Source organism: Sanguibacter sp. Z41_6, assembly GCF_059621145.1.
On the sequence record NZ_JCAQIF010000002.1, the window covers coordinates 283902 to 341572 of the forward strand.

Consider the following 57671-nt stretch of genomic DNA (forward strand, 5'->3'; position numbering starts at 1 on the left):
CTGGCGCGGGAACGTGAAGCGCACGCGCTCCGTGCCGGGCTCCCCGCCGGAGCCGCCGTCGGGCCCGTCGTGGTGGAGCACGATCATGTCGTTGCCCTCGGACACCGCGGGGAAGTACCCGTAGACGACCGACGGGTCGAACATGTCCTCCGTCTTGATGCGGTCGAGCCACTCGCGCAGCCGCGGGCGGCCCTCCGTCTCGACGAGCTCCTCGTAGCTCCGGGCGTCGTCGCCGCGCGACGGCTTGAGGCCCCACTGGCCCATGAAGGTGGCGCGCTCGTCGAGGAACGCGGCGTAGTCGGCGAGCTGGATGCCCTTGACGATGCGCGTGCCCCAGAACGGGGGAGTGGGCACCGGGTTGTCGGTAGCGACCGCGGACCGCACCGGCAGGTCCTCCTCCGCCGTCTGGGTCACGGTCACCGTCGCATGGCGACGCTTCTTCAACGGCGGCAGACCGACGGAACCTGGGTCCTCGCCGCGCGCGATCCGTACGAGCGGCTCCATGAGCCGCAGACCCTCGAACGCGTCCCGGGCGTAACGGACCTCCCCGTCGTAGACCTCCGCGAGGTCGTCCTCGACGTACGTGCGGGTGAGGGCCGCGCCCCCGAGCAGCACGGGCCACCGGCCGGCGAGCCCCCGGGAGTTGAGCTCCTCGAGGTTCTCCTTCATGACGACGGTGGACTTCACGAGCAGCCCGCTCATGCCGATGACGTCCGCGTCGTGCTCCTCTGCGGCCTCGATCATCGCGGCGATCGGCTGCTTGATGCCGATGTTGACGACCGTGTAGCCGTTGTTCGTGAGGATGATGTCGACGAGGTTCTTGCCGATGTCGTGGACGTCACCCCGCACGGTCGCCAGGACGATCGTGCCTTTGCCGGCCTCGTCGGACTTCTCCACGTGCGGCTCGAGGTGCGCCACGGCGGTCTTCATCGCCTCGGCCGACTGGAGCACGAAGGGCAGCTGCATCTCGCCCTTGCCGAACAGCTCCCCGACGACCTTCATGCCCGCGAGCAGGTGGTCGTTGACGATGTCGAGGGCCTTCATGCCCTCGGAGAGCGCCTGGTCGAGGTCGGCGTCGAGACCTTTGAGCTCGCCGTCGACGATGCGGCGCTCGAGGCGCTCACCGAGGGGCAGGGCAGCGAGCTCTGCGGCGCGGACGTCCTTGAGCGCGGCGCTGTCGACGCCGGCGAAGAGGTCGAGCAGGTGCGCGAGGGGGTCGTGCGTCATGTTTCCCTCGGTGTCGAACTCGCGGCGGTCCCAGACGAGGTCGAGGGCGGCCTGGCGCTGCTCGTCGGAGATCTTCGACAGCGGGAGGATCTTCGCGGCGTGCACGATCGCGGAGTCGAGCCCGGCCTGCACGGCCTCGTGGAGGAAGACGGAGTTGAGCACGACGCGTGCCGCCGGGTTGAGCCCGAAGGACACGTTGGACACGCCGAGGGTGGTGTGCACCCCGGGGTACTTCGCCTTGAGCTCACGGATCGCGGTGATCGTCTCGATGGCGTCCCGCCGCGTCTCCTCCTGACCCGTCGCGATGGGGAACGTGAGGGTGTCGACGATGATGTCCTCCACCGCCATGCCCCATCGGCCGACGAGGTCGTCGATGAGCCGGGACGCGATCGCGACCTTGCCCTCCGCGGTCCGGGCCTGCCCGTCCTCGTCGATCGTCAGGGCGATGACGGCGGCGCCGTGCTCCTTGACGAGGGGCATGATCCGTCCGTAGCGGGACGTCGGGCCGTCCCCGTCCTCGAAGTTCACGGAGTTGACGACGGCGCGACCACCGATGAGCTCGAGGCCGGCCTGGATGACGGCCGGCTCGGTCGAGTCGATGACGAGCGGGAGCGTCGAGGCGCTCGCGAGGCGCGAGACGAGCGAGCGGATGTCCGCCGCGCCGTCGCGACCGACGTAGTCGACGCAGACGTCGAGCAGGTGGGCGCCGTCGCGCGTCTGGGCGCGGGCGATCTGCACGCACTCCTCCCAGTTCTCCGCGAGCATCGCCTCCCGGAACGCCTTGGACCCGTTGGCGTTCGTGCGCTCGCCGATGGCGAGGAAGGACGCGTCCTGCTCGAAGTCGACGTGGGTGTAAAGGCTCGCCACGCCGTGCTCGGGCTGCGCGGAGCGCTGCACGACGGCGGTCCCGCCGACGCGCTCGACGACCTGCCGCAGGTGCTCCGGCGTCGTGCCGCAGCACCCGCCGACAAGACCGAGGCCGAACTCCTTGACGAACTGCTCGTGCGCCGCGCCGAGCTCGACCGGAGTGAGCGGGTAGTGCGCGCCGTTCTTGCCCAGGACCGGCAGCCCGGCGTTGGGCATGCACGTCACCGGGACCGTGGAGTGCTTGGCGAGGTGGCGCAGGTGCTCGCTCATCTCGGCAGGCCCGGTCGCGCAGTTGAGGCCGATGGAGTCGATCCCCAGCGCAGCGAGGGTCGTCAGCGCCGCCCCGATCTCCGAACCCATGAGCATCGTGCCCGTGGCCTCCACCGTGACCTGCACGAGGATCGGCAGGTCGGTGCCGCTGGCGGCCATCGCCTGCTTCGAGCCGTTGATCGCGGCTTTCGCCTGGAGGAGGTCCTGGCTCGTCTCGATGAGGATCGCGTCCGCGCCACCGCTGATGAGCCCGGCGGCCTGCTCGGCGAACGTCTCCTTGAGGTGCGCGTACGTCGTGTGCCCGAGGCTGGGGAGCTTCGTGCCCGGCCCCATGGAGCCGAGCACCCACCGGGGCTTGTCGGGCGTCGCGTGCTTGTCGGCGCTGCGGCGTGCGATCCGCGCTCCGGCCTCCGCGAGCTCGAAGATCCGGTCGTCGATGCCGTATTCGCCGAGGTTGGACCAGTTCGCGCCGAAGGTGTTCGTCTCGACGCAGTCGACCCCCACCGCGAAGTACTCGTCGTGGACGGCCTCGACGACGTCGGGACGCGTGATGTTGAGGATCTCGTTGCAGCCCTCAAGCCCCTGGAAGTCGTCGAGCGTGAGGTCGTGCGCCTGGAGCATCGTGCCCATCGCCCCGTCGGCGACGACCACCCGGGTGGCGATGGCGGACTTCAGGGCGGCGGCGCGGGGGGTGAGCATGAGGCGATTCTAGGTTCCGGGGTCTGGACCCCGGGCTGGTGCCCGCCTGCCGGGCAGACCACCGGCGAGCCCCGCCCGCACCGGGCGGGGCGCACGGTTCGTCTCAGCCCACAGCGTGCACGGGGGCAGCCAGCGAGACCCCGGAGGCGTCGCGCCGGGGGTCCGCCTCGGGCAGGTCGATCGGCTGCCCGCCGGAGCCCGTCGCGTGCGGCGGCGCCGCGCCCACCCAGGCGAGCACGAGCGTGTCCTCGCCGCGCAGGAACCGCTGCGAGCGCACCCCGCCGGTCGCCCGCCCCTTGGCCGGGTAGACCTCGAACGGCGTCGTCTTCACGCTGCCCGCCTGCGTCCCGGGCAGTGCGTCTGCGCTCCCGGCGATGGTCACGACCGCGAGCGGCTCCTCGCCCACGCGCACGGCACCGAAGTGCACGACGTGCTGCTGGGGAGCGAGCTTGATGCCCGCCATGCCCGCCGCGGTGCGGCCCTGGGGGCGCACGAGGCTCGCGGGGTAGTGCAGGAGCGAGCTGTCCGAGCTGATGAACACGAGCTCGTCGTCGTCGTCGGCCGGAGCCGCTCCGACGACCTCGTCGCCGTCGCGCAGCGCGATGACCTCCCACGTCTCCTTCGCGGGGACGTCTCCACGGGCGACGCGCTTGACGACGCCGGAGCGGGTGCCGAGCGCGAGCGGCGGTGCGTCGTCGGCGAGCGACACGATCGTCACGAGGGACTCGCCCTTCTCGAGCGGGCACACCTCCCCGGCCGGTACGCCGCCCGAGAGGCTCGGCGCACCCTGCGTGGGTGGGAGCGACGGGAGGTCGAGCACGGAGACGCGCACGATGCGGCCCCGCGAGGTGAGGGCGCCGATCTCCGCGCGTGCGGACGTGAGGACCGCCCCCCGCAGGACGTCGTGCGCGTGCCGGTGGTCGTCACGCACCGGTGCCTCGGGGCCGCTCGAGCGCGCCAGCAGGCCCGTGGCCGAGAGCATCGCCCAGCACGGGGAGTCCTCGACCTCGAGCGGGACGGCTGCGCCGCGGCTCGTCGGTGCGCCGGGCGCCCCGGTCACGCCCGCGCCGGCGGAGTCGAGCAGGATCGTGCGCCGCGGAGTGCCGTAGACGCGCGCGACGTCCGCCATCTCCTGGCTCACCACGCCACGCAGGCGCGCCTCGTCCGCGAGCATCGCCATGAGCTCGGCGATCTCCTCGGTGAGCGTCTGCTGCTCCTTCTCGAGGTCGAGGCGCGAGAACTTGGTGAGCCGCCGCAGCTGGAGCTCGAGGATGTACTCCGCCTGGAGCTCGGAGAGGTCGAAGACCTCGCGCAGCCGCGCGCGGGCGGTGGCCGTGTCGTCCGAGGACCGGATGACCTGGATGACCTCGTCGATGTCGATGATCGCGACGAGCAGACCCTCGACGAGGTGCAGCCGCGCCTGGCGCTTGGCGAGCCGGAAGGCGGACCGCCGCCGGACGACGTCGATGCGGTGGTCGACCCACACCCGGAGCATCTCGCGCAGCCCGAGCGTCCGGGGTTGACCGTCGACGAGAGCGACGTTGTTCATGCCGAAGGAGTCCTCCATCGGCGTGTACCGGTACAGCTGCTCGAGGACGGCCTCGGGGTTGAAGCCCGTCTTGACCTCGATGACCAGGCGCAGGCCGTGGGACCGGTCGGTGAGGTCGGTGACGGCGGTGATCCCGGAGAGCTTCTTGTTCTGCACGCCCTCCTTGATCTTCTCGATGACCTTCTCGGGGCCGACGAGGTACGGCAGCTCGGTGACGACGATGCCCTTGCGCCGTGGGGTGACGTTCTCGATCCGGGTCGTCGCCCGGGTGCGGAACGACCCGCGGCCGGTGCGGTAGGCGTCGCGGACGCCCTCGAGGCCGATGATCTTGCCGCCCGTGGGGAGGTCAGGTCCCGGGACGAACCGCATGAGGTCCTCGAGGGTCGCGTCCGGGTCGGCGACGAGGTGCCGGGCGGCGGCGATGACCTCGATGAGGTTGTGCGGGGCGAGGTTGGTGGCCATCCCCACGGCGATGCCGGACGCGCCGTTGACGAGGAGGTTGGGGATCGCCGAGGGCAGGACCTCGGGCTGGGTGAGCTTGTTGTCGTAGTTCGGGACGAACTCCACGACGTCCTCGTCGAGGCCCGTGGTCATCACCATGGCTGCGGGCGCCAGCCGGGCCTCGGTGTAGCGCGGAGCTGCCGGTCCGTCGTCGAGCGACCCGAAGTTGCCGTGCCCGTCGACGAGCGGCAACCGCAGCGAGAACGGCTGCGCGAGCCGCACGAGCGCGTCGTAGATCGCGGTGTCGCCGTGCGGGTGGAGCTTGCCCATGACCTCGCCGACGACGCGCGCGGACTTCACGTGGGCACGGTCAGGGCGCAGCCCCATGTCGTACATCTGGAAGAGGATGCGGCGCTGGACCGGCTTGAGCCCGTCACGGGCGTCGGGGAGTGCGCGGGCATAGATGACGGAGTAGGCGTACTCGAGGAACGACCCCTCCATCTCCTTCGTGACGTCGATGTCGACGATCGTCTCCGCGACGGGATCGAGCGGTCGATCCTCGCCGGTCGCTCTACGCGCCATCGGGTGCGGCTCCTCCAGCTGTGCGGGTCCTGCGGTCGCCACATTTTCGCACGGGGGACGTGGCGCCCCCGCCCACGGGCGGACCTGCCCTAGCCTGAGGGGGTGACTACCGCTGACGGCGCAGGAGAGCACCGCCCCGCTGACGACGGCCGGAGCGTCGGCACGCGCGAGCACCCGTTCCCGTACCCGGTGGAGTGGGAGGCGGACGTCGTGCTCCGGGACGGGAGCACCGTCCACCTCAGGCCCATCCGCGCTGAGGACCGTGACGCGCTCCAACGGTTCCACTCCGGGCAGTCGGAACGCTCGACGTACATGCGGTTCTTCGCGGCGATGGAGCACCTGTCACCGCGGGACCTCACCCGCTTCACCGTCCTCGACCACAGGGACCGGGTGGCGCTCGTCGCCGTCAGCTCCCTGCCCGACGGCGGCGAGGAGATCATCGGCGTCGCGCGGTTCGACCGGGTCGCTGCGGACGAGGCCGAGGTCGCGTTCAACGTCAGCGACAGCCACCAGGGCCGCGGACTGGGCTCGGTCCTCCTCGAGCACGTCGCGGCGGCCGCCCGCGAGGTCGGGGTGCAACGCTTCACCGCGGAGGTGCTGCCCCAGAACGGCAAGATGCTCGGGGTGTTCCGCGAGGCGGGCTACGACACGACGCAGCACGTCGACGACGGGATCGTCACGGTGAGCATCCGGCTCGACCCCACCGAGCGGTCCCGGCAGGTGATGGCCGAGCGTGAGCACCGTGCCGAGGCGCGGAGCATGAACGGGCTCTTCACGCCGCGGTCGGTCGTCGTGGTCGCCGCTGCCCACGGCGCGCCGGACGAGCACGAGACCCGGCTCGCCCGCGCGGTGGTGCGCGGTGGTGCGACCGGCGGGGCGCACCTGCGTCTCATCGTCGTGGGGCTGTCCGCCGTGACGGTCCGGGACGCGCTCGATGCGCACGGCTCCATCGACGAGTTCGAGCGGTACGACACGCTCGAGGAGGTGCCCGGGCCGGTCGATCTCGCCGTCCTCACGGTCCGGGCCAGCGACTCCCTCGCGACGGTGGGTGCGCTGTCGGGACTCGGGGTCCGCGCCGTCGTCGTCGTCGGGTCGGGGTACGCCGAGACGGGGGAGGCGGGGCTTGGTCTGCAGCGCGAGCTCGTCCGCTCGGCCCACGCCGCCGGCATGAGGGTCGTCGGGCCGGCGTCCTACGGGTTGTTCGCGCGCCGCGAGGCGGCGAGCTTCAACGCGTCCCTGACGACGGACCTTCCGCCGCCCGGCACGGTCGGGCTCTTCTGCCAGTCCGCGCCGATGGCCGTCACGGTGCTGGCGACCGCTCGCCGGCGCGGGCTCGGCATCTCGTCCTTCCTGTCGGCGGGCAACCGCGCCGACGTCTCGGGGAACGACCTCATGCAGTTCTGGCAGGACGACGACGCCACGACCGTCGTCGGGCTCTACCTCGAGTCCATCGGCAACCCGCGCAAGTTCTCCCGCATCGCCCGGCGGCTGAGCAGCGTCAAGCCGGTGGTCGTCGTGACCGCGGGCACCTCGGGGCACGTGGTGCCCGCCGGGCATGCCGTGCGCACGACGAGTGCACCGCGTCGCACGCTCGAAGAGATGTTCCGGCAGTCGGGCGTCATCCGCGCCGAGAACACGCACCAGATGATGGACATCGTGCAGCTGCTCGCCCACCAGCCGCTGCCCGGCGGCCGGCGCGTCGGCATCATCGCGACCTCCGCACCGCTCGTGGCGATCGTCGCGGAGGCGGTGGGTTCCGCGGGGCTCGTGGTGGCGGTGACGGCCGGGATACCGGCCGACCCGGAGCAGGCGGCAGGCACGTACGACGACGTCTTCGCCGACGGCGCGTGCGACGTCGTCGTGGCTGTCCACGTCCCCGTCCTCGGGGACGACGTCGCGGGGTTCGCAGCCGCTGTGGCGGCCGCGGCTGCGCGGACCGGACGGCCGACCGTCGCGAGCATCCTCGGGTTCCACGGCATCACCCCCGAGCTCACGACGACCGGTCCCGACGGACGCGTCACGCACGTCCCGGCGTACTCCACCCCGGAGGACGCGGTCCTCGCCCTCGGCGCCGTGACGCGTTACGCGATGTGGCGGTCGGCCGACCACGGCACCGCCCTCGAGTACGACGTCGACGTCGGGGGTGCACGCACGATCGTCGAGTCCCGGCCCGACGGGGAGCTCGCGCCGAGCGAGGCGCGCGCGTTGCTGCGCTGCTACGGCATCGCAGCGTGGGAGGCCGTCCCCGTGCGTGACGTGCAGGAGGCGGAGGCCGCCGCGGAGCTGCTCGGGTGGCCCGTCGCGCTCAAGAGCACGGCGGAGTCCCTGCGCCACCGGGCGGACCTGGGTGGGGTCCGGCTCGACATCAAGGACGTGACCGAGCTCCGCGCCGACTTCGAGCAGATGCACCGCACGCTCGCCGAGCACCTGCCGGCGGAGCACCGGCTGACGGCCGGGGCGGCCCCGTTCGAGGTGCAGCACATGGCCCGCCCGGGTGTGGCGTGCGTCATCCGGTCGACGGAGGACCTCCTCTACGGCCCGGTCGTGTCGTTCGGCCTGTCCGGCGACGCCGTCGACCTCCTCGGCGACGTGAGCTATGGCGTGCCACCGCTCACCACCGGGGACGTCGCCCGGATGGTGCGGTCGGTGCGGGCGGCGCCCCGGCTCTTCGGGTACAAGGGGCTGCCCGAGGCGGACGCGGCCGCGATCGAGGACGTCATCGGCCGCGTCTCGCAGCTGGCCGACGACCACCCCGAGATCCGGTCGCTCGAGCTCTACCCCGTGGTCGCCAACGACGAGGGGGTGGCCGTGCTCGGCGCACGGATCACGCTGGGGGCCGCCAACCGCAAGGATGGTCTCAGGCGCGTCCTACCTGACTGACGCCCGGGAGACCGGATTAGGATGAAGACGTGCCCCGACCCATCGCTGACCACCGTGCCGACCTCCGCCGCCAGCTCGACCGGGCCGGGTACTACCCGGAGCTGGTCGCAGATGTCCTCGACATCGCCCTCGCGGGCGAGGTCGTCGAGGCGCACCTCGTCCACGTGGAGACGACGTTCGCCACCGCCGAGGTCCGCCGCCACGTGACCGTGCTCGTCCTCACCCCGACCCGGCTCGTCCTCGCGCACGTCGACGACCATGCCGAGGGCGAGGAGCACGGGCACCCCCGGGCGAGTGCCGCCGCGACGACCGAGGCAGTGCCGCTGGGACAGGTGCGGTCGGTCGTCCTCACGCACGTCGTCAACGCTCCCGAGAAGCACGTGAGCGGTGAGGCGCCGGCCGAGCTGACGCTCGCCATCGGATGGGGCGCGGTCTCCCGGATCGATCTCGAACCCGTCCAGTGCCCCGACCCGCAGTGCGACGCCGACCATGGGCTGTCGGGATCGGTCGCGACCGACGACGCTCTCGTGCGGATCAGCGCCCAGGCAGAGGGCGCGGACGCGGTGCGAGCCGCGGTGTCCTTCGCCAAGGCGCTGTCGGCAGCGACCGCCGGGCGGGGGTCGACGAGCTGATGACGGCTCCCCTGGTCGCCGGCGGGTTCGTCGCGGAGGCCGAACGCTGCGGGTTCGTCCTGCCGGACTACGACGGTGCGAGCCTCTCCGCGGTCCTTCCGGCCGTCGCCGCAGCGCTCGGCGTGAGCGACCCGTCCGGCGCGGGGGAGCGCTCCCGTGCCCTGCTGCGCCTGGAGCCCGTCAGCAGGGTGTGCGTCGTCCTCGTGGACGGTCTCGGCCTGGAGAACCTCACCGAGGGCAGCAGCCGGGCGCCGTTCCTGCGGTCGCTCCTGCCCGATGCGGTGCGTCTGACGTGCGGGTTCCCGTCGACGACCGCGGCGTCGATGGGTCTGTTCGGGACGGGGACCACCCCGGGCCGGACCGGGATGCTCGGCTACACGATCCGCAACCCGCACACCGGCCTGCTCGCCAACCTCGTCTCCTGGGACGGCGCCGAGCCCCCCGAAGAGCTGCAGCGCGAGGAGACGATGTTCGAGCGGATGACGGCCGCGGGGATCCCCGTGACCTCCGTCGGTCCCGCGCGCTTCGCTGACTCGGGCCTCACCCGGGCGGCCTTCCGTGGAGGATCGCACCGCAGCGCCGAGTCGCTCGCGGACCGGGTCGACGCCGCCGCGTACGAGCTCATGGCTCCCGGGCTCGTGTACCTCTACTGGGGTGACGTCGACAAGGTGGGCCACCACCACGGCTCCCGCTCCCGGGAGTGGGCGGACGAGCTGGAGCGCGCCGACCGTGAGCTCGCGCGCCTCGCACGGATCGTGCCGAGCGGGACGCTCATCCTCGTCACGGCCGACCACGGCATGGTCGACGTCGACGAGCGACAGAGGTGGGACGTGGCCACGACGCCGGGGCTGTCCGACGGGGTGCGGCTCGTCGCGGGGGAGCCGAGGGCGCTGCACGTCCACGCCCGCAAGCGCAGCGGCGTCGAGACGATCGTCGAGAGATGGCGCGACGTGCTCGGCGACGCCGCACTCGTGGTGACGAAGGAGGACGCGATCGCGGCAGGGCTGTTCGGCACGGTCTCAGCACACGTGGAGCCGTCGATCGGCGACGTCGTCGTGGCGCCCACCGGAGGGGTCACGGTCGTCGACTCGCGCACGCAGACGCCGCAGTCGCTCGACCTGCTGGGAGTCCACGGATCGCTCACGCCACGGGAGATGTACGTCCCCTGCCTGACCCTGCGCGTCTGAGCACGAGCTACTCGGGCTTCGCCCCGAACACGATCTCGTCCCAGCTGGGCACCTTCGACCGCGAGCGACGAGCAGGCCGGACGCGTGTCGCGGGCACCGGCCCCGTCTCCTCCGGGGACGGATCGTGGCCCGGACCCGACTGCGCGGGGACGGCTCCGGTCACGGTCGGCGCCTCCAGGGTCTCGGTCTGCATCTCGGGCGGTCCGGCGTCGTGCGGCTCGGCGGTGTCGACCGGCTCGCCCACGCGAGGGCTTCCCGGCATCGGGTAGACCCGCGCGGAGATCCGCTCGTCCGCGTCCACGGGGTGCGCGCCGGGGATGTCCTCGCTCCGCCGGGGGTGCCCCGGCACGTCGAGGTGGAAGGCGCTGGGCGGGCCGAAGCCCTCGAACGCGACGTCGTCGTCGGCACGCTGATGACGCACGCCGCGGCGCTCCCGGAGGTCCTCGAGGAGCGCGGAGGTGACGTCGAGCTCCGACGGGGTGTCGTGTGCGTCCGGGCGATGGACCGCGAGCGGCGGTCCATCGACGGCGTCGAGGACCGGGCGGATCGCGTCTGCCTCGACGTCGAACACGGAGGCACGCACGGCGGCGAGGTGCCGGCGGGGGATGGGCTCGTCGACGATCTCCGTCTCCGAGAGCCAGCGCGCCTCGTCCTCGAGGGCGTGCAGCGACTGCGCGGCTGCGTCGAAGGTCCACCGGGCGAGGCGCTCCTGCCCCCCGACCTCGAACGCGACCGACACGATCCACCCGTGACCCTCGGGGCGCGCCGCGTCCCACACGAGCTCGGCGGTATCGACGCCACGCGCGGCCAGACGATCGGTGACGAGGTCGCCGAGCGTGGGGGAGCCGGTGTCACGCCCCACCCGCGTGCCGGTGGCCCTGCGCGCGATGAACTCACGCTCGGCGAGGACCGGACCCTCGTAACGACGCACCTGCTCGACGGAGATCCCCGCGTCCGCGGCGATCTCCTCGGCCGTCAGACCGGCACGGACGCGGGCCTGGATCTCCCGTGGGGGGAGGAACCCGGCGGCCTGGGACTGGAGGTGCTCGAGCCGTGGGCGATCGCGGCGTACCGCGGCGCGCAGCACGTCGGTGATCGGCAGCGTGAACCGTTGGTCACCCGGTCCCGCCAGCACGAGGTGTTCCCCGTCGTCGTGCAGCCCGACGAGCCGCAGCCCGCGTGCACCCTGCTCAACCATGCGTCCTCCTGTGGCACCTGCGTACACGTCAGGGTGCCATCCCGACCTGCTCGACCCGCGGACCTCCGCCGGTGCGCCGCGTCACAGATGTCCCACGCCGCGGCCATCCTGCCCGACCGCGCGTGGGTCGGGCAGGATGGATCCATGACTGACGATGCCAACGCTCCGACCGCCCTCCCCGAGCCCGACGCCGTCGCGGCCCTGCGCGATCTCGCCGAGCGGGTCGCCCGCGCGGCTGCTGAGCTCGTGCGCAGCACGCGGCCGAGCCAGGTACAGGTCGCGTCGACGAAGACGTCCTCGGTCGACGTCGTCACGCAGATGGACGCCGACAGCGAGGACCTGCTGCGCAGGCTCATCCTCGCCGAACGACCGGACGACGCGGTCCTCGGGGAGGAGGAGGGGCACGTCGCGGGACGGAGCGGGCTCACCTGGGTCGTCGACCCGATCGACGGGACGGTCAACTACCTCTACGGGATCCCGGCGTTCGCGATCTCGGTCGCTGTCGTGGCCGGTCCGCCCGTGCCGGAGCACTGGACCCCGCTCGCCGGGTGCGTGGTCGACGTCTCGACCGGCACCACGTGGTCCGCATCCCGGGGCGGTGGCGCCACACGGGACGGTGAGCCCCTCACGATCGGGGAGGACAAGCCGCTCGCGCAGAGCCTCGTCGGCACCGGCTTCGGGTACGAGTCCGCGCGCAGGGCGGCGCAGGCGGAGGTGCTCACCACGGTTCTGCCGCTCGTCCGGGACATCCGCCGGATCGGGTCGGCTGCGCTCGACCTCTGCATGGTCGCGGACGGGCGGCTCGACCTGTCGTACGAGCGCGGCCTCAAGCCGTGGGACATGGCCGCGGGAGCGCTCGTCGTCGAGGAGGCCGGCGGGGTGGTGACGGGACTCCGGGGCCGCCGTGCCGGTACTGACATGACCGTCGCGGGCCCGGCCGGGCAGGTCGCAGCGCTCGCGGAGATCCTCGGAGACCTCGGGGCCGACGCAGGCGCCTGAGCGGTCCGGTCGAGCCGTGTGGAGCGCGGCTGTCGTGAGCGCCCGGAGGAGTGAGCAAGGACACGGCCTGGTGGATGTGCGACGCGCAGGTAAATGATGCACAATCCCTTCTCGACCCACGAACAACCTGGGTATTACCTGCATGAGACGCGTACGCGACCCGCTACGCCCGCCGGGGCCCCGAGCCCACGGACCCGAACAACACCTGCAACGGAGTGTGAGCCACACATGGCAACTGACTACGACGCCCCCCGCAAGACCGAGGAGGACCTCAGCGAGGACTCGCTCGAAGAGCTCAAGGCGCGTCGGTCTGACAAGAGCTCGGGAGTCGTGGACGAGGACGAGACGGAAGCCGCAGAAGGATTCGAGCTCCCCGGAGCCGATCTCTCAGGCGAGGAGCTTTCCGTCCGTGTCCTCCCACGACAGGCCGACGAGTTCACGTGCGCGAGCTGCTTCCTCGTGCACCACCGCAGCCAGCTGGCCGAGGAGAAGAACGGCCAGCAGATCTGCTCGGAGTGCGCTGCCTGACAGCGACCCACCCCGTCGCGCTGTCCGTCCACCCGGGGGACAGCGCGACACGCATCACTCGCCGCCCTCGGCCGGAGCGCTACCCGTGCCGTCCGAGGGCCGCGGCCAGCGCGTCCGGCCTGCGGCTCGAGACGAGCCAGAAGGGCGTGGGATCCTGCGGGTCCGTCACCTCGACGCGCACCGCTCCGCCGGCTGACGTACGCAGGCACGCGAACGCCCGGGGATCCCAGGCGGGACCCATCTGCTCGGAGACACCGGCGCGGTCGAGGACGACAGGCGCCGCAAGATGGCTCAGCGGGATCCGGGCACTCCCCGCAGACAGCTCGGAATCCGTGACCTCCACCCGTGGTGACCACACCCACAGGAGGATGCATCCGACGACGGCGATCGCCGCACCTGTTCCGTACCCGACCGCGGCGGACACGGGAACGAGCCCCGCGGCGAGGACCATGGCGGAGAGGACGACCGCGACCCACGAGCCCGGACCGGGGACGAGGCGCTCGGAGAACATGACGGGAGCGGCCGCGGACCGTGTCTCCTCGGGCCGGCTCAGTGCGGAGGGGACGTCAGGGTGGTCTGGGGCAGGGCGACTCATTCCTCCATGATGCCAGCCGGCCGGAAGCACGCGGCAGCGCCCGATAGAGTCGTCTCCCGTGACCACGGATGCTCCTGAAGTTCTCATCACCCTCCTCGACCCCGAGGTCCCGCTCCCCGCGTACGCGCACCCGGGCGACGCGGGCGCCGACCTCGTGACCACGGTCGACGTCGAGCTGGCGCCGCTCGCCCGGGCGACCGTGCCCACGGGCGTGGCGATCGCCCTGCCCGACGGCTACGCCGCCTTCATCCACCCGCGGTCGGGACTTGCCGCGCGGCACGGCCTGACGATCGTCAACGCCCCGGGCACAGTCGACGCCGGCTACCGGGGAGAGATCCGCGTGACCCTCTACAACAGCGACCCGGCCCAGGCGGTCCGTCTGGTGCGGGGCGACAGGATCGCCCAGATGGTCGTGCAACGGGTCGCGCGCGCCCGGTTCGTGCAGGCGGACCGGCTGCCCGGCTCGGACCGCGGCGAGGGCGGCTTCGGATCGAGCGGCGGCTGGACCGCTTCGCCAGCAGCGGACAGGTAGTCCGTAGGCCGCTGGTCGCGGCCTACTGTGGACGTGGCGTGTGTTGTCCAGAGCACCGCGCAGGAGCGTCTAGTGTGGACGTGCCCTGCCCGGTGAACACCGAAGGAGACTGATCAGTGGCGCTGTTCCGACGCGGTTCCAAGCAACCGACCGACCCCGAGCAGCACACGGGAGACACGCAGCCCGGCGGGGACGTCGCCGAAGGTGCTCCGACCAGCGAGCGGACGTCCGGTCCCTGGGACGTGTCCGAAGTCTCCGAGCGAGGGCCGCGCGTCGATCTCGGTGCGCTGTGGCTCCCGGGGCTCCCAGGCATGGAGCTGCGCATGGAGGTCGACCAGAAGACGCAGCGTGTCACAGGAGTCGGGGTCGCTCTCGACGGGTCGTCGCTCCAGCTCCAGGCTTTCGCGGCCCCCAAGACCGACGGGATCTGGGACGACATCCGTGCGGAGATCGCCGAGTCGGTGACGAAGCAGGGGGGATCCGTCGACGACGTCCCCGGGCCCTTCGGCCGTGAGCTCTTGGCCCGCCTGCCCGCGCGGACGTCGGACGGCCGAACGGGGCACCGACCCGCCCGCTTCATCGGGCACGACGGGCCCCGGTGGTTCCTCCGAGGAGTCATCAGCGGCCGTGCAGCCGTCGACGTGGAGGCAGCGGCAGCCCTCGAGAGCGTGTTCGCCCAGACCGTGGTCCTGCGTGGCGACGACGCACGCCCGCCCCGCGACCTGCTCGCCCTGACGCTTCCCGGAGGAGCGAAGGTGCCGCCGACTCCTGCCCCCGCGGCTCCGGACCTCGACATCACCCGCCGGGGACCTGAGATCACCGAGATCCACTGATGAGCCTGCGCACCGCCCTGCACCATGCGCTCGCCTCTCAGGAGCAGGTGGCCGCCGACGAGGAGCGCATCGACTCTCGCGCGCAGGTCGGGTGCAGCGCCGCTGCGACGGTGCGCACCCGTGAGCGCGCAGCGCTGTCGGGCGTCCTGCGGTCGGTCATCCTGCGCCCACGCGAGGGTGTGCCGGCGCTCGAGGCCGAGCTCTACGACGGGTCGGCGTCGATCGACCTCGTCTGGCTCGGGCGGCGACAGATCGCCGGGATCGAACCCGGACGCCGTGTGCGCGTCGAAGGACTCGTGTGCCTGAGCAACGGCCGGCGCACCATCTACAACCCGCGGTACGAGCTGCGCGCGCGGCCGGGAGAGTGAGCCGTGAGCCATCGTGACCACGAGGACGACGTGACAGCCCCCCAGAGTGCTCCGGAGCCACCCGCAGGCAAGGGCGTGCGCGCGCTGACGGCTGACGAGTTCTCCATCAGCGAGTCCGTCGGCGGAGTCCGGGGCCTCGTCGAGGCGATGGCGCCAGGGCTCGTGTTCGTCGTGCTGTTCGTCATCACCCGTGAGCTCACGCCCCCTCTCGTGGCTGCCCTCGCGGTCTCCGTCGTTGCTGTCGTGGTGCGGCTCGCACAGCGGACCCCGGTCACGCAGGCGTTCGGCGGGCTGCTCGGCGTCGGGATCGGCGTGCTGTGGGCAGCGCGGTCCGGGGAAGCGAGCGACTACTTCGTCCCCGGCTTCTGGACGAACGGGATCTACCTCGCGGTGCTCCTCGTCACCGTCCTCGTGCGCTGGCCGGCGGTCGGCGTCGTCGTCGAGGGCCTGCGGGCGGGCTTTGGTTCGCCGTCTCCGGTGGCGAGGACTCGGGGATCCGCTCCCGGCGAGAGCGCCGCGGAGGAGCCCGCACGCGCCGCGCCCGTGTGGTCCTCCGCATGGCGCGAGGACGCACAGCTCCTGCGGCGGTACGCACTTGCGACGTGGTTGTGGATCGCCGTGTTCGGCATCCGGCTCGCCGTCCAGCTGCCGCTGTACCACGCCGACGAGGTCGAGCTGCTCGGCACCGCCCGCCTCGTCATGGGCATCCCGCTCTGGGCGCTCGTGCTGTGGGCGACCTGGGTGCTCATCCGCCAACGAGGAGCGAGTGCAGCTCACTCTCCGACGCGTCCCGTCCCGTGACGATGAGGAGCTCGTCGCCGACCTCGAGCGTGTCGTCGGGGCTCGGAGCGATGGGCTGGGTGCCGCGGACGATCGCGGCGAGCACCGTGTCGGCGGGCCAGACGATCTGACCGACGCGCTGGCCCGTGAGCGGTGAGTCCTCGGGGAGCGTGATCTCGAGGATGTCCGCGCCGGACTGGTGGAACGTGAAGATCTTCACGAGGTCGCCGACGGCGACCGCCTCCTCGACCATCGCCGTCATGATCCGCGGGGTGGAGACGGCGACGTCCACGCCCCACGACTCGTCGAACATCCACTCGTTCTTCGGGTTGTTCACCCGAGCGACGGTCCGGGGCACCCCGAACTCGGTCTTGGCCAGGAGCGAGATCACGAGGTTGGCCTTGTCGTCACCGGTCGCGGCCACGATGACGTCGCACTCGTCGACGGAAGCCTCGGTGAGGCTGGAGAGCTCGCAGGCGTCGGCGAGCAGCCACTCCGCCTCAGGGACCTGCGCGACCCGCATGGCGGTCGGCTGGCGGTCGATGATCGTGATCTCGTGGTTGTTCGCGAGGAGCTCGCGAGCGATCGACCTGCCGACGGAACCTGCTCCCGCGATGACGACGCGCATCAGCTCTCCTGCTTGGGTGCGTGCGTGAGGATCCGTTCCATCGACGCGGCCGCATCGGTGTGGACGAGGACGTGGAGGATGTCGTTCTCCTGCAGGACCGTCCCCGGGCCGACGACGACACCGTCGCCATAGCGTGTGACGAACGCGGAACGGGCACCGCTCGCCTCGTCGATCGACCGGATCGAGCGACCCAGCCACCCCGGGTGGACGTCGACCTGGCAGAGCCTGATCTGGCCCGACGGGTCGCGGTACTCGTCGGTCGCGCCCATGGGGAGCATCCGGCGCAGCACCTGGTCCGCGGTCCAGCGGACGGTCGCGACCGTCGAGATGCCCAGGCGTTGGTAGATCTCTGCCCGCCGCGGGTCGTAGATGCGCGCGACGACGTTGTCGATCCCGTAGTTCTCACGCACGACGCGTGCCGCCAGGATGTTCGAGTTGTCGCCGTCGGACACCGCGGCGAACGCGTAGGTGTCCTCGATCCCGGCCTGACGGAGCGTGTCACGGTCGAAACCGAGGCCGGTGACCTTCTTGCCCCCGAAGTCCGGAGTGAGGCGCCGGAACGCGTCCGGGTTCTGGTCGATGACGGCGACGGAGTGGCCGTGGTTCTCCAACGACTGGGCGAGCGTGGCGCCGACGCGGCCACAACCCATGATGACGAAGTGCACAACCCGGAACGCTATACCCCTGTGGGATCCCACGCGACATTCCTCGCCGCGGACACCGCGCTGGTCGGCCCGCAGACTCGTAGGCCTGCGGCGGGGTCCGTTCGGTCCAGATGGGCCTAGCATTGTTCAACGTGTCCGAAATCGTCGATGCCACCAAGCGGTTGTTGCTCGGACGTCCTGTCCGCAGCGATCGGCTGGGGCACACCCTCCTCCCGAAGCGGATCGCACTGCCGGTCTTCGCGTCCGACGCGTTGTCGTCGGTCGCCTACGCCCCCGACGAGATCCTCCTGACGCTTGCCGTCGCGGGCTTCGCGGCGACGGCCGTGTCGCCCTGGGTGGGCCTCGGCGTCGTCGTCGTCCTGCTCACCGTCGTCGCGTCCTACCGGCAGAACGTCCACGCCTACCCGTCCGGGGGTGGGGACTACGAGGTCGCCACGACGAACCTCGGGCCTGCCGCGGGTGTCGGCGTCGCGAGCGCGCTCATGGTCGACTACGTGCTCACCGTCGCAGTGTCCATCTCGTCCGGCGCGCAGTACGCCGCGAGCGCGATCCCGGCCCTGCGGGGCCACGAGGCCGCGTTCGCGACCGCCCTCATCGCGGTTCTGACACTCGTCAACCTGCGAGGTGTCAAGGAGTCGGGGCGGCTCTTCGCGATCCCGGTCTACCTGTTCATGCTGGCCATCGGAGCGACGGCGGTCGTCGGGTTCCTGCGCCAGGTGACCGGCACCCTGCCGCCGTCCGAGAGCGCCAGCTTCGAGCTCGTCGCGCAGCCCGGGTTCGACGAGGGGCTCGTCGGCATCGCCGGCGCGTTCCTCATCGCACGCGCCTTCGCGTCGGGCTGCGCCGCCCTCACCGGCGTGGAGGCGATCAGCAACGGTGTCCCGGCGTTCGAGAAGCCGAAGTCGCGCAACGCGGCGACGACCCTCGCCCTGCTCGGTGGCATCTCGGCGGCGATGATCCTCACGATCCTCGCCCTGGCACGCGCCACGGGAGTGCACTACGCCGAAGACCCCCACACCCAGCTCACCGACGGTGGTGCGCCGCTGCCGGAGGACTACCTCCAGCACCCCGTCCTCGGGCAGATCGCCGAAGCCGTGTTCGGCGGGTTCCCCGTCGCGTTCTACGTCATCTCCGCCATCACCGGGCTCATCCTCGTCCTTGCGGCCAACACAGCGTTCAACGGCTTCCCGGTCCTCGGGTCCATCCTCGCGAAGGACGGGTACCTGCCGCGCCAGATGCACACCCGGGGCGATCGGCTCGCGTTCTCCAACGGGATCATCACGCTCGCCGTCGGAGCGATCGTGCTCATCTGGATGTTCGACGCGCAGGTCACCCGCCTCATCCAGCTGTACATCGTCGGCGTCTTCGTGTCGTTCACGTTCTCCCAGCTCGGCATGGTCAAGCACTGGACGCGCCACCTACGTACGGAGACCGACCCGCGTGCGCGGGCGCGGATGACGCGTTCGCGCGTCGTCAACGCGATCGGCTTCGGCATGACGGGGACGGTCCTCGTCATCGTGCTCCTCACGAAGTTCACGCACGGGGCCTGGATCGCGCTCCTGGCGATGGCTGCCGTCTTCGCGATCATGCGCGGCATCCGTCGGCACTACGACTCCGTGTCGAAGGAGCTCGAGCTCGGAGACGACCCCGCCGCGTCGCGGGCGCTGCCGAGCAGGGTGCATGCGATCGTCCTCGTCTCGAAGCTCCACAAGCCCGCGATGCGTGCGCTCGCCTACGCCCGTGCCTCGCGCCCGAGCACCATCGAGGCGGTGACCGTCGGCGTCGACGCCGAGGACGTCGCACGGACCACCGAAGCGTGGGAGAAGCTCGAGCTACCCGTCCCGCTCCGCATCCTCGACTCGCCGTTCCGTGAGATCACGCGACCGATCCTCGGGTACGTGAAGTCGATCCGCCGGCAGAGCCCGCGGGACCTCGTCGTCGTCTACATCCCGGAGTACGTCGTCGGGCACTGGTGGGAGCAGCTGCTGCACAACCAGAGCGCGCTGCGCCTCAAGGGTCGGCTGCTGTTCATGCCGGGTGTCGTCGTGGCATCCGTGCCGTGGCAGCTGGCGTCGACGGAGGGGCAGTCCGTCGTCGAGGGTGGCGTCTACGAGAGCCAGCAGCTGCGTCCCTGAGAGGCCACCGCACGGGCGGTGAGACGCCCGTCGCAGGCGGCGGTGCGGGGGCGCCGCACGCAGTAGTGGGACCGGACCACGAGCGAGACGGCTCGTGCGAGCAGGGATACTGGGGAGCGTGCCTATCTCTTCTGCTGTGCCCGGTCCCGATGCTCCGACCCCTGAGGACGACAACCGTCCGCCCCTGACGACCCCGGCGGGGGACGTCGCGGTCGACGCCGCCGCAGCGGCAGAGCCCGAGGCGCCGCTCGTCGAGCTCGTCGTCGGCCCCGTGGCCCACGGGGGTCACTGCGTGGCGCGCCACGAGGGCCGTGTGATCTTCGTCCGGCACACCCTGCCGGGGGAGCGCGTCCATGCCCGGATCACCGAGGCGGGCGAGAAGTCCTCCTTCTGGCGCGCCGACGCGGTCGAGGTCCTCGAGGCCTCACCGGACCGGGTGCGGTCGGCCTGGCCGCAGGCGGGGCCCGGCGGTGTCGGTGGGGGTGAGCTCGCACACGTCTCGCTCGACGGGCAGCGACGCTGGAAGGCGGCGGTCGTCGCCGAGCAGCTCTCCCGGCTCGCGAAGATCGATCGCGAGGTCGTGGTCGAGGCCGCTCCCGGGGACGACGAGCGCCGCGGGCTCGGCTGGCGCACCCGCATCGACCTCGTCGCCGACGCCGACGGCCGGGCCGGGATGAGCCGGTTCCGGTCGCACGACATCATGCCGCTCCACACCATGCCGCTCGCCTCCGCGGAGGTGCTCGCGGCCGCGCAGGCCGAGAAGGTGTTCACCCGCCGGTGGCGCCCCGGCACCCGCATCGAGATCGTGGCACCGGCCAACGGCTCGGGTGCGCTCGTCCTCGTGGACGGCGAGGTGTCCCGCGGCGGGCACCTCGACAAGCGCCCGAACGCGCGCCGGGCGGTCACCGAGACCGTCCGCGTCGACGGGACCGAGCTGTCGTACCGCGTGGCTGGCGAGGGGTTCTGGCAGGTGCACCGCGAGGCGCCCTCGCTGCTCGCGCAGGTGGTCCTCGACGCCGCCCGGGGCGGCGGTGACCTCACCGACGCGACCGTGGTCGACCTCTACTCGGGAGCAGGGCTGTTCACGGTGCCGCTCGCGCGGGCAGCGGGCATCGTGGGACGCGTCGTCGCCGTCGAGGGCGACGAGCGCGCCGTCAAGGACGCCCGTCGCAACGTGCACGAGCTCGAGCAGGTCGAGATCCACCACGGCCCCGTCGACCGGGTGCTGCGCACGGCGGGGCACGGGGCAGTGGGCGGGGCCGACGTCGTGGTGCTCGACCCGCCGCGCACGGGAGCCGGTGCCAAGGTGGTCGCCGAGATCGTCGCCCTGTCGCCGTCGCGCATCGTCTATGTCGCGTGCGATCCTGCGGCGCTCGCGCGCGACATCGCCTACTTCATGGAGGCCGGGTACGAGCTCGGCGAGCTCCGCGCCTTCGACCTGTTCCCCATGACCCACCACGTGGAGTGCGTGGCGGTGCTCACGCGGTAGGTGCCCGACACGCTCGAGCCGTCGGTCCGGCCACGCCGTGGTGGGGCGCGGTGTGGTGGTGCTCACGGAGGGGCGGCTCCCACCCGGCGAGAGGATGTCGTAACGGACAGTTCATCTTGTGTGGACGTGCAGGAAACGCCATATGCGGCAGGCTTGTCCTACTGACACACCACTCGGGGGGAGATGGCGATGAACGAGAACAACGAGCAGGTCCAGGGAGCCGAGCGGGGTCGTGAGGTCCTCGTGTCCGTCAGCAACCCGGACCGCATCCGGCTCTGACCTCTGGTTCGACGACAGGCGGAGCGCCGGGAACCTTCGGGTTCCCGGCGCTTCGTGCTGTCCGGGGGAGGAGCGCGGGGGCCAGGCGTCGACGGGGACGTCCGGTTAGGACACCCAAACTATCTTGACGTCAAGATATATGCGGTATGATGGGGCAGAGCTCGCGGGCCGTGCGCACGGCGCACACCTCCCGCGAAGGAGGTCCGGCCGTAGGCTGGACGACAAGCCCCAGACGGGCCCGCCGTCGCACGTGAGACACCGGGCGTCGGGCGAGACCGTCACCGCAACGAAGAAGGAGCGTACGTGAGCAGCGTCGACACGTTCGGGTCGAAGGGAACTCTCGAGGTCGCAGATGCCTCGTACGAGATCTACCGGCTCTCAGCAGTCCCCGGGACCGAGCGACTCCCGTTCAGCCTCAAGGTTCTCGCGGAGAACCTCCTGCGCACCGAGGACGGTGCGAACATCACGGCCGACCACGTGCGTGCCCTCGCCTCGTGGGACCCGACCGCGGAGCCCGACACGGAGATCCAGTTCACGCCCGCCCGCGTGATCATGCAGGACTTCACGGGTGTGCCGTGCATCGTCGACCTCGCGACCATGCGCGAGGCCGTCGCGGAGCTCGGCGGGGACCCCACGCGGATCAACCCGCTCGCCCCCGCCGAGATGGTCATCGACCACTCCGTGCAGATCGACGTCGCCGGCCGCGCGGACGCGTTCCAGCGCAACGTCGACCTCGAGTACGTCCGCAACCGTGAGCGCTACCAGTTCCTGCGCTGGGGCCAGACGGCGTTCGACGACTTCAAGGTCGTCCCCCCGGGCACCGGGATCGTGCACCAGGTGAACATCGAGTACCTCGCCCGCGTCATCATGACGCGCGAGGTCGGCGGCGTGCTGCGCGCCTACCCCGACACCTGCGTCGGCACCGACTCGCACACGACGATGGTCAACGGCCTCGGCGTCCTCGGCTGGGGCGTCGGCGGCATCGAGGCCGAGGCAGCCATGCTCGGCCAGCCCGTCTCGATGCTCATCCCGCGCGTCGTGGGCTTCAAGCTCACGGGCCAGATCCCCGCAGGCGTCACCGCGACCGACGTCGTGCTCACCATCACCCAGCAGCTGCGCCAGCACGGCGTCGTCGGGAAGTTCGTGGAGTTCTACGGAGACGGCGTCGCCGCCGTCCCGCTCGCCAACCGCGCCACCATCGGCAACATGAGCCCCGAGTTCGGCTCCACGGCCGCGATCTTCCCGATCGACGACGTGACGATGGACTACCTGCGCCTCACCGGCCGCAGCGAGGAGCAGCTCGCGCTCGTCGAGGCGTACACCAAGGAGCAGGGCCTCTGGCACGACCCCACGATCGAGCGGTACACCGAGCCCGTCTTCTCCGAGTACCTCGAGCTCGACCTGTCGACCGTCGTGCCGTCCATCGCCGGGCCCAAGCGCCCGCAGGACCGCATCGAGCTGACGAACGCGAAGGAGTCCTTCGCGACCTCCATCCTCGACTACGTCGGGGCCGACGAGGCAGCGGCGTTCACCGGCCTGGACGAGTCGGTCGCCGAGACGTTCCCCGCGTCCGACCCCATCGCCGCCGGCGAGCACGAGGACGAGAGCGACGCCCCGGCGCACGTCCCGAACGGAGACGCCGCGAAGCGGCCGCACAAGCGTGTCCCGGTCACCCTCGCGGACGGGACCGTCACCGAGATCGACCACGGGGCCGTCGTCATCGCGTCGATCACCTCGTGCACCAACACGTCCAACCCGTCGGTGATGCTCGCCGCCGGCCTCCTCGCGAAGAAGGCCGTCGAGAAGGGTCTCGTCGCCAAGCCCTGGGTCAAGACGTCGATGGCCCCCGGGTCCAAGGTCGTCACGAACTACTACGAGAAGGCCGAGCTGTGGCCCTATCTCGAGAAGCTCGGCTTCCACCTCGTCGGCTACGGCTGCGCGACGTGCATCGGCAACTCCGGCCCCCTGCCGGAAGAGGTCTCGGCGGTCGTCAACGAGCACGACCTCTCCGTCGTCTCCGTGCTCTCGGGCAACCGGAACTTCGAGGGGCGCATCAACCCCGACGTGAAGATGAACTACCTCGCGTCCCCGCCCCTGGTCATCGCGTACGCCCTGGCCGGGACGATGGACTTCGACTTCGAGAACGAGCCGCTCGGGCAGGCAGAGGACGGCAGCGACGTCTTCCTCGCTGACATCTGGCCGTCCGCGGACGAGGTGCAGCGCACGATCGACACGTCGATCAACCGCGGCATGTTCACGAAGGACTACGCGGACGTGTTCGCGGGCGACGAGCAGTGGCGTGCGCTGACGACCCCTGAGGGCAAGACCTTCACGTGGGACGCCGAGTCCACCTACGTGCGCAAGCCCCCGTACTTCGAGGGCATGACGATGACGCCGGACGCTGTCACGGACATCACGGGCGCACGCGTGCTCGCGAAGCTCGGTGACTCCGTCACGACGGACCACATCAGCCCCGCTGGTGCGATCAAGCCCGGCACGCCTGCTGCGGACTACCTCGCGGCGAACGGCATCGAGCGCAAGGACTTCAACTCGTACGGCTCGCGCCGCGGGAACCACGAGGTGATGATCCGCGGAACGTTCGCGAACATCCGTCTGCGCAACCAGCTCCTCGACAACGTCGAGGGCGGGTACACGTTCAACTTCGTGACGAACGAGCAGTCGTTCATCTACGACGCGGCGCAGGACTACGCGGCCCAGGGCACCCCGCTCGTCATCCTCGGTGGCAAGGAGTACGGCTCCGGGTCGTCGCGTGACTGGGCAGCCAAGGGCACGGCGCTCCTCGGTGTGAAGGCCGTCATCACCGAGAGCTTCGAGCGCATCCACCGCTCGAACCTCATCGGCATGGGTGTGCTGCCGCTGCAGTTCCCGGCCGGCCAGTCCGCGGACAGCCTCGGCCTCGACGGCACGGAGACCTTCGACATCGCGGGCGTCACCGCGCTCAACGAGGGCACGACGCCCTCCACGGTCAAGGTCACCGCGACGAAGGCGGACGGGGGCATCGTCGAGTTCGACGCCGTCGTGCGCATCGACACCCCCGGCGAGGCGGACTACTACCGCAACGGTGGGATCCTGCAGTACGTGCTCCGGTCGCTCGTCACGAGCTGACCTTCCGCACCGCACGCCGACGGGCGCTCACCTCAATGGTGGGCGCCCGTCGTCGTGCGCGAGGAATGCCATCGAGGTCTGGCGATACGACGCCAGTCGCGCTGTCAGCTCTCGCGCCGCAGGTGGGCCCGGGTCGTCATCGAGATACGTCGATGTGGCGACGCTCGTCCCACGGCTCGGCCCAGCCGAGAGCGTCGAACAGTCCGGAGAGAACGAAGGCGGTGAAGCCCCAGACGACCGTCCCGTCCACCTCGAACGCTGGCCCGAGGAACCGCTGCCCGGTGCGGGACATGACGCCGATCCCACGGTTCGCGGGATCGACGAGGTCGGCGACGGGGACACGGAAGACCGCGGCCGTCTCCCCGTCGTCGACCACCCGCACCGGGCTCGGGCGGGTCCACCAGCCCAGGACGGGGGTGACGAGATGGTTGCTGAACGGCAGGGGGAGCGGCGCGAGCGTCCCGAGAACCTCGACGCCACCGGTGTCGATGCCTGTCTCTTCGCGGGACTCGCGCAGCGCTGCACCGACCGGGCCGTCGTCGTCGACGTCGAGGCGGCCGCCGGGGAAGGCCACCTGGCCCGGGTGGTGGCGGAGGGCAGGCGCGCGCTGCAGGAGCAGCACATCAAGATCGGCGGGCACGTGCGCCGTGCCGTGCACGGCAGGCACGTCGTCGAGCCGGCCGAGGAGCACGAGGACCGCCGCCGGGCGGGGTGCGCCGGTGGCGGGCTCGCTCCCCGGCACGAGGAGCGGGGGCAGCGCGATGCCGTCCCGGACCACCCGCAGGAGGTCCGCCCGCGCATCGGGTGCGCTGCTCGGCCCGCTGCCCACGGCACGTCTCGTCATGCCGTCACCACCCGGCGGGCAGCGGCCGACCCTCGTCGTACCCCGCCGCGGACTGGATCCCGACGATCGCGCGCTCCGCGAACTCCTCGAGGGACGACGCACCCGCGTACGTGCACGCGCTCCGCAGACCGGACGTGATCTGGTCGATGAGGTCCTCGACGCCCGGGCGCTGCGGGTCGAGGTACATGCGGGAGGAGGAGATGCCCTCCTCGTAGAGCGCCTTGCGCGCCCGGTCGAACGGGTCCCCGCCCGCGTTGCGGGCCGCGACCGCCCTGGCCGAGGCCATGCCGAAGCTCTCCTTGTACAGGCGCCCCGTGCCGTCGTCGTGCAGGTCGCCCGGGCTCTCGTGCGTGCCCGCGAACCAGGAGCCGATCATCACCTGCGAGGCGCCGGCCGCCAGCGCGAGCGCGACGTCCCTCGGGTGCCGCACGCCGCCGTCGGCCCACACGTGCGTACCGAGCTCACGCGCCCGCGCCGCGCACTCGAGCACCGCGGAGAGCTGGGGCCGCCCGACGGCGGTCATCATGCGCGTCGTGCACATGGCACCCGGGCCCACCCCGACCTTGACGATGTCCGCGCCCGCGGCGACGAGGTCCTCGACGCCCCGAGCCGTGACGACGTTCCCGGCGACGACGGGAACCGCCGGCGTCACCGACCGCACGGCGCGGAGCGCGGCGAGCATCTTCTCCTGGTGGCCGTGCGCCGTGTCGACGACGAGTGTGTCCACGCCGGCGGCGAGGAGCTCCGCGGTCTTGGCAGCCACGTCTCCGTTGATGCCGACCGCGGCGGCGACGCGGAGTCGACCGGAGCTGTCCACGGCGGGCGTGTAGATGCTCGATCGCAGTGCGCCGATGCGCGTGAGGACGCCCACGAGCGCACCGTCCCGGACCACCGGCGCGATCCGTCGACGGGACTCGTGCAGGCGGGAGAACGCCGCACGCAGTCCCTCCTCGGACTCCAGGAGGTCTGCGTCGAGGAGCGTGAGGTCGGTGGTCATCACCTGGTGCGCCTGGGCGAACCGGTCGACGTCGAGGCAGTCGTGAGCCGTGAGGATCCCGACGGGGCGGCGCCCGTCGACGACGACCGCCGCGCCGTGCGACCGCTTGCCGATGAGCGAGAGCACGGTGTGCACGGTGTCGGTCCGCGTGACCGTCACCGCGGTCTCGACGACCGTGTGGCGCGACTTCACTCCGGCGACGACGTCCGCGACGACGTCTGTGGGGATGTCCTGCGGGATGACGGCCATACCCCCGCGGCGCGCGACCGTCTCGGCCATCCGGCGCCCCGACACGGCGGTCATGTTCGCGACGACGAGGGGGAGCGTCGTCCCCGTCCCGTCCGTCGTCGCCAGGTCCACGTCGAACCGCGACGTGACCTCCGAGTACGAGGGGACGAGGAAGGCGTCGCCGTAGGTGAGGTCGGTCGTGGGGACGTGGCCGTCGAGGAAGCGCATGTCGACGAGTCTACGAACAGGGTGCGTCAGGCTCCCGCGAAGAAGGCACTGATCGCTCGGGCGAGGGTGCCCGGGTCCTCGACGTGGCACATCTCGCGGGCGGAGTGCATGGACAGCAGAGCGATACCGACGTCGACGGTCCGGATGCCCAGGCGCGTCGCCGTCAGCGGGCCGATCGTCGATCCGCAGGGGACCGAGTTGCTCGAGACGAACTCCTGCATCGGCACTCCCGCTTCGTCGCACGCGCGCGCCCACAGCGCCGCACCGTGCGCATCGGTGGCGTACCGCTGGTTCGCGTTGATCTTCAGCAGCGGGCCACCCCCCGCGAGCGGGCGGTTCGCGGGGTCGTGCCGCTCCGGGTAGTTGGGGTGCACCGAGTGCCCGACGTCGCTCGACACGCACCACGACGCGGCGTACGCCTGCAGCCGCTCGCTCTCCGAGCCGCCGCACAACCGGGCCAGCACGTCGGCGAGGAACGGTCCGGACGCGCCCGACCGCGACTCGGACCCGAGCTCCTCGTGGTCGAACGCCGCGAGCACGCTCGTGTGCTCGCCGTCCGCGGGTGCGTCGAGGAGCGCGACGAGGCCGGCGTGCACGGAGACGAGGTCGTCCATGCGGCCTGCTGCGAGCAACGACGCGTCGAGCCCGAAGCGCGCCGGGGCGGCGGTGTCCGCCGTGAGGACGTCGTAGCCGGCGACATCGGCCGCCTCGACGCCGGCGAGTGACGCGAGGTGGGCGACGACGTCAGCGTGCTCACCGACGCCGAAGACCGGTTGCGTGTGGCGTTGCCGGTCGAGGGTCAACCCCTCGTTCGCGCTGCGGTCGAGGTGGATCGCGAGCTGGGGGATGCGCAGGAAGGGTCCCGTGCGCACGAGGTGCTCGGCGCCGTCGCGCGTCACGAGGCGTCCTGCGAGCTCGAGCTCACGGTCGAGCCAGGAGTTGAGGAGCGGACCGCCGTACACCTCGACCCCGGCCTGGAGCCAACCGTGCGCAGTGATCGTCGGGCGGGGCTTGAGCTTGAAGCCGGGGGAGTCGGTGTGCGCACCGAGGATGCGCAGCGGGCTCGTCGCGGCGGCCGTGGCAGGCCGCACCCACGCGATCACGGCTCCGTCGCGCACGACGAAGCCACGGACCGTCCTGGTGGGCCACGGCTCGTTCTCGGCGAGCTGTGTGAAGCCAGCGGCGACGAGCCGCCGCCCGACCTCGTGGGCTGCGTGGTAGGAGGACGGGGACGCCGCGAGGAACGCGGACAGGTCATCGATGTGGGCTGTCGTGGTGTCCATCTGCTCATCCAAGCACCCGTGACCGGTGCGCGTCGGCCCTCTCCACCCGCCGTCCAGCCCCGGGAGATAGAGTGGTCACCCGCACGCGCCGATCCACTCGATGCGCGAGGAACCGGTGGACCACGCATGCTGGGCCTGCCCCGCAAGGAAAGAGCACCATGGGACTGCTGGAGACGATCACGTCACCGAGCGACGTGCAGAGGTTGACCCCGGCGCAAGCGACGGAGCTGGCGGCCGAGATCCGGGACTTCCTCGTGCAGTCGGTGTCCCGCACGGGAGGGCACCTGGGCCCGAACCTCGGGGTCGTCGAGCTCACCATCGGGATGCACCGCGTCTTCTCGTCCCCGAAGGACACCTTCGTCTTCGACACCGGGCACCAGTCGTACGTGCACAAGCTCCTCACGGGCCGCCAGGACTTCGCCGACCTCCGCACCCGCGGCGGGCTCTCGGGCTACCCGAGCCGCGCGGAGTCGGAGCACGACGTCGTGGAGAACTCGCACGCGTCGACGGCGCTCAGCTGGGCCGACGGGATCGCGAAGGCGAACGTCGTGCGCGGTCGCGACGACCGCCACGTCGTGGCCGTCATCGGCGACGGTGCGCTCACCGGCGGCATGGCCTGGGAGGCGATCAACAACATCGCGGCCGGTCACGACCGCCGCCTCATCATGATCGTCAACGACAACGGCCGGTCCTACGCGCCGACCATCGGCGGCATGGCGCACCACCTCGACACCCTGCGCACGACGCGGGGGTACGAGAGCTTCCTCGACTGGGGCAAGCGCACGTTGCGGAGGTCGGGCCCGCCCGGCCGGCTCGCGTACGAGGCGCTGCACGGCCTGAAGAAGGGCATCAAGGACGTCGTCTCCCCGCAGGGGATGTTCGAGGACCTCGGGATCAAGTACGTGGGGCCCGTGGACGGTCATGACATCGCGGACGTCGAGCGTGCTCTTGCGCGTGCCCGGGCGTACGGAGCGCCTGTCCTCGTGCACGTCATCACCGAGAAGGGGCGCGGCTACAGCCCGGCCGAGCAGGACGTGGCGGACCGCTTCCACGCCGTGGGTCAGATCCACCCCGAGACCGGCCTCCCGGTCGCCCCGTCACGCTTCGGGTGGACGAAGGTCTTCGCGGACGAGATCGTGGCGATCGGGCGCAGTCGCCCGGACGTCGTGGCGATCACCGCCGCGATGCTCGCCCCCGTCGGCCTCGCGCCGTTCGGCAAGGAGTTCCCCGGACGCACGTTCGACGTCGGGATCGCCGAGCAGCACGCCGCGACGTCTGCCGCCGGGATGGCGTTCGCCGGCCTGCACCCCGTCGTGGCCCTGTACGCGACGTTCCTCAACCGCGCCTTCGACCAGGTCCTCATGGACGTCGCGCTGCACAAGGCCGGCGTGACGTTCGTCCTCGACCGCGCCGGGATCACCGGCTCCGACGGGGCGAGCCACAACGGCATGTGGGACCTGGCGATGCTGCGCATCGTCCCGGGCCTGCACCTCGCCGCACCGCGCGACGAGGAGACACTGCGGTCCGCGCTGCGGGCCGCCGTCGACATCGACGACGCGCCGAGCGTCGTGCGGTACCCCAAGGGCCCGGTCGTCGAGGCGATCCCCGCGGTCGACGTCGTCGACGGGGTCGACGTCGTCGCCCGCACCCAGGCCGCCGAGACCGCGACGTCGCCTCGCAGGGTGCTCGTCGTCGGGATCGGGGCGATGGTCGGGACAGCGCTCGAGGTCGGCGAGATCCTCGCCGCGCACGACGTCACGGCCACGGTCGTCGCGCCGACATGGGTGCTGCCGCTCCCGCCCGCACTCGTCAAGCTCGCGGGCGAGCACGACCTCGTGGTCACGCTCGAGGACGGGCTCGCCGAGGGGGGCATCGGCGCCCTGCTCGGGGAGCACGCGGCGCGGGCGCGTGTCCTCACGCCTGTGCGGGCTGTGGGGCTCCCGACGGTGTTCCTCGACCATGCCAGCCGGGACCAGATCATCGCGACGCACCGGCTCACGGCGGCAGACGTCGCGCGCGACGTGCTCGACGACCTCGCGCACTGAGCACACCGTCGATCTGCAGGGCGCCGCCGCACTCGCGCGGACGCCGTGACGCCCCTACTGGGCCACGGAGCCCGGACCCGGGCTGGGAAGTCCCGCCAGCCCGTCGATGCTTCGTGAGTTGCGCTCCCGCTGATACGTCGCGATCCCGTCAGCACCCTTCTTCGTGCTCCACGACTCGAGAAGGTCGCGCTCCTCGACGACCTCCATGACCGGCACGCCCCACCCGCAGGCGTCACTGATCCGGCCGACGTCGACGACGACGACGGCGCGGGTCCCGGGGTGCGCGGGGTGCTGCTGCGAGACGAGCTCGAAGTCCGGGTCGCCCGGGTACGCCACGCGACCGGTGCCGTGCAGGCGAACGATGCGTGGCCGCGCCCCGAACGACGCGAACATGATGCAGATCCGGCCGTTCTCCTGGAGGTGGGAGATCGTCTCGATGCCGCTCCCGGTGAGGTCGACCCATCCGACGCGATGCGGTCCGAGAACGGAGAAGGAGTCGAGCCCGCGAGGGCTGACGTTCACGCGCCCGTCCTCGGCGAGGGGAGCGCTCGCGACGAAGAACATGGGCTGCGCACCGATCCATGCGGCGAGTGCGGTGTCGATGGCGTCGAAGACCTTGCTCATCTCGGCACGCTACTGCTGGAGTCCGTCAGCCGAGAAGAGGGATCTCGCAGTACGGATACGGTGACATTCGTGCCGATCCGGGCGGATCGTGTGACGCGCGGCACACCCCTGTAGCCTGGGGGCGGGCCGAAAGTCCCGCGACGAGAGCCGCCTCCGTCCATAGCGTGGAGGTACAGGCTCGACAGCAACGAGGAGATGGCGATGACCACCACAGCAGACGGCACCAGCATCACCCCCGCAGGTGCCAGCACCCCCGATGCTTGGCGCGGGTTCGTCCGCGGACCGTGGACGGAGTCGATCGACGTCCGAGACTTCATCCAGCGCAACTACACCCCGTACGAAGGTGACGCGTCGTTCCTCGAGGGCCCGACCGCGAAGACCCTCTCGGTCTGGGACACCCTGGAGAAGGACTACCTGTCCGTCGAGCGCGCGAAGCGCGTCTTCGACGTCGACACCCATGTCCCCGCAGACATCGACGCGTTCCCGGCCGGCTTCATCTCCGACGACGACGACGTCATCGTCGGCCTCCAGACCGACGTCCCGCTCAAGCGCGCGATGATGCCCAACGGTGGCTGGCGCATGGTCGAGACCGCGATCAAGGAAGCCGGTCTCGAGCCTGACCCGGCTGTCCGCGAGACCTTCACCAAGTACCGCAAGACCCACAACGAGGGGGTCTTCGACATCTACACCCCGCGGATCCGTGCCGCCCGCTCCTCGCACATCATCACGGGCCTCCCGGACTCCTACGGCCGTGGCCGGATCATCGGCGACTACCGCCGCGTCGCGCTCTACGGCGTGGACTTCCTCATCGCCGAGAAGATCGCCGCGAAGGACTCCGTCGCCGACCAGCCGTTCTCCGAGAGCTGGGCACGCTACCGCGAGGAGCACTCAGAGCAGATCCGTGCGCTGAAGAAGCTCAAGAACCTCGGCGAGCAGTACGGGTTCGACCTCGGGCGCCCCGCGGCCACCGCGCAGGAAGCCGTCCAGTGGACGTACTTCGGCTACCTCGCCGCCGTGAAGTCCCAGGACGGCGCCGCCATGAGCTTCGGTCGTCTCTCCGGGTTCTTCGACATCTACATCGAGCGGGACATGGCGGAGGGTACCCTCACCGAGGCTGAGGCCCAGGAGTACATCGACGCGCTCGTGCTCAAGCTCCGTATCGTGCGGTTCCTGCGCACCATCGACTACGACCAGATCTTCTCGGGCGACCCGTACTGGGCCACGTGGTCCGACGCGGGCTTCGGTGAAGACGGCCGGACCCTCGTCACCCGGACGTCGTTCCGTCTCCTGCAGACGCTGCGCAACCTCGGCCCGGCTCCCGAGCCGAACATCACGATCTTCTGGGACGAGAAGCTGCCGCGCGGCTACAAGGAGCTGTGCTCCGCGATCAGCATCGAGACGTCCGCCGTCCAGTACGAGTCCGACGCGCAGATCCGTGCGCACTGGGGCGACGACGCCGCCATCGCGTGCTGTGTCTCGCCCATGAGGGTCGGCAAGCAGATGCAGTTCTTCGGGGCCCGCGTCAACGCCGCCAAGACCCTGCTCTACGCCGTCAACGGCGGTCGTGACGAGATGAGCGGCAAGCAGGTCGTCACCGGCTTCGAGCCCATCACGGGTGACGGTCCGCTCGACTACGACGAGGTGTGGGCCAAGTACGACGCGATGCTCGACTGGGTCGTCGAGACGTACGTCGAGGCGCTGAACATCATCCACTACAGCCACGACAAGTACGCCTACGAGTCCATCGAGATGGCGCTCCACGACAGCGAGATCCTGCGCACCCTCGGATGCGGCATCGCCGGGCTGTCGATCGTCGCGGACAGCCTCTCCGCCATCAAGTACGCGAAGGTCACGCCGGTCCGTGACGACACAGGTCTCGTGATCGACTACATCACGGAGGGCGAGTTCCCCGTCTACGGCAACGACGACGACCGCGCTGACGAGATCGCGCAGCTCGTGGTGCACACCGTCATGGACAAGATCCGGGCGCTGCCGACCTACCGTGACGCGGTGGCGACGCAGTCGGTGCTCACCATCACCTCGAACGTCGTCTACGGCAAGGCCACGGGTTCCTTCCCGTCCGGCCACCGCAAGGGTGAGCCCTTCTCGCCGGGCGCGAACCCGGAGAACGGGATGGACACCCACGGGATGGTCGCCTCGATGCTCTCCGTGGCCAAGCTCGACTACGACGACGCCCTGGACGGGATCTCCCTGACGAACACGATCACGCCCAGCGGCCTGGGCCGGACCAAGGACGAGCAGGTGGGCAACCTCGTCGGGATCCTCGACGCCGGCATGAACGAGGGGCTGTTCCACGCGAACATCAACGTCCTCAACCGGGAGACCCTCGAGGACGCGATCGAGCACCCCGAGAACTACCCCAACCTCACGATCCGGGTGTCCGGGTACGCGGTGAACTTCGTCAAGCTGACGCGCGAGCAGCAGCAGGACGTGCTCACCCGGACGTTCCACCACACCGCATGAGCACGGGGCCCGCCGCGACGGTCGGCGCCGTGGGAGGCTGTGAGCCTCTGGACCCCGCGGTCGCGCGGGACGTCCTGCGCGACCAGGACTTCGACGCTCCCGAGCGTCGGGCGTCCGGTGCTGGCACCGGCGGGCTCCACGTCAGTGCGGTCAACCGTGGTGAGAAGTTCGAGCAGATGCGGGCCGGGCAGCTCGGGTCCATCCACTCCTGGGAGCTGGTCACCGCGGTGGACGGCCCCGGGACCCGGATGACGGTCTTCTTCGCGGGCTGCCCGTTGCGGTGCCTGTACTGCCACAACCCGGACACGATGCGGATGAAGGACGGAGAGCCGGTCACGGCGGACGAGCTGCTCAAGCGGATCCGGCGCTACCGCTCCGTGTTCGCCGCGACGGGCGGCGGGATCACGCTCTCCGGTGGAGAGGTCCTCATGCAGCCGGCCTTCGCGGCGACACTCCTGCGTGGCGCCAAGGAGAGCGGGATCCACACGACGATCGACACGTCCGGGTATCTCGGCGCGGCGTGCACGGACGAGATGCTCGACACCATCGACCTCGTGCTGCTGGACGTGAAGTCGGGTGACCCGGAGACCTACCAGCGGGTCACCGGACGTGAGCTGGCCCCGACCCTCGACTTCGGCCGGCGGCTGTCGGAGCGCGGGATCGAGACGTGGATCCGGTTCGTCCTGGTCCCGGGACTCACCGACGACGCTGCCAACGTCGCAGCTGTTGCCGAGTATGCGGCGACGCTGTCGTCCGTCACCCGCGTCGAGGTGCTCCCGTTCCACCAGATGGGCAAGGACAAGTGGGCCACCCTCGGTCTGCAGTACGAGCTCGAGGACGCCCGGCCCCCGACGACCGAGGAGACCGAGCGGGTGCGGGACCAGTTCCGGGTCCGCGGCCTCACGGTGTACTGACGCTCTGGCGGCTGGAGCTGCTGGACGGACGTGCCTGCGCTGCGCGGTCCTGGCAGAGTGGGCGCATGGCTATCACCGAGATCCAGTTGTTCTCCGTCCCCGTCACCGACCAGGACCGATCCCGGGACTTCTACCGGGACGTGCTCGGGTTCCAGGTCCTGGGTGACCAGCAGATCGCGCCCGGGATGCGCTGGGTGCAGCTCGCGCCCCCGAGCGGGTCCACGTCCATCTCGCTCGTCACCTGGCTGCCCACGATGAAGCCGGGTGACGTCAAGGGCATCGTCCTCGAGTCAGACGACCTCGAGGGCGACATCGCCCGGCTGACCGGGGCGGGAGTCGTCTTCGCCGGCGGGATCGAGGAGCAGCCCTGGGGCCGTTTCGCGACGTTCGAGGATCCGGACGGCAACGGCATCGTGCTGCAGCACACGACGAACCGCGTGCTCATCTGACCGATCCGGCTCACGCCGGGTGGTTCGACGAGACGACGCGGCTCGCCGGTACGACGACGGCGCACGTCCACCGGGACGTGCGCCGTCGTCGTACCGGCATGTGGGCTCAGGCCAGGAGGAGCTCCGTGCGGGTGACGCCGGTGCTGGCGACGACCTCCCCCCGGGTGGTGGCCCCGGGCGCAAGCACCCGGATCTCCCAGGTGCCCGGCGCCGCGTAGAAGCGGAACGCGCCCTCGGGGCTGGCGACGACCTCAGCGGTGAACTCGCCGGTGGCGTCGTGCAGCCGGACGTACGCACCCGCTGCGGGCCCGGTGGCGGAGCGCACGGTGCCCTCGATCACCGTGGCGCCGGCGGCTGCCTGGGAGGGCAGGGACTGGTCAGGGGCTGCGCAGGACATCCGCGCGGCTCAGCGCTCGACGGGGACGCCGACGAGGGAGCCGTACTCGACCCATGACCCGTCGTAGTTCTTCACGTCCTCCTGGCCGAGGAGCTGGCTGAGCACGAACCAGCTGTGGCTCGACCGCTCGCCGATGCGGCAGTACGCGATCGTCGGCTTGCTCGTGTCGAGGCCCGCTGCGCCGTAGAGGGCCGCGAGCTCCTCGTCGGACTTGAACGTGCCGTCGTCGTTGGCCGCCTTGCTCCACGGGATGTTGATGGCGCCGGGGACGTGCCCACCCCGCTGCGCGTGCTCCTGGGGGAGGTGCGCCGGACCGAGGATGGTGCCGGCGAACTCCTCGGGGGAGCGCACGTCGACGAGGTTCTTCTGACCGATCGACGCGACGACCTCGTCGCGGAACGCACGGAGCGTGAGGTCCTGGTCCTGCGCGACGTAGGTCGTGGCGGGACGGGGCACGACGCCGTCGCTGAGGGGACGGGACTCGAGCTCCCACTTCTTGCGGCCGCCGTCGATGAGCTTGACGTCCGTGTGGCCGTAGAGCGTGAAGTACCAGAAGGCGTACGCGGCGAACCAGTTGTTGTTGCCGCCGTACAGCACGACGGTGTCGTCGTTGCTGATGCCCTTGGCCGACAGCAGGGCCTCGAACTGCTCCTTGTTGACGAAGTCGCGACGGACCGGGTCCTGGAGGTCGAGCTTCCAGTCGAGCTTGATGGCGCCCTCGAGGTGCCCCTTGTCGTACGCGGAGACGTCTTCGTCGACCTCGACGAAGACCACGCCCAGGGTGTGCAGGTTGGCCTCTGCCCAGTCGGCTGAGACGAGTACGTCGGTGCGTGCCATCGGTGGTGCTCCTCGGCTGGTGCAGCCGCCGGTGAGCGTACAAACCGGGACGGCCGGGACGGATGAACGCCGCCGACGCTAACGGAGGGCTCCGCCGCTCACCATAGCCGTCCCGGTCCGTGAGACATCAAGAAGGCGCGGATCGGCTCAGAACGGCACTCTTCGACCGCCAACGGTGGCCGCCCGTCTCATCGGGCGAGACGAGCGGCCACCCTGGTCACCGTGGGACGTTCGCGACGCCGTCCGGCAGCAGGCGCCGCCCGAGGACCCGCTCCGAGTAGCCGGCGCGGTCGAGGAACGCCGTGATGCCGCCCGCGCTGAAGGGCCACCCGGCGCCGAGGATCATGCACACGTCGATCTCGCTCGGCCCCGACACGACCCCCTCGTCGAGCATGAACCCGATCTCGCGGGTGAGGGACGTGAGGACCTCGTCGAGGACGCCCTGCTCGTCGAGTGCTGGCTCTCGCTCGCCCGCGACCGAGTCGAACACGCCCTGCAGCGCAGGATCGACCGACGCCGGGACACCGCGGGCCGGTGGTGGCAGGACGACCGGCGTGTGGTCGGCGACGATCTTCTCGAGACCCGGGGACCGGGGGAAACGGTCCCCGAGGTCCTCCCGCAGCGAGGTGAGGACGTGAAGTCCGACGGCCGGCCCCACGAGGTCGAAGAGCGCGAACGGACCCATCGGCAGGCCGAGCGGACGCAACGCGCGGTCCGCGACCTCGACCGGGGTCCCCCGCTCGACCGTGCCGACGATCTCGCCCATGAGCAGCACGAGGAGCCGGTTGACGACGAATCCGGGCCGGTCGGCGACGAGCACCGCCGTCTTGCGCAACGTCGTGGCGACGGCGAACGCCGTCGCCAGCGCCTCGAGGCTCGTGCGTTCCGCACGCACCACCTCGACGAGGGGCATCTGGGCGACGGGGTTGAAGAAGTGCAGCCCCACCATCCGCCCCGGGTGCTTGAGGTCCGCGGCCATCTCTGAGACCGACAACGCCGACGTGTTCGTCGCGAGGACCGTCTCCGGGCGCACGACGCCCTCGAGCTCCGCCAGGACGCGCTTCTTGAGGTCCATCCGCTCCGTGACGGCCTCGATGACGAGGTCGCACCCGGCCAGGTCGGCGAGGTCCGTCGTACCGCGGACGGCGCCGACCACCTTCGTGGCGGAGTCGGCAGACATGCGACCCGTCGACACGAGACGTTCGACGGTCGAACGGACGGACGCGAGCCCCGCCTCGACGCGTTCGTCGTCGAGGTCGCGCATCGTCACCGGGACGCCCATCCGTTGGGCGAACAGCAGGGCGAGCTGCGATGCCATGAGCCCGGCGCCGACGATCCCGACGGACGTGACCGGGCGCGCCCGAGAAGCGTCAGGCGCCCCTGCGGGCCGCTTCGCGGCGTTGACGGTCGTGAAGGCATAGACGCTCGCCCGCATCTCGTCGGACATGATGAGGTCTGCGAGGGCCTCGTCCTCGGCCTCGAACGCTGCCTCGACGTCGGCGTCGCGGGCCGCGGCGAGGAGGTCGAGGGCGCGGTACGGGGCCGGCCGAGCACCGTGCACGACGGCGTCGACACGTTCACGGGCGGCTGCCACGGCCGCAGCCCACTCGTCCGCTGGGAGGAGCTCGGGGCGCGCGGGGGCCGAGATCTCCCCGGTGAGCACCCCGGCAGCCCAGGCCACGGAGCGCTCGAGGAAGTCCGCGGGCTCGAGCACGACGTCGACGAGCCCGATGTCCGCTGCCTGTGCGCCGGTGTACGGCTTCGACGCGGCAGGCCGCGTGAGGATGAGGTCGAGAGCATGGGGGAGACCGACGATGCGGGGCGCCAGGTAGCAGCCGCCCCAGCCGGGCACGAGGCCCAGGGACGTCTCCGGCAGCGCCAGCGCGCGGACGTCGCTGGCCGCGGTGCGGTACGTGCAGTGCAGCGCCAGCTCGAGGCCACCTCCCATCGCTACGCCGTTGACGAACGCGAACGTGGGAACCGGCATCTCGGCGAGGCGACGGAACGCGGCGTGCCCGGCGCGAGCAAGCCCGAGCGCGGCGTCGCGGTCAGCGAGGGAGCCCACGGCAGTGAGGTCGGCGCCCGCGACGAAGACGTACGGCTTGCCCGTGACCGCCACGGCTGCGACCTCGCCGTCCGCTGCCCGCCGGGCGACCGCGGCGAGGGCGTCGTCGAGCTCCGCGATGCCGACCGGGCCGAGCGTGCTGGGTTTCGTGTGGTCGAGCCCGTTGTCGAGGGTGAGGAGCGCGAGGGTCCGGCCGTCTGGCAGGGCGATGTCGCGGGTGAAGGTGTGCGTGACGCGCTCGGAGCGCGCACCGGTCTGGCCGGCGGTGGGCTGCGTGGTGCTCGTCATGAGTGGTCCTCAGCTCTCGGTCGGTGCAGACAGGGCGGCGGGGAGGTGGCCCGAGTAGTCGGCGTGGTGCGGGTTCTCCCACACGACGGTGCCGCCCATGCCGAGCCCCACGCACATCGTCGTGATGCCGTAGCGCACGGACGGGTCCGCCTCGAACTGCCGGGCGAGCTGCGTCATGAGGCGCACGCCCGACGAGGCGAGCGGGTGACCGACAGCGATCGCTCCGCCGTACGGGTTCACCCGCTCGTCGTCGTCGGCGAAGCCGAAGTGGTCGAGGAACGCGAGGACCTGGACAGCGAACGCCTCGTTGATCTCGACCAGGCCGATGTCGTCCATCGTCAGGCCAGCGTTGGCCAGAGCGCGTTCGGTCGCGGGGACGGGGCCGATGCCCATGACCTCGGGGTCGACGCCGGCGTAGCCGTAGGACACGAGGCGCATCCGCGCGGGGAGGCCCAGCTCGGCGGCGACGTCGCCCGCAGCGAGCAGGCAGACCGCAGCTCCGTCCGTGAGGGGGGAGGCGTTGCCCGCGGTGACTCGTCCGCCCGGGCGGAACGGGGTGGAGAGGTCGGCGATGTCCTCGACGGTCGTGCCGGGCCGGGCGAGCTCGTCCGCGGTGGCAAGGCCCCACCCACGCGCCGCCGAGCGTACGGCGACCGGTGACAGGTCCGGGGTGATGTGCCCCGCGGCCAGGGCTGCGGCGTACTTGGCCTGGCTCGCTACGGCGTAGGCGTCCGCCCGGGCCTTCGTCAGGTGCGGGTAGCGGTCATGGAGGTTCTCGGCCGTGGCTCCCATGACGAGAGCGCTGGGCTCGACGAGCTTCTCCGAGACGAACCGGGGGTTGGGGTCGGAGTCGAAGCCCATCGGGTGGTGCCCCATGTGCTCGACGCCTCCGGCCAGAGCGACGTCCTGCTGCCCGACGGCGATGGCTGACGCGGTGGTCGTCACTGCGGTCATGGCGCCTGCGCACATGCGGTCGATCGCGAAGCCGGGGACCGTGGTCGGCAGTCCGGCCAGGACGGCGACGGACCGTCCGAGGGTGAGTCCCTGGTCGCCCGTCTGGGTCGTGGCGGCGAGAGCGACCTCGTCGATGCGTTCGACGGGCAGCTCAGGGCGGCGTCGCAGGAGCTCTCGCACGGCCTTCACCGCGAGATCGTCGGCACGGGTCTCGGCGTAGAGACCGTCGGGCCGTGCCTTGCCGAACGGGGTGCGGACCCCCTCGACGAAGACGACGTCACGGATGGCGGGGCGGGAGGTCACAGCAGGGGTGGGCGCTGCAGCGGGCATGGAGGCTCCTGAAAGGGGGACGACGGTGTCCGGACGTACTCGTGGGTAACAAGCACGAGATACACGCTACCGGTCGTCTCAGGAAAACGCACGGAGCGCACGCTGGTACACGGGACGCCGGCCGCTCGCGGAACTCAGGAGGTCGTCAGGCGCTCGCGCGCAGGGCCTCCGCGATGGGGCCAGCAGTGAGGTCGATCTGCCATGGACGCGCACCGCCCTCGGCGAGGCGCGCGCGGACGCCCTCGAGAGAGGTGTCGGCAGGTGGCCGCCAGCACACCCGTCGCAGGAGATCGGGTTGCAGGAGGTTCTCGAGCGGCACCTGGTGCTCCTCGGACAGCTGCGCCATCGACGCGCGCGCGACAGCCAACCGTGCAGCAGCGTCCGGGTCCCTGTCCGCCCAGGCCTTCGGCGGCGGCGGAGCGTCCGTCCGGGGGCCGCGGGTGTCCGGGAGCTGGTCGTCCGGCAGAGCCAGGGCCGTGTCCACGGCGCGCTGCCAGGTGGCCGCGCGCCGTCGGGTGGCTGCCCCGCCGAACGCGTGGACCTTCGTCAGCTCGCCGACGGACCGAGGCATCGCTTGCGCCGCAGCGATGATCGCGCGGTCGGGCAGCACGCGGCCCGGAGCCGTGTCCCGAGACTGTGCGAGGCGGTCCCGGGCGAGCCACAGCTCGCGGACGATCGCCAGCTTCCGGCGGTCGCGCAACGCGTGCGCTCCGGAGACCTTCCGCCAGGGATCCACCCGGGGCGCCGTCGGAGGTGCCAGCCGGACAGCCTCGAACTCCTGTGCCGCCCACTCGCTCTTGCCAGCAGCCTCGAGACGGGCCGCCATGACGTCCCGGAGCTCGACGAGCACCTCCACGTCGAGCGCTGCGTAGCGCAACCATTCCGCGGGCAGCGGGCGGGTGGACCAGTCGACCGCGGAGTGCTCCTTGGCCAGGCCCAGTCCCAGCAGCTCCGCGACGACCGCAGCGAGGCCCACGCGCGGCAGACCCAGCAGGCGCGCACCGAGCTCGGTGTCGAACACCCGGGACGGGTGCAGGTTTTGCTCACGCAGCCCGGGCAGGTCTTGGGAGGCGGCATGGAGCACCCACTCCGTGCCCTCGAGGGCGGAGGAGATGCTCGAGAGGTCCGGCAGTGCGATCGGGTCGATGAGGAACGTCCCCGCGCCCTCGCGCCTCAGCTGGACGAGGTAGGTGCGCTGGCCGTACCGGTACCCCGACGCCCGCTCGGCGTCGACGGCGACAGGGCCGCTGCCCGCTGCGAGGCGGCGGGCAGCGCTGGACAGCTCCGCGGTCGTCGTGAGGACCGGAGGCACGCCGTCCGCGGGCTCGACGAGCAGCGTGAGCTCGGGCACGACCTCGGGTGAGATGTCGTCCGGCAGGTCGGTGACATCGAGCCGAGCCGGGACGGCGTCGACCGTGTGGTGGTCCAGGGACGCACCGTCGTCGTGCGGGACACCCGTGCTCATGGGCGGACCACCCCGCGCGGGCCGCGCTGCCGGGGGAGCGGCATCACGGAGTCGAGGGGTGAGGGCATGCCGGTGGTCGCCAGCATGAGGCTCGCCCATGCGTCGAGATGGGGTCCGAGGTCGGTGGTCGCGGCGTCGCTCCTGTCCCGCGCTGACCCGGGAGACGGTGTCCACGACGCGCGGATCTCGATCTCCGACTCGCTCGGTCGGCCGTCGAGCACGCCGAAGCTCTCGGAAACCACACGTGTGATCGTCCCGCCGAGCGCGCGGGTACGGACGCCCGCGACGAGCAGCGCCTCCTCGAGCCACGACCACGCAACCTCGCCCAGCATCGGGTCGGCGCCCATCTCGACGTCCAACGACGCGCGGACGAGGGTGACCACACGGTACGTGCCCTCCCAGGCTTCCTGACCCGCCGGATCGTGCAGCACGACGAACCTGCCCGACGCGACCTGACCCGACTCCTCGAGCTCTGCCGCGGTGATGTCACCGTCGAGGGCAGCGGCGAACGGTGCGACCGAACGGGGCGGGTCGATCTCCCGCAGCTGCAGGAACGGCCGCGGCCGGGCGGCGCGCAACGAACCCAGCGCCCGGAGGAAATCGGCGGGCGCCTCGGTCTGGTCGGCGGTCATCACGGCAGCAGACTACGGCTGAGGTCCGACATCTGAGCGGACCGGCGCGCGGACAGCAGCGTCCGAGATGATCGCACTACTGTGGAGGGCGTGTCCGCGCTCCGTCGACGAGCATCACCCTGGCGAACAAGGAGAACTTCCCTATGTCTGCACTCGCGCAGATCGGTGTGACCGGCCTGGCCGTCATGGGCCGCAACCTGGCCCGCAACTTCGCGCGGCACGGCTACACCGTCGCGGTGCACAACCGGTCCTACGCCAAGACCGAGTCGCTCATCGCGGACCACGGCGACGACGGTACGTTCCTGCCGTCCCAGTCCATGGCCGACTTCGTCGCCTCGATCGAGCGGCCGCGCAAGGTCGTCATCATGGTCAAGGCCGGCGGCCCGACGGACGCAGTGATCGAAGAGCTCGTCCCCCTCCTCGAAGAGGGTGACATCATCATCGACGCCGGGAACGCGCACTTCCCCGACACCCGTCGCCGCGAGGAGTACCTCAAGAGCTTCGGCCTGCACTTCGTCGGCACCGGGGTCTCCGGCGGCGAGGAGGGTGCCCTCAACGGTCCGAGCATCATGCCTGGGGGATCGCGGGAGTCGTACGTGACCCTGGGCCCGATCCTCGAGGACATCTCCGCCAAGGTCGACGGCGTGCCGTGCTGCACGTACGTCGGACCGGACGGCGCCGGACACTTCGTCAAGATGGTCCACAACGGCATCGAGTACGCCGACATGCAGCTCATCGCCGAGGCGTACGACCTGCTCAAGCAGGGACTGGGTGCCTCTGCAGCGGAGATCGGGAAGATCTTCGAGGAGTGGAACTCCGGCGACCTCGAGTCGTTCCTCATCGAGATCACCGCGGACGTGCTCCAGCACGTCGACGCCGAGACGGGCAAGGCCTTCGTCGACATCATCCTCGACCGTGCCGAGCAGAAGGGCACCGGTCGCTGGACCGTCCAGAACGGTCTCGACCTCGGCGTGCCCATCACCGGCATCGCGGAGGCGACCTTCGCGCGCGCCCTGTCCGGCTCGGTGCCGCAGCGTGCCGCGGCGCTCGGCGTCCTCGAGGGGGACACGGGCACCTGGGACGTGCAGGACCGCGACGCGTTCGTCGAGGACGTGCGGCTCGCGCTCTACGCCTCCAAGGTCGTCGCATACTCCCAGGGGTTCGACCAGATCGCGGCTGCGTCCGTGGAGTACGGCTGGGACATCGACCGAGGCGCCATGGCGCGGATCTGGCGTGGCGGATGCATCATCCGTGCACGCTTCCTCAACCGCATCACCGAGGCGTACGAGCGCGACGCCGAGCTCCCCCTGCTGCTCGCTGACCCGTACTTCACGGGCGCCGTGGGCAACGGTGTCGGTGCGTGGCGTCGGATCGTCTCCCAGGCTGCCCTCAACGGGGTCCCGGTCCCGGCGTTCTCGTCCTCCCTCGCCTACTACGACGGGGTCCGTGCCGAGCGCCTGCCCGCAGCGCTCATCCAGGCCCAGCGCGACTTCTTCGGTGCGCACACCTACCAGCGGGTCGACAAGCCCGGGACCTTCCACACCGAGTGGTCGCTCGACCGGTCTGAGACCGCTCAGTGACACAGGCGCCGACGTTCGAGGCCGCGCGAGACCTCCAGCCCGTCATCCTCGGTGGGGACATCGGCGCGTACAGCCTGGCCCGGACGTTCCACGAGGCCTACGGGGTGCGCTCCGTCGTCGTCTCGAGCGCGTCGACGGGGCTCGTGCGGCACTCGCGCATCCTGCACAGCGTCGTCGAGCCGCGGATGGACGACGGCACGGTCCTCGTCGCCACCCTGCGGCGGATCGCGTCCGAGCATCCGGGCAAGCGGCTGATCCTGCTCGGCAGTGCCGACTGGCTCGTGCGGGAGATCGTCGAGCACCGGTCGGAGCTCGAGGAGCAGTTCGTCATCCCGTACGTCCCTGTCGAGCTGCTCGACCTCGTCACGGACAAGGCCCGCTTCGGTGAGCTGTGCACCGAGCTGGGCCTGGCGCACCCGACGACGGTCGTGCACCGCGTGGGGTCGGGAGAGGCGGTCGACACCTCGGGCCTGACGTTCCCGGTCATCGCGAAGACCGGGAACACGGCGGCGTACCACGCGGTCGAGTTCCCGGGGAAGAAGAAGGTCTTCACGGTCGACTCGCACGCCGAGCTCCTCGAGCTGCTAGCGCGGGTGGAGGCGTCGGGATACCGGGACGACTTCGTCATCCAGGACTTCATCCCCGGCGACGACTCGGGCATGCGGATCCTCACCTGCTACAGCGACCGGTCCGGCCGGGTCCGGTTCGCATCGTTCGGGCACGTGCTCCTCGAGGAGCACACCCCGGGAGCGCTGGGCAACCCCGCCGGCATCATCACGCAGACGTCCCCCGAGGTCGTCGCCCAGGCCGTCCGGTTCCTCGAGCACATCGGATGGACCGGGTACGCGAACTTCGATCTCAAGTTCGACCCGCGTGACGGACGGACCGTCTTCTTCGAGCTCAACCCCCGGCTGGGGCGGTCCAACTTCTACATCACGGCCGCCGGGTGCAACACGGCCGAGCCCTACGTGCGGGAGTACATCGAGCAGCGGGACGACCTGCCCGGTGCTCCCGGCGCGCTCGAGGTCACGGACGAGCACCTGTACACGGTCCTGCCGCGCCAGCTCCTTCTGCGCTACGTTGCGGACGTGTCCCTGCAGGCGCGCACCCGTGGGCTCTTCCGGTCCCGCCGCGCGACGAACCCGCTGTGGTACCGCGCGGAGACCGATCCCCGCCGGATCGCGTACCTGGTCGTCGCGCAGCTCAACCAGTTCCGCAAGTACGCCCGGTTCTACCCGCTCTCCGAGCGGGACGCGGCGCGCCGGACGGCGTCGGCATGAACGGGGCGAGCGAGCCCACATCCCGTGACCTCGTCGGCGTGATCGGTGGGGTGGGCCCGCTCGCCACCGTGTACTTCCTCGACAAGGTCGTGCGGCTCACGGCTGCGGAGCGCGACCAGGACCACGTCGACCTCGTCGTGTTCAACCACGCGACCATCCCGGACCGCACGGCGTACATCCTCGGAGAGTCGGCGAGCGATCCCGGCCCGGTCATGGCCGACGACGCGCGGCGGCTCGAGGCCTTCGGTGCGGCGTTCCTCGTGCTCCCGTGCAACACGGCCCACAACTTCACCGAGGAGATCGTCGCCGCCGTCACCGTCCCGGTGGTGAGCATCATCGAAGAGACGGTGGACGAGGTCGTGGCCCGTGCGCCCCACGCACGCAGGGTCGGCCTCCTCGCGACGAGCGGAACGGTGAGCTCCGGCGTCTACCAGAGCGCGCTCGCCTCCCGTGGCCTCGAGGCGGTCGTCCCCGACGACGAGGACCAGGCGGGCCTCATGCGCATCATCTACGAGCAGGTCAAGGCCGGGCTCCCCGTCGACATCGACGCGTTCCGCGCGCTCGTCGCGCGGCTCGTGGACGCTGGCGCGCAGAGCGTCGTCCTCGGGTGCACCGAGCTCTCGGTCATCGCGGACGACTTCGAGCTGCTCGCGGAGCCCCTGTACGTCGACTCGCTCGACGTCCTGGCCCGCCGGACGATCGTCCGGGCTGGCCACCGCCTGCGGCTCTGAACCCCGCCCGGCGGGTGCCGGGCCCCACCGGGCGTCCCCGCTGTGCGGGAGCCCGGCTCAGCCGATCTGCGACGTCCGCGTGTACAGGTGCAGCACGGGGACCGACAGCTCCTCACGGGCCCGGGACGCCCAGTCACGGCGGAACGTGTCGTCGAGCGGGTGCTTGTCGGTGACGACGATGATCTCGCGGATCTCCTGCGCGTCGAGCGCAGCGCGCAGAGCGGGGAGCGGGTCGTCGGACACGACCTCTCCGGAGGCCTCGCAGCCACGCGCCCGGAACTCAGCGATGCTCCGCACGAGGCGCTCCGACGCCTCTGCGCGCGCGAGGCCCGGGCTCCGCTGGTCACGGGTCGCGTCTTCCCACGCCTGTCGGAACTGCCCGGCGGCGACGTGGTTGAGGATGTCGCCGAGCAGGCTCCGGTCGGTGTCGGCCGGGACGAGCACGCGGTAGTCGAGGTCGTCGCCGGGGTACAACCCGGTGATGTGCTGGACGTCGACGTCAGCAAGGGTGTCTTCGGTCAGGACAAGGATGGTGTCGGTCACCCGGCCACACTATCGGCCAGCGGCTCTCCAGGCTCGGGACGCAGCGCCCATCGTGCGAGAAGCACTCCGTGCGAGTGCAGGAGCACATCCAGCCGGCCCGTGCTCGTCAGCTCGGCGTCGGTCACCACGGTGCGCGTGGCAGGCCCGCCCACGACGAGCGGGCTCGTCGTCTGGCAGAGCTCGTCGACGGCGCCCGCCGCAAGGAGGGTCCCGAGGAGCCGGGGACCCCCCTCGCAGAGCACACGCGTGAGCCCGAACCCGGCGAGTGCGGCCACTCCCGCCACGACGTCGACGTCCTCCTCACCGAGCACGAGCACCCGCTCGGTGGGCAGATGCCCCGGGAGGGACCGGGCACCGCGGCGGGACGTGAGGACGAACGGTGCCCGGTCGTCCGTGGCCCGGGCCAGAGCGTCCGGGAGCACGCCCGAGCGGGTGACGACGGCCACCTGGAGGTGCATCGGCAGCCCGCGGGCGGCCCTGGCCGGCGCGAGGTCGCCGTCGACCGCCAGGGGGGTGTACCGCTCGGCGCGTGCTGTGCCCGCACCGACGAGGACGACGTCCGACAGCGCGCGCAGGACCCGGAACACCCGATGGTCAGCGGCCCCGTTGATCGACCCCGAGCGTCCGTCAGCCCCCCAGGCCGCACCATCGATCGAGGTGACCATGTTCGCGCGGACCACGGCCACGCCGTCGCGCACCCGGTCCGGGTAGGCGTACAACGAGCACAGCGCCGGGTCGCCCGTCGTGTACGGGAGGACCGCGCCCGGGTCCACCGGTGCGCCGGCCACGTCGTCGGTGCGACCGGGGGTGCTGCGTCCGGACCCGCCGGGCCGGGAGCGCCCGACCAGCACATCGAGGTCCGGGAAGCGCGCGGAGCTCACGCGCCCGGGTCGTCGAGCGCCCGCACCTGCCGTTGCACACGGCCCAGGAGCGACGCCATTCCCGCCAGCCGCAGCGGGCTGACGAGCGTGGCGAGACCGAGGCGCGCCGGCAGGTCGCTGGGAATCGCGAGCACCGCCGCTGCGTCGAGCCCGTCGAGTCCTTCGGTGAGCACCCCGGCGAACCCCCGCGTCGTCGGGGCTTCGCGTGGAGCCCGGACGTGGAGGGTGACCGTGCGGACACCTGGCGCCCGCTCGACGGCGACGTACACGGGGGACTGGCACTCCTCCACGCGCTCCATGAGCTCGGGGTGCGCGAGGTACCGGTCGGGGACCTCGCGGACGCTGTCCCCGAGCTCGACGAGCATCTCGAGCCGTTGCGCGGGAGGCAGCGCCCCGAACTCCGCGACGAGCTCGGCGAGGGCGGACGGGAGGGCGCCGTCGGACGCGGGGTGAGTGGTGATCGACACAGCCCCAGCCTAGGCGCTGGCCGGTACGCTCGGCAGTTGTGACCTCCTCGCCTGTGCATCTCACGACGGTCCACCCCGACGTCTCCGCAGGGCGGCTGCTCGAGGACCTCGTCCCACCCCGGCACTTCGTCGACGCATCGTTCGACTCCTACCGCGCCGACCCCACGTACCCGAGCCAGGCCGCCACGGTCGAGCGGCTCCGCGCGGTCGCCGAGCAGCTCACGGGTGCGCGCGGAGGATGGTTGCGGCGGCTGCGCGGACCGGCCCAGCCGCCGGCCGTGTACCTCGACGGTGGGTTCGGCGTCGGCAAGACGCACCTGCTCACCTCGCTCGCGCGCGCCGTCGGCACGGGGGACAGCGCGTACGGCACCTTCGTGGAGTACACGAACCTCGTCGGCGCGCTCGGTTTCGGCGCCACGGTGGACGCTCTCGCCGAGAAGCGTCTCGTGTGCATCGACGAGTTCGAGCTCGACGACCCGGGGGACACCGTCCTCATGTCCCGTCTGCTCCGCGAGCTCGCCGACCGTGGCGTCGCCCTTGCTGCGACGTCGAACACGCTCCCGGACTCGCTCGGCGAGGGACGGTTCGCCGCCGAGGACTTCCTCCGGGAGATCCAGGCGCTCGCGGCTCGCTTCGAGGTCATGCGCGTCGACGGCGAGGACTACCGCCACCGTTCGGTCGGTGGGGCGGTGCCGACCTTCGACGACGACGCGGTGCTCGCCAGCACCGCGGGACGCGCGGGTGCGGCGGTCGACGACTTCGACGCGTTGCTCGCGCACCTCGCGCGCGTGCACCCCAGCCGGTACGGCGCCCTGCTCGACGGCGTGACGCTCCTCGGCCTCACCGGCGTCCACCCTGTGGAGGACCAGTCGGCGGCGCTGCGGCTCGTCGTCCTCGTCGACCGGCTCTACGACCGCGACGTCCCGGTGGTGCTCTCAGGGGCGGGCACGGATCTCTTCACGGAGGAGATGCTCGGCGGGGGGTACCGCAAGAAGTACTACCGCGCGCTGTCCCGGCTCGGCTCGCTCGCCCAGGACGGCCGCGAGCTCGTGGAGCAGCCCGCCTGACCAGGCTGCACCTGATCGACGCACGAGAGGTCACTGTCGGCGGCCGACGGTGCCGCACGTGGCCGGACCGCTCGTCTGGTGTCCTGCGACAGGCTCAGGTCGCGGCGAGGCGCGCTTGCTCGTGCTCGACGTCGAACTGTGCCCGGGGCCAGCCGAGCCCGAGGCCGAGGAATGCATCGAGCAGCAGGTGCGAGACGGCGAGCCGCGCGTACCACTTGCGGTCCGCGGGCACGACGTGCCAGGGGGCCGCGTCGGTGCTCGTGCGGTCGAGGACCGCCTGGTACGCCTCCTGGTACTGCGGCCACTCGAGGCGCCCGTCGACGTCGGCCGGGTCGTACTTCCAGTGCTTGTCCGGCTGCTCGAGGCGCGCTGCCAGACGCTTCTTCTGCTCGTCGGGGGACACGAACATCGCCACCTTGACGATCGTCGTGCCGGATGCGGAGAGCTCGGCCTCGAACGCGTTGATCTCGTCGTACCTGCTCGCCCACACCGGCGGAGGCACGAGGCCACGGACACGCGCGACGAGGACGTCCTCGTAGTGCGACCGGTCGAAGACGCCGAGGTGACCAGGTGAGGGCAGCGCGCGGCGGACCCGCCAGAGGAAGTGGTGGGACAGCTCCTTCGCGGTGGGTGCAGCGAAGGACTGGTGCTGGACGCCCTGGGGGTCGACCATGCCGACGACGTGCCGGACGATGCCGCCCTTGCCTGCCGTGTCCATCCCCTGCAGGACGAGGAGCACGGACCGGTGGCCACCGGTCCGGCCCTCGGCGAAGAGGCGCTCCTGCTGCTCCGAGAGCTGCTCGCCGTACAGGGGCAGCAGCTCCGTGCCAGCAGCCTTTCCGCCCGTGAAGCCCGGTGTGCTGCGTGCATCGAGGTCGGCCAGCCGGAACCCGGGCTGTGCGCGGAGCGCGTCGGACAGACCGGCGAGCGGCGGCGCCGACGACCTGGTCACGGACGACTCACGAGGACGGCGACGCTACGGCCCGGCAGCGAGACGCGCGTCCCCCCGCCGGCTGACCCGGAGCCGGGGTCGGCAGGAGCGAGGGTGATGTCGCCCCAGCTGGTGAGCAGGTCCACGGTCGTGCCTGGGTCGTACGTCACGGGACCCTCACCGACGTTCATCGCGATGCGTACGGACCCGCGCCGCAGCACGACGAGCGGAGAGCCCTCGGCGATCTCGAGGTCGCACGTCTCGAGGTCCCCGGAGGCGATGTCCGGCTCTGTCCGACGCAGGGCGATGAGTGCCCGGTACCAGTCGAGAAGGTCCGCGTGCCGTGCCTCGCCGAGCTCGTCCCATCGCAGGACGCTCGCCTCGCGGGTCTGTGGGTCCTGGGGGTCCGGGACGGTGAAGCCCTCCCCGTACATCTCTGCCCACCCGTGCCCGGCGAACTCCTTCGTGCGGCCCTCGGTGACGGCACGACCCAGCTCCTCGTCGGGGAAGTCCGTGAAGAAGCGCCAGTCCGTCGACGCGCCCCACTCCTCTCCCATGAAGATCATCGGCGTGAAGGGGGAGGTGAGGATGAGCGCAGCGGCGATCGCGAGGCCGCCCGCGTCGAGCTGGTCCGAGGGGCGGTCGCCCCGGGCGCGGTTGCCCACCTGGTCGTGGTCGGACGCGAAGACGACGAACCGGTGCGCATCGATGTCACGCGGCACCGGAGCGCCCCACTCCTTGCCGCGGAAGCTCGACCACGTGCCGTCATGGACGAACACACCGGTGAATGCCTTGCGCAGCACCTCCGCCGGACCGAAGTCGGAGTAGTACCCGTGCCGCTCCCCGGTGAGGAACGTGTGCACGGCGTGGTGGACGTCGTCCGCCCACTGCGCCGTCATGCCACGCCCGCCCCCGGTGACGGGTGCCACGGTGCGGGGGTCGTTCTCGTCGGACTCCGCGATGAGCCCGAGCGGCCGTCCGACCTCGTCGGAGAGCTGGGCGACCGCGTCGGAGAGCTCGGCGAGGATGTGCGGCGTCGAGTCGTCGATGAGTGCGTGCACGGCGTCGAGACGCAACGCGTCGATGTGGAAGTCCCGCAACCAGCGCAGCGCGTTGTCGATGATCCATCGCCGGACCTCGGTGCTGCCCTCGGCATCGAGGTTGATCCCGGCGCCCCACGGGGTCTCGTGGGCTCCGCTGAAGTACGGGCCGAACTCACCCGTGTAGTTCCCGCTCGGGCCCAGGTGGTTGTACACGACGTCGAGCGCGACGCCGAGCCCGTGCGCGTGCGCGGCATCGACGAACCGCTGGAGTGCCGCCGGCCCTCCGTACGGCTCGTGGACGGCGTACAGGTGCACGCCGTCGTACCCCCATCCCCAGCGTCCGTCGAACGCGGCGACGGGCATGACCTCCACGACGTCGACCCCGAGGTCCTTGAGGTGTCCGAGGCGCTCGATCGCGGCGTCGAGCGTCCCCTCGGCCGTGAAGGTCCCGACGTGGAGCTCGTAGATCACGGCGCCCCGGACGTCGGTGCCCGTCCACGCTTCGTCGGACCACGGGAACCCCGCCAGGTCGACGACCTGGCTCGGCCCGTGCACACCGTCCGGCTGACGGGGGCTGCGGGGGTCCGGGAGCGGCGGGCCGTCGTCGATGGAGAACCCGTACCGGGTCCCGGGTGCGAGGAGCGCCTCGTCTCCGGGGGGTGCGGTCCACCAGCCCCCGTCGCCCTCGCGCACCAGCGCGACCCGGTGCGCGGGCGGGTCCTCCGTGGATCCGAATCCGACCACCCCGGGCACGGGTAGGACGAGGTCGACCGATCTGGCGTCCGGTGCCCAGACGCGTGCCGCCCAGCTCGTCGTGGCGGTGGCGGTCGCAGCGGGGGGAGGGGTCGGGGCACTCAGTGGAGCGGTGGTGTTCATGCGTCGGCCTCCGGGACGAGCAGTGCGACAGGGTGGTCCTCGAGCAGCGGGGCGATCCGTTGGTGCCCGCCGGCGTAGCAGCGGTCGGTGAGGACGTCGACCCACCGGCCCTCGGGCAGCGTGATCGTGTGATCTCCCCACCCGCCCAACCGGTCGAGCGCTTCTGCGCCGCGGGTGACGATCGTGACGATGCGAGCCGCGTCGCCCTCGGTGCGGGCGAACGCGAGCGCGCTCCCCGAGGACGCGGCCAGGGGGCGGTACCCGGCCTCGGGGCCGACGAACGCCGCCGGGTACGTCCGTCGCGTGCGCAGCGCGCGCGACGTGACGAGGAGCTTCTCCTCGCTGAGATCCTTCGGATGTGCTCCGGAGTCCAGGCGATCCAGCACGCCGTGCAAGGCGCCAGCGTCCACCGGGCGGCGGTTGTCGGGGTCGACGAGGGTCGGGGTGAAGATCTCCGTCCCCTGGTAGACGTCCGCGACCCCGGGCATCGTCAGCTGGACGAGCTTGATGCCGAGGCTCGCCGCGCGCACCGCGGCGGACGTGCGCGCCGCCCAGCCGGCGAGCAGCTCGAGGACGACGGGGTCCGTGAGCACGCGCGTCGCCAGATCCATGACGGCGCTCTCGTAGGCCTCGTCAGGTGCTGTCCATGTGGTGAGGGACTTGGCCTCGCGAACGGCCTTGGTGAGGTAGGCGGTGAGACGGTCCGCGCTGATGGGCCCGTCGTCGGACCACGTCCCGACGAGGGTCTGCCAGATGAGGTACTCCGTGCGGCCGTCCAGGAGCGTGGAGCGGTAGGCCGCCGTGTGCGAGCGGAGGGCGTCCACGAGAGCGGCCCACTCGTCTGCGACCTCCGAGATCACGCCCAGGCGAGCGCGGGTGTCCTCGTTGCGCTTGGTGTCGTGGGTGGAGCCCGTGGTGAGTCCGAGCGGTGTCTGGACGCGGAGACGCTCCGCGAACGCGTGGAACGCGTCGGCGCTGAACGCGAAGTGCCCCGGCTCACCACCTACCTCGGTGAGAGACGTCAGCTGCATCCACCGGTAGAAGGCGGTGTCCTCGACACCCTTGGCCATGACGGCCCCGCAGACCTGCTGGAAGCGGATGACGAGCTCGTCACGGCGCGGCTCGCGGAGCCGGCCGGCGCTGCCGACCTCGCGGGAGAGCAGGAGCTCGACGAGCATGTCGAGCGTCTCGCGCCGCTCCGCCCCGATCCGCCGGCGGGCGACCTCCGCAGCGTCGTTCATGGCCTGGACCGACTCGCGACGGGTGTCCCTGCCGGGCGCGACGTAGGCGCGGTAGCGGTCGAAGGCGACGAGCAGCTCGACGAGGCACTCGTTGATCGCCCGCCAGGTGTGGTCTCGCAGGCGGGGGTCGTCCCGGCACACGGCCGCCGCGAGATCGGTGAGGCGGTACACCTCGGCGTACAGCGGTCCGGCGACGATCTCGCGCTTCGACTCGTCGACGAGGGCGGGAAGGCCGTCGCCGATGTCCCCGGTGACACGGTGCATGACGCTCGCGAGGCGAGCCTCGCCCGTCGGCTCGACGAACGTGGACTGCAGACGCCACAAACCCTCGTACCCCGTGGTACCCACGGTTGCCCAGTCACGCGGCACCTCCTCCTCGCCAGCGAGGATCTTCTCGACGGCCACCCACGCACCGCCCGACTTCTCCGCCAGGCGCGCGAGGTATCCGCTCGGGTCGGCGAGACCGTCGGGGTGGTCGATGCGCAGGCCGTCGATCACGCCCGTCTCGAGCAGCTCGAGGATGAGCGCGTGCGTCTCGTCGAACACCTCGTCGTCCTCGACGCGGATCGCCGCGAGGGTCCCGACGTCGAAGAACCGGCGATAGTTGAGCTCTTCGTCACCGACGCGCCAGTGGGCCAGCCGGTAGTGCTGGCGGTCGACGAGCTCGGCGAGCGGGAGGGACTGCGTCCCCTCGCGGACCGGGAACACGTGGTCGTAGTACCGCAGCACGGTCTGCGTGCCGGTGCCCGGGATCTCCGTCTCCTCGAGGGTCAGCTCGCCTGACGCGAGGACATCCCCGATGCGGGAGCCGAGGACGGGCATGAGCAGTGCGCCGTCGCCCGCGGACCAGTCGACGTCGAACCACTTCGCGAACCGTGACTCAGGGCCCTTCGTGAGCACGGACCACAGCGCACGGTTGTGCCACGCGGGTGACGGGACGGCCATGTGGTTGGGCACGATGTCGAGGATCATGCCGAGCCCGGCCGCGTGGGCGCGCTCAGCCAGGCGCTCGAGCCCGTCACGCCCCCCGAGGACGTCGCTCACCCGGTCGTGGTCGACGACGTCGTACCCGTGGGTCGAGCCCGGCGCGGCGGCGAGGATCGGGGACAGGTACAGGTGTGTGACCCCGAGCGACCGGTAGTAGGCGACGCGGTCGGCGACGTCGTCGAACGTGAGGTCGGCGCCCAGCTGGAGGCGGTAGGTCGAGGTCGGGGTGACGCGTCCCGGGGCGGGATGGCGTCGGGGGGACACGCGCTCGAGGGGGGAGGTGGTGTCAGGCTCGGTGGACTCGCGGGACATGCGTGCTCCTCAGTTGATGACGTACTTCGGCCCCACCCGAGCAGTGGGGTGAGTCAGGGCCCGGACGCGGAGGTTCCGCGTCCGGGCCCTGTGCCGTGCAGGTGCGTCAGCCCTCCAGCGGCGGACGCGTGAGGACGACGACGCTCCGTGCGGCGACACAGAGCGTGGCGCCTGCCTCGACGATCCCGGCGCCCGGGACCGGGAGCTCGACAGGCGTGGTCGTCTGCACGAGTGGCGCCGAGTCGCCGACCTCCTCCACCGCGGTGTCGAAGGCCACGACCCACTCCTTGCCGAACTCCGCGTCCGGGAGGGTGAACTCGAGCTCCTCGTGGTGGGCGTTGAACAGGATGAGGAAGCTGTCGTCGACGATGCGCTGCCCCCGGACGTCGGGTTCCGGGATGGCCTCGCCGTTGAGGAACACAGCGACGGAGCGCGCATGGCCCTCGTTCCACGCCTCGTCCTGCATGGGCTCGCCCGCGACGTTGAGCCACGCGATGTCTCCGAGCGCGTCGTCCGACCAGTCCTGGTCGCCGGAGAAGAAGCGCCGCCGGCGCAGCACCGGGTGTCGCAGGCGCAGGTGGACGAGCTGCTGGGAGAACTTCAGCAGGTCCTGCTTCTCCCGGTCGAGGTCCCAGTTCATCCAGGAGAGCTCGTTGTCCTGGCAGTACACGTTGTTGTTGCCGTGCTGGGTGCGGCCGATCTCGTCACCGTGGGCGATCATCGGCACACCCTGCGACAGCAGGAGCGTCGCGAGGATGTTCCGCTGCTGCCGACGCCGGAGGGCGTTGATCTCCGGGTCGTCCGTGGGGCCCTCGGCCCCACAGTTCCACGAGCTGTTGTGGCTCTCGCCGTCGTTGCCCCCCTCGCCGTTCGCGTCGTTGTGCTTCTCGTTGTACGACACGAGGTCGGCGAGCGTGAAGCCGTCGTGGGCGATGACGAAGTTGATCGACGAGATCGGCTTGCGACCGGTGTGCTCGTAGAGGTCCGAGGACCCGGTGATCCGGCTCGCGAACTCGGCCAGGGTGGCTGGTTCGCCGCGCCAGAAGTCGCGGACCGTGTCGCGGTACTTGCCGTTCCACTCCGACCACATGGACGGGAAGCCGCCCACCTGGTAGCCGCCGTCCCCGAGGTCCCAGGGCTCGGCGATGAGCTTCACCTGGCTGACGATCGGGTCCTGGTGGACGAGGTCGAAGAACGCGGACAACCGGTCGACCTCGTGGAACTGCCGCGCGAGGGTCGAGGCGAGGTCGAAGCGGAAACCGTCGACGTGCATCTCGGTGACCCAGTACCGCAGGGAGTCCATGATGAGCTGGAGCACGTGCGGGTGCCGCATGAGCAGCGAGTTCCCCGTGCCGGTGGTGTCGAAGTAGTGCTCCGGCTCCTCGTCGACGAGCCGGTAGTACGCCGAGTTGTCGATGCCGCGGAAGCTCAGGGTCGGACCGAGGTGGTTGCCCTCTGCCGTGTGGTTGTAGACGACGTCGAGGATGACCTCGATGTTGGCCTCGTGGAGGGCCTTGACCATCGTCTTGAACTCCTGGACCTGCTGACCCGCGGAACCCGACGACGAGTAGGCGTTGTGGGGCGCGAAGAACCCGATGGTGTTGTAGCCCCAGTAGTTCGACAACCCCTTCTCCACGAGGGTGGAGTCGTTGACGAACTGGTGGACCGGCATGAGCTCGACGGCGGTCACCCCGAGCTCCACCAGGTGCTGGATGATCGCCGGGTGCGCCATCCCGGCGTAGGTCCCGCGGAGCTCCTCCGGGATGTCCGGGTGCTGCTGGCTCATGCCGCGCACGTGCGCCTCGTAGATGACGCTCTCGTGGTACTCGTGGTTCGGCGGCCGGTCGTGGCCCCAGTCGAAGAACGGGTTGACGACGACGGACTTCATCGTGTGCGCCGCGGAGTCGTCGTCGTTGCGGCTGTCCGGGTCACCGAAGGTGTAGGAGAAGAGGCTCTGATCGCCGTCGACGCTGCCGTCGATGGCCTTCGCGTAAGGGTCGAGGAGGAGCTTCGAGGGATTGCACCGGTGACCGTTGGCGGGGTCGTACGGTCCGTGCACGCGGTAGCCGTAGTGCTGTCCCGGCTGGACCGCCGGGAGGTAGGCGTGCCAGACGAACGAGTCGACCTCGGTGAGCTCTACACGGGTCTCGGAACCGTCGCTCTCGAACAGGCAGAGCTCGATGCGCTCCGCCGCTTCGGAGAAGATCGCAAAGTTGGTGCCGCTCCCGTCGAACGTCGCGCCGAGTGGATAGGGATGTCCAGGCCAGATCTGCATGCCAAAAGAGTGCACCAGGAACGGTGCCCCGTCATGCCGGGCAGCGCGTGAGGGCCCTCCCAGCGACGTGATGCGCGGCACAGAGGGCTCAAACCGCTCTAAACCGTCCCCGACGAGGATGTGACGTCTGGCACATACCGGTACGTGGACGGTTCGCGGCCCCGAGGACGGTACGCGTCCGACCGCGGGTGCGCCGCCGCTCGCGCCCGTCGCGGGTCTTTGGTGTGATGGAGCCATGAGCATCGATGCATCGACTCCCGAGGACCCCGCCGCGACGAGCAAGAGCCGGCGGAACCTCCAGACCCAGCACGACGGTCGCTACGACGACGCCGAGCCTGAGGGCACCGGCGACGTCCTCGGGGGCGGCGACGCCAGCCGGGCGCCTCGCAACCTGCGCGAGGTCGGGTGGCGCGGCAACGGCGACGCCATCCTCGCGGGCGACGACTGGGACAACCCTGACGAGATCTGACCAACGGTCCCGGTGAGCGTTCCTCGACCGCGCGTGAGACCCGCTCTGTCCGACGCGGCACCAGGTCCTGAGTCTGTGGAGCATGCCGCCGCGGGCGGGCCGGCTCGACCACGTGTTAACTGGTCGTACGCCCGCGTCCCCAGGGTGCTGCGGGCGAGGTCCGACCACTGTGACCAGGAGGAGAGACGATGACGCAGATTCCGGTGAACGACCCCGGGCCCATCGCGCACGTCACCGAGGGCATGCGTGTGGTGGATGCCGACGGCCAGGAGATCGGTGAGGTCTCCGACGTGAGCATCGGTGACCCGGAGGCGGTGACCGCCGAGGGCCAGGAGCTCCACGAGCCGGTCGGCTTCATCCCGCTGGCGATGGAGGCGCTGCAGGGTCGTGACATCCAACGCCCCCACGACGACCGTCTGGAGCGCCTCGGATGGGTGCGGGTGAAGATGTCCGGGCTCTTCGCAGGGTCGCGGACCGCCGCCGGCGACGAGGTCGCGGGCGTCGAGGGTGACGTCGTCCGGTTGTCCGTCCGGGCCGACGAGCTCCGGCACTGACCCTGCGGTCTGCGTCGCGATCTCGTCGTTCGTGAGACCCAGCCGTGAGTACGAGAGGTCCCGGGGTCTCCCGGGACCTCTCGTCTCGTCATCGACGCCGGGCGGTCACCCGGCGGGCGGCGTCGATCACACCTCGATGCTCGAGGCGAGCGCGTCCGTGAGCAGCCCGGCCAGCGCGTCGAGCTGCACGGTCGACGACGACGTCTCCTCCTCGTCCGCCCCGTCGAGCGCGCGGGCGGCGAGCCCGGACTTGCTGTCGATGAGCTCGGCGATCTTCGGGTCGATGGTCTGTGCGGCGATGATCCGCCACGCCGTGACAGGCTCGGCCTGACCGATCCGGTGGATCCGGTCGACCGCCTGGGTCTGCTCCGCGTAGGTCCAGGAGAGCTCCGCCAGCACGAGGTTCGACGCGACCTGGAGGTTGAGCCCGACACCGGCGGCGGTCAGGGAGCACACCACTATCGAGACGTCCGGGTCGTCGACAAACGCGGCGATGTTCTTCTCCCGCACCTTCGGCGTCTGGTCGCCACGGATCGAGGCGTACCGGATACCACGGTCGGCGAAGAGCTGCTCGGCCTGGTCCATGACGTCGACATGCTTCGCGAAGAAGACGACCTTGCCGACGTTACGGGCGAGCTGCGCGGCGTAGTCAGCGGCCAGCCCGGCCTTGGCCTGGCCGATCCGACGGACCATCGAGAACACGTTCTCGCTCGTCGAGCTCGAGTCCTTGAGCTCCGCTGACGCGACCCGCCGGACGAGCTCCTGGTCGATCCCGTCGACGGTGGTCTCCCCGGAGCGCATCTCGAGGGCGGTGCGGTAGCGCTGGACCAGCCGGTCGACGAGCGCGGACTCGGCGGCACGGATCGATCGTCCGGCGGCGC

46 protein-coding genes (2 of these 46 cut by a window edge) are annotated in these 57671 nt (G+C 71.0%); 22 read left to right on the forward strand and 24 right to left on the reverse strand.

The window, feature by feature from the left end; all coding sequences use genetic code 11:
* Both metH and AC54T1_RS06295 read right to left on the reverse strand, forming a co-directional pair.
* Positions 1-3063, reverse strand: the 5' portion of a protein-coding gene (gene metH, locus AC54T1_RS06290) for a methionine synthase (protein ID WP_496911409.1). It extends 468 nt beyond the left edge of the window; the window shows 3063 of its 3531 coding nt (coding positions 1-3063); the start codon lies at positions 3061-3063; the stop codon falls past the left edge of the window.
* A 103-nt stretch (positions 3064-3166) separates the two neighbouring features.
* Positions 3167-5635, reverse strand: a complete 2469-nt coding sequence (locus AC54T1_RS06295) for a DNA gyrase/topoisomerase IV subunit A (protein WP_496911410.1) — start codon at positions 5633-5635, stop codon at positions 3167-3169.
* Positions 5636-5737: 102 nt separating this feature from the next.
* Between AC54T1_RS06295 and AC54T1_RS06300 the strand changes: the two genes are divergently transcribed.
* The 3 genes from AC54T1_RS06300 to AC54T1_RS06310 are packed head-to-tail and all read left to right on the forward strand — an operon-like array spanning position 5738 to position 10334.
* Complete coding sequence (locus tag AC54T1_RS06300) at positions 5738-8515, forward strand: bifunctional acetate--CoA ligase family protein/GNAT family N-acetyltransferase (protein ID WP_496911411.1); 2778 nt, start codon at positions 5738-5740, stop codon at positions 8513-8515.
* A gap of 29 nt (positions 8516-8544) precedes the next feature.
* Positions 8545-9147 carry a DUF5998 family protein gene (locus tag AC54T1_RS06305; protein ID WP_484344645.1) on the forward strand — a complete coding sequence of 201 codons (603 nt, stop codon included), beginning with the start codon at positions 8545-8547 and terminating at the stop codon, positions 9145-9147.
* The gene (locus AC54T1_RS06310; protein WP_496911412.1) at positions 9147-10334 is read left to right on the forward strand and encodes an alkaline phosphatase family protein; all 1188 of its coding nucleotides are present in this window, start codon (positions 9147-9149) and stop codon (positions 10332-10334) included. The genes AC54T1_RS06305 and AC54T1_RS06310 overlap by 1 nt, the downstream gene beginning before the upstream one ends.
* Positions 10335-10341: 7 nt before the next feature.
* Here AC54T1_RS06310 and sepH read toward each other — a convergent pair whose 3' ends face one another.
* Complete coding sequence (sepH, locus tag AC54T1_RS06315; protein WP_496911413.1) at positions 10342-11532, reverse strand: septation protein SepH; 1191 nt, start codon at positions 11530-11532, stop codon at positions 10342-10344.
* A 144-nt stretch (positions 11533-11676) separates the two neighbouring features.
* Here sepH and AC54T1_RS06320 point away from each other — a divergent pair, with 144 nt between their 5' ends.
* Complete coding sequence (locus AC54T1_RS06320; RefSeq protein ID WP_496911414.1) at positions 11677-12531, forward strand: inositol monophosphatase family protein; 855 nt, start codon at positions 11677-11679, stop codon at positions 12529-12531.
* Between the two features lie 228 nt (positions 12532-12759).
* Positions 12760-13059 (forward strand): DUF4193 domain-containing protein, encoded by a 300-nt coding sequence (locus tag AC54T1_RS06325; protein WP_484344641.1) that lies wholly within the window; start codon positions 12760-12762, stop codon positions 13057-13059.
* Between the two features lie 79 nt (positions 13060-13138).
* Here AC54T1_RS06325 and AC54T1_RS06330 read toward each other — a convergent pair whose 3' ends face one another.
* Positions 13139-13654, reverse strand: coding sequence for a DUF3093 domain-containing protein (locus tag AC54T1_RS06330; RefSeq protein WP_496911415.1), 516 nt, complete (start codon positions 13652-13654; stop codon positions 13139-13141).
* Positions 13655-13712: 58 nt separating this feature from the next.
* Here AC54T1_RS06330 and dut point away from each other — a divergent pair, with 58 nt between their 5' ends.
* The 4 genes from dut to AC54T1_RS06350 all read left to right on the forward strand — a co-directional run bounded on the left by dut (position 13713) and on the right by AC54T1_RS06350 (position 16188).
* Positions 13713-14186, forward strand: a complete 474-nt coding sequence (gene dut / locus AC54T1_RS06335) for a dUTP diphosphatase (RefSeq protein ID WP_496911416.1) — start codon at positions 13713-13715, stop codon at positions 14184-14186.
* Between the two features lie 116 nt (positions 14187-14302).
* Complete coding sequence (locus AC54T1_RS06340; protein WP_496911417.1) at positions 14303-15019, forward strand: DUF3710 domain-containing protein; 717 nt, start codon at positions 14303-14305, stop codon at positions 15017-15019.
* Positions 15019-15387: an OB-fold nucleic acid binding domain-containing protein gene (locus AC54T1_RS06345; protein WP_484344637.1), complete on the forward strand. Its 369-nt coding sequence runs from the start codon at positions 15019-15021 to the stop codon at positions 15385-15387. Before AC54T1_RS06340 ends, AC54T1_RS06345 begins: the two co-directional genes overlap by 1 nt.
* A 30-nt stretch (positions 15388-15417) precedes the next feature.
* Positions 15418-16188 carry a DUF3159 domain-containing protein gene (locus tag AC54T1_RS06350; protein WP_496911418.1) on the forward strand — a complete coding sequence of 257 codons (771 nt, stop codon included), beginning with the start codon at positions 15418-15420 and terminating at the stop codon, positions 16186-16188.
* Here AC54T1_RS06350 and AC54T1_RS06355 read toward each other — a convergent pair.
* Positions 16133-16795 carry a potassium channel family protein gene (locus tag AC54T1_RS06355; protein WP_484344635.1) on the reverse strand — a complete coding sequence of 221 codons (663 nt, stop codon included), beginning with the start codon at positions 16793-16795 and terminating at the stop codon, positions 16133-16135. The two genes, AC54T1_RS06350 and AC54T1_RS06355, sit on opposite strands and share 56 nt — an antisense overlap.
* Entirely contained in the window at positions 16795-17445 is a 651-nt protein-coding gene (locus tag AC54T1_RS06360) for a potassium channel family protein (protein ID WP_484344913.1), read from the reverse strand. The genes AC54T1_RS06355 and AC54T1_RS06360 overlap by 1 nt, the downstream gene beginning before the upstream one ends.
* A 146-nt stretch (positions 17446-17591) precedes the next feature.
* Between AC54T1_RS06360 and AC54T1_RS06365 the strand changes: the two genes are divergently transcribed.
* From AC54T1_RS06365 to AC54T1_RS06375, 3 genes are all read left to right on the forward strand, one after another.
* Positions 17592-19595 (forward strand): APC family permease, encoded by a 2004-nt coding sequence (locus tag AC54T1_RS06365; protein WP_496911419.1) that lies wholly within the window; start codon positions 17592-17594, stop codon positions 19593-19595.
* A 118-nt stretch (positions 19596-19713) separates the two neighbouring features.
* A complete protein-coding gene (locus AC54T1_RS06370) occupies positions 19714-21084 on the forward strand; it encodes a class I SAM-dependent RNA methyltransferase (protein WP_496911420.1) in 1371 nt (456 codons plus the stop codon).
* 582 nt (positions 21085-21666) lie between these two features.
* The gene (locus tag AC54T1_RS06375; protein WP_496911421.1) at positions 21667-24489 is read left to right on the forward strand and encodes an aconitate hydratase; all 2823 of its coding nucleotides are present in this window, start codon (positions 21667-21669) and stop codon (positions 24487-24489) included.
* A gap of 136 nt (positions 24490-24625) precedes the next feature.
* Here the strand turns inward: AC54T1_RS06375 and AC54T1_RS06380 are convergent, their stop codons facing one another.
* Genes AC54T1_RS06380 through AC54T1_RS06390 form a run of 3 tightly spaced genes read right to left on the reverse strand, consistent with a single transcriptional unit; the run spans position 24626 to position 28069 of the window.
* Entirely contained in the window at positions 24626-25333 is a 708-nt protein-coding gene (locus tag AC54T1_RS06380) for an NUDIX hydrolase (protein ID WP_496911422.1), read from the reverse strand.
* A 4-nt stretch (positions 25334-25337) separates the two neighbouring features.
* Complete coding sequence (locus AC54T1_RS06385) at positions 25338-26786, reverse strand: GuaB1 family IMP dehydrogenase-related protein (protein WP_496911423.1); 1449 nt, start codon at positions 26784-26786, stop codon at positions 25338-25340.
* A gap of 26 nt (positions 26787-26812) precedes the next feature.
* Positions 26813-28069, reverse strand: coding sequence for a M18 family aminopeptidase (locus tag AC54T1_RS06390; RefSeq protein ID WP_496911424.1), 1257 nt, complete (start codon positions 28067-28069; stop codon positions 26813-26815).
* 158 nt (positions 28070-28227) lie between these two features.
* Here AC54T1_RS06390 and dxs point away from each other — a divergent pair, with 158 nt between their 5' ends.
* Positions 28228-30114: a 1-deoxy-D-xylulose-5-phosphate synthase gene (gene dxs / locus AC54T1_RS06395; protein WP_484344628.1), complete on the forward strand. Its 1887-nt coding sequence runs from the start codon at positions 28228-28230 to the stop codon at positions 30112-30114.
* A gap of 54 nt (positions 30115-30168) precedes the next feature.
* Here dxs and AC54T1_RS06400 read toward each other — a convergent pair whose 3' ends face one another.
* Positions 30169-30738 (reverse strand): pyridoxamine 5'-phosphate oxidase family protein, encoded by a 570-nt coding sequence (locus AC54T1_RS06400; RefSeq protein ID WP_484344627.1) that lies wholly within the window; start codon positions 30736-30738, stop codon positions 30169-30171.
* Positions 30739-30939: 201 nt separating this feature from the next.
* Here AC54T1_RS06400 and pflB point away from each other — a divergent pair, with 201 nt between their 5' ends.
* The 3 genes from pflB (at position 30940) to AC54T1_RS06415 (ending at position 34585) form a co-directional block, all read left to right on the forward strand.
* Complete coding sequence (gene pflB, locus AC54T1_RS06405) at positions 30940-33222, forward strand: formate C-acetyltransferase (protein ID WP_484344626.1); 2283 nt, start codon at positions 30940-30942, stop codon at positions 33220-33222.
* A complete protein-coding gene (gene pflA, locus AC54T1_RS06410; protein WP_484344625.1) occupies positions 33219-34136 on the forward strand; it encodes a pyruvate formate-lyase-activating protein in 918 nt (305 codons plus the stop codon). The genes pflB and pflA overlap by 4 nt, the downstream gene beginning before the upstream one ends.
* 65 nt (positions 34137-34201) lie before the next feature.
* Positions 34202-34585, forward strand: a complete 384-nt coding sequence (locus AC54T1_RS06415; RefSeq protein ID WP_484344624.1) for a VOC family protein — start codon at positions 34202-34204, stop codon at positions 34583-34585.
* Between the two features lie 106 nt (positions 34586-34691).
* Here the strand turns inward: AC54T1_RS06415 and AC54T1_RS06420 are convergent, their stop codons facing one another.
* The 6 genes from AC54T1_RS06420 to AC54T1_RS06445 form a co-directional block, all read right to left on the reverse strand.
* Complete coding sequence (locus tag AC54T1_RS06420; RefSeq protein ID WP_484344623.1) at positions 34692-34982, reverse strand: DUF1416 domain-containing protein; 291 nt, start codon at positions 34980-34982, stop codon at positions 34692-34694.
* A 9-nt stretch (positions 34983-34991) separates the two neighbouring features.
* Complete coding sequence (locus AC54T1_RS06425) at positions 34992-35819, reverse strand: sulfurtransferase (protein WP_484344622.1); 828 nt, start codon at positions 35817-35819, stop codon at positions 34992-34994.
* A gap of 217 nt (positions 35820-36036) precedes the next feature.
* Positions 36037-38172, reverse strand: a complete 2136-nt coding sequence (locus AC54T1_RS06430; protein ID WP_496911425.1) for a 3-hydroxyacyl-CoA dehydrogenase NAD-binding domain-containing protein — start codon at positions 38170-38172, stop codon at positions 36037-36039.
* A gap of 9 nt (positions 38173-38181) precedes the next feature.
* Positions 38182-39456, reverse strand: a complete 1275-nt coding sequence (locus tag AC54T1_RS06435; protein WP_484344620.1) for a thiolase family protein — start codon at positions 39454-39456, stop codon at positions 38182-38184.
* Between the two features lie 145 nt (positions 39457-39601).
* On the reverse strand, positions 39602-40921 hold the full coding sequence (locus AC54T1_RS06440; protein ID WP_496911426.1) for an HRDC domain-containing protein: 1320 nt from the start codon (positions 40919-40921) through the stop codon (positions 39602-39604).
* On the reverse strand, positions 40918-41553 hold the full coding sequence (locus tag AC54T1_RS06445; RefSeq protein ID WP_496911563.1) for a DUF3000 domain-containing protein: 636 nt from the start codon (positions 41551-41553) through the stop codon (positions 40918-40920). The genes AC54T1_RS06440 and AC54T1_RS06445 overlap by 4 nt, the downstream gene beginning before the upstream one ends.
* A gap of 143 nt (positions 41554-41696) precedes the next feature.
* On the opposite strand from AC54T1_RS06445, the gene gnd reads away from it, so the two are divergent.
* Genes gnd through cuyB form a run of 3 tightly spaced genes read left to right on the forward strand, consistent with a single transcriptional unit; the run spans position 41697 to position 45144 of the window.
* Positions 41697-43133, forward strand: a complete 1437-nt coding sequence (gene gnd, locus AC54T1_RS06450; RefSeq protein ID WP_484344618.1) for an NADP-dependent phosphogluconate dehydrogenase — start codon at positions 41697-41699, stop codon at positions 43131-43133.
* Positions 43130-44413: a carboxylate--amine ligase gene (locus AC54T1_RS06455; RefSeq protein ID WP_496911427.1), complete on the forward strand. Its 1284-nt coding sequence runs from the start codon at positions 43130-43132 to the stop codon at positions 44411-44413. Before gnd ends, AC54T1_RS06455 begins: the two co-directional genes overlap by 4 nt.
* Positions 44410-45144, forward strand: coding sequence for a cysteate racemase (gene cuyB, locus AC54T1_RS06460; RefSeq protein WP_484344616.1), 735 nt, complete (start codon positions 44410-44412; stop codon positions 45142-45144). Before AC54T1_RS06455 ends, cuyB begins: the two co-directional genes overlap by 4 nt.
* Positions 45145-45201: 57 nt before the next feature.
* Here cuyB and AC54T1_RS06465 read toward each other — a convergent pair whose 3' ends face one another.
* The 3 genes from AC54T1_RS06465 to AC54T1_RS06475 are packed head-to-tail and all read right to left on the reverse strand — an operon-like array spanning position 45202 to position 47035.
* Positions 45202-45687, reverse strand: a complete 486-nt coding sequence (locus tag AC54T1_RS06465) for a hypothetical protein (protein WP_496911428.1) — start codon at positions 45685-45687, stop codon at positions 45202-45204.
* Complete coding sequence (locus AC54T1_RS06470; protein ID WP_496911429.1) at positions 45684-46568, reverse strand: dihydrofolate reductase family protein; 885 nt, start codon at positions 46566-46568, stop codon at positions 45684-45686. Before AC54T1_RS06470 ends, AC54T1_RS06465 begins: the two co-directional genes overlap by 4 nt.
* Complete coding sequence (locus tag AC54T1_RS06475) at positions 46565-47035, reverse strand: SufE family protein (protein WP_496911430.1); 471 nt, start codon at positions 47033-47035, stop codon at positions 46565-46567. The genes AC54T1_RS06470 and AC54T1_RS06475 overlap by 4 nt, the downstream gene beginning before the upstream one ends.
* A gap of 38 nt (positions 47036-47073) precedes the next feature.
* Here AC54T1_RS06475 and zapE point away from each other — a divergent pair, with 38 nt between their 5' ends.
* Positions 47074-48102 (forward strand): cell division protein ZapE, encoded by a 1029-nt coding sequence (zapE, locus tag AC54T1_RS06480; RefSeq protein ID WP_496911431.1) that lies wholly within the window; start codon positions 47074-47076, stop codon positions 48100-48102.
* A gap of 94 nt (positions 48103-48196) precedes the next feature.
* Here the strand turns inward: zapE and AC54T1_RS06485 are convergent, their stop codons facing one another.
* The 4 genes from AC54T1_RS06485 to glgX all read right to left on the reverse strand — a co-directional run bounded on the left by AC54T1_RS06485 (position 48197) and on the right by glgX (position 55767).
* Positions 48197-49054, reverse strand: a complete 858-nt coding sequence (locus AC54T1_RS06485; protein ID WP_496911432.1) for a polyphosphate kinase 2 family protein — start codon at positions 49052-49054, stop codon at positions 48197-48199.
* Positions 49051-50952, reverse strand: a complete 1902-nt coding sequence (gene treZ, locus AC54T1_RS06490; RefSeq protein ID WP_496911433.1) for a malto-oligosyltrehalose trehalohydrolase — start codon at positions 50950-50952, stop codon at positions 49051-49053. The genes AC54T1_RS06485 and treZ overlap by 4 nt, the downstream gene beginning before the upstream one ends.
* Positions 50949-53492 (reverse strand): malto-oligosyltrehalose synthase, encoded by a 2544-nt coding sequence (gene treY / locus AC54T1_RS06495; RefSeq protein ID WP_496911434.1) that lies wholly within the window; start codon positions 53490-53492, stop codon positions 50949-50951. Before treY ends, treZ begins: the two co-directional genes overlap by 4 nt.
* A 106-nt stretch (positions 53493-53598) precedes the next feature.
* A complete protein-coding gene (glgX, locus tag AC54T1_RS06500) occupies positions 53599-55767 on the reverse strand; it encodes a glycogen debranching protein GlgX (protein ID WP_484344608.1) in 2169 nt (722 codons plus the stop codon).
* A 235-nt stretch (positions 55768-56002) separates the two neighbouring features.
* Here glgX and AC54T1_RS06505 point away from each other — a divergent pair, with 235 nt between their 5' ends.
* Entirely contained in the window at positions 56003-56236 is a 234-nt protein-coding gene (locus AC54T1_RS06505) for a hypothetical protein (protein ID WP_484344607.1), read from the forward strand.
* Between the two features lie 188 nt (positions 56237-56424).
* Positions 56425-56790, forward strand: a complete 366-nt coding sequence (locus tag AC54T1_RS06510; RefSeq protein ID WP_484344606.1) for a hypothetical protein — start codon at positions 56425-56427, stop codon at positions 56788-56790.
* Positions 56791-56916: 126 nt separating this feature from the next.
* Here AC54T1_RS06510 and AC54T1_RS06515 read toward each other — a convergent pair whose 3' ends face one another.
* Positions 56917-57671, reverse strand: partial view of a DEAD/DEAH box helicase gene (locus AC54T1_RS06515; protein WP_496911435.1) — the end only. 1381 nt of this gene lie beyond the right edge of the window; the window shows 755 of its 2136 coding nt (coding positions 1382-2136); its start codon lies beyond the right edge, outside the window; its stop codon occupies positions 56917-56919.

What these genes read in the sequence shown, in the direction of transcription:
- AC54T1_RS06510 (WP_484344606.1), top strand. Translation starts at nt 56,425, where the DNA reads ATGACGCAGATTCCGGTGAACGACCCCGGGCCCATCGCGCACGTCACC.
- AC54T1_RS06355 (WP_484344635.1), bottom strand. Translation starts at nt 16,795, where the DNA reads ATGCGCGTCGTCATCGCGGGAGCAGGTTCCGTCGGCAGGTCGATCGCT.
- AC54T1_RS06445 (WP_496911563.1), bottom strand. Translation starts at nt 41,553, where the DNA reads ATGACCGCCGACCAGACCGAGGCGCCCGCCGATTTCCTCCGGGCGCTG.
- AC54T1_RS06415 (WP_484344624.1), top strand. Translation starts at nt 34,202, where the DNA reads ATGGCTATCACCGAGATCCAGTTGTTCTCCGTCCCCGTCACCGACCAG.
- cuyB (WP_484344616.1), top strand. Translation starts at nt 44,410, where the DNA reads ATGAACGGGGCGAGCGAGCCCACATCCCGTGACCTCGTCGGCGTGATC.
- AC54T1_RS06320 (WP_496911414.1), top strand. Translation starts at nt 11,677, where the DNA reads ATGACTGACGATGCCAACGCTCCGACCGCCCTCCCCGAGCCCGACGCC.
- dxs (WP_484344628.1), top strand. Translation starts at nt 28,228, where the DNA reads ATGGGACTGCTGGAGACGATCACGTCACCGAGCGACGTGCAGAGGTTG.
- AC54T1_RS06380 (WP_496911422.1), bottom strand. Translation starts at nt 25,333, where the DNA reads ATGACGAGACGTGCCGTGGGCAGCGGGCCGAGCAGCGCACCCGATGCG.
- AC54T1_RS06400 (WP_484344627.1), bottom strand. Translation starts at nt 30,738, where the DNA reads ATGAGCAAGGTCTTCGACGCCATCGACACCGCACTCGCCGCATGGATC.
- AC54T1_RS06425 (WP_484344622.1), bottom strand. Translation starts at nt 35,819, where the DNA reads ATGGCACGCACCGACGTACTCGTCTCAGCCGACTGGGCAGAGGCCAAC.
- glgX (WP_484344608.1), bottom strand. Translation starts at nt 55,767, where the DNA reads ATGCAGATCTGGCCTGGACATCCCTATCCACTCGGCGCGACGTTCGAC.
- AC54T1_RS06310 (WP_496911412.1), top strand. Translation starts at nt 9,147, where the DNA reads ATGACGGCTCCCCTGGTCGCCGGCGGGTTCGTCGCGGAGGCCGAACGC.
- AC54T1_RS06345 (WP_484344637.1), top strand. Translation starts at nt 15,019, where the DNA reads ATGAGCCTGCGCACCGCCCTGCACCATGCGCTCGCCTCTCAGGAGCAG.
- AC54T1_RS06295 (WP_496911410.1), bottom strand. Translation starts at nt 5,635, where the DNA reads ATGGCGCGTAGAGCGACCGGCGAGGATCGACCGCTCGATCCCGTCGCG.
- treZ (WP_496911433.1), bottom strand. Translation starts at nt 50,952, where the DNA reads ATGAACACCACCGCTCCACTGAGTGCCCCGACCCCTCCCCCCGCTGCG.
- AC54T1_RS06385 (WP_496911423.1), bottom strand. Translation starts at nt 26,786, where the DNA reads ATGCGCTTCCTCGACGGCCACGTCCCCACGACCGACCTCACCTACGGC.
- AC54T1_RS06440 (WP_496911426.1), bottom strand. Translation starts at nt 40,921, where the DNA reads ATGAGCACGGGTGTCCCGCACGACGACGGTGCGTCCCTGGACCACCAC.
- AC54T1_RS06505 (WP_484344607.1), top strand. Translation starts at nt 56,003, where the DNA reads ATGAGCATCGATGCATCGACTCCCGAGGACCCCGCCGCGACGAGCAAG.
- AC54T1_RS06420 (WP_484344623.1), bottom strand. Translation starts at nt 34,982, where the DNA reads ATGTCCTGCGCAGCCCCTGACCAGTCCCTGCCCTCCCAGGCAGCCGCC.
- sepH (WP_496911413.1), bottom strand. Translation starts at nt 11,532, where the DNA reads ATGGTTGAGCAGGGTGCACGCGGGCTGCGGCTCGTCGGGCTGCACGAC.
- pflB (WP_484344626.1), top strand. Translation starts at nt 30,940, where the DNA reads ATGACCACCACAGCAGACGGCACCAGCATCACCCCCGCAGGTGCCAGC.
- AC54T1_RS06390 (WP_496911424.1), bottom strand. Translation starts at nt 28,069, where the DNA reads ATGGACACCACGACAGCCCACATCGATGACCTGTCCGCGTTCCTCGCG.
- AC54T1_RS06330 (WP_496911415.1), bottom strand. Translation starts at nt 13,654, where the DNA reads ATGAGTCGCCCTGCCCCAGACCACCCTGACGTCCCCTCCGCACTGAGC.
- pflA (WP_484344625.1), top strand. Translation starts at nt 33,219, where the DNA reads ATGAGCACGGGGCCCGCCGCGACGGTCGGCGCCGTGGGAGGCTGTGAG.
- treY (WP_496911434.1), bottom strand. Translation starts at nt 53,492, where the DNA reads ATGTCCCGCGAGTCCACCGAGCCTGACACCACCTCCCCCCTCGAGCGC.
- AC54T1_RS06360 (WP_484344913.1), bottom strand. Translation starts at nt 17,445, where the DNA reads ATGGGTTGTGGCCGCGTCGGCGCCACGCTCGCCCAGTCGTTGGAGAAC.
- AC54T1_RS06325 (WP_484344641.1), top strand. Translation starts at nt 12,760, where the DNA reads ATGGCAACTGACTACGACGCCCCCCGCAAGACCGAGGAGGACCTCAGC.
- AC54T1_RS06430 (WP_496911425.1), bottom strand. Translation starts at nt 38,172, where the DNA reads ATGACGAGCACCACGCAGCCCACCGCCGGCCAGACCGGTGCGCGCTCC.
- AC54T1_RS06435 (WP_484344620.1), bottom strand. Translation starts at nt 39,456, where the DNA reads ATGCCCGCTGCAGCGCCCACCCCTGCTGTGACCTCCCGCCCCGCCATC.
- gnd (WP_484344618.1), top strand. Translation starts at nt 41,697, where the DNA reads ATGTCTGCACTCGCGCAGATCGGTGTGACCGGCCTGGCCGTCATGGGC.